Origin of the sequence: Pseudoalteromonas sp. OFAV1 (genome assembly GCF_021532595.1) — a bacterium.
GTDB lineage: Bacteria > Pseudomonadota > Gammaproteobacteria > Enterobacterales > Alteromonadaceae > Pseudoalteromonas > Pseudoalteromonas lipolytica_C.
On the sequence record NZ_JAKGBG010000006.1, the window covers coordinates 115,343 to 160,116 of the forward strand.

Annotated in this window: 41 protein-coding genes and 1 pseudogene; 27 read left to right on the forward strand and 15 right to left on the reverse strand. The window is 41.4% G+C overall.

Annotation, left to right across the window (positions count from 1 at the left end; translation table 11 throughout):
- Window positions 1-20: 20 nt before the first annotated feature.
- The 5 genes from L1267_RS05435 to L1267_RS05455 all read left to right on the forward strand — a co-directional run bounded on the left by L1267_RS05435 (window position 21) and on the right by L1267_RS05455 (window position 7,331).
- Entirely contained in the window at window positions 21-2,744 is a 2,724-nt protein-coding gene (locus L1267_RS05435; protein ID WP_235382299.1) for a metallophosphoesterase, read from the forward strand.
- Between the two features lie 314 nt (window positions 2,745-3,058).
- Window positions 3,059-4,105 carry a 4-hydroxyphenylpyruvate dioxygenase gene (hppD, locus tag L1267_RS05440; protein WP_062564358.1) on the forward strand — a complete coding sequence of 349 codons (1,047 nt, stop codon included), beginning with the start codon at window positions 3,059-3,061 and terminating at the stop codon, window positions 4,103-4,105.
- A 156-nt stretch (window positions 4,106-4,261) separates the two neighbouring features.
- Window positions 4,262-5,575, forward strand: coding sequence for a fumarylacetoacetase (gene fahA / locus L1267_RS05445; protein ID WP_235382300.1), 1,314 nt, complete (start codon window positions 4,262-4,264; stop codon window positions 5,573-5,575).
- A gap of 132 nt (window positions 5,576-5,707) precedes the next feature.
- Window positions 5,708-6,853, forward strand: coding sequence for a M23 family metallopeptidase (locus L1267_RS05450; protein ID WP_235382301.1), 1,146 nt, complete (start codon window positions 5,708-5,710; stop codon window positions 6,851-6,853).
- Window positions 6,843-7,331, forward strand: a complete 489-nt coding sequence (locus L1267_RS05455) for a bactofilin family protein (RefSeq protein WP_135925682.1) — start codon at window positions 6,843-6,845, stop codon at window positions 7,329-7,331. The genes L1267_RS05450 and L1267_RS05455 overlap by 11 nt, the downstream gene beginning before the upstream one ends.
- Here L1267_RS05455 and L1267_RS05460 read toward each other — a convergent pair.
- A complete protein-coding gene (locus L1267_RS05460) occupies window positions 7,328-7,804 on the reverse strand; it encodes a hotdog fold domain-containing protein (RefSeq protein WP_199527011.1) in 477 nt (158 codons plus the stop codon). The genes L1267_RS05455 and L1267_RS05460 overlap by 4 nt on opposite strands.
- Before the next feature lie 166 nt (window positions 7,805-7,970).
- Between L1267_RS05460 and L1267_RS05465 the strand changes: the two genes are divergently transcribed.
- From L1267_RS05465 to L1267_RS05480, 4 genes are all read left to right on the forward strand, one after another.
- Window positions 7,971-9,143: a multidrug effflux MFS transporter gene (locus L1267_RS05465; RefSeq protein WP_135925684.1), complete on the forward strand. Its 1,173-nt coding sequence runs from the start codon at window positions 7,971-7,973 to the stop codon at window positions 9,141-9,143.
- A gap of 225 nt (window positions 9,144-9,368) precedes the next feature.
- Window positions 9,369-11,207: a S8 family serine peptidase gene (locus tag L1267_RS05470; protein ID WP_235382302.1), complete on the forward strand. Its 1,839-nt coding sequence runs from the start codon at window positions 9,369-9,371 to the stop codon at window positions 11,205-11,207.
- Window positions 11,208-11,304: 97 nt separating this feature from the next.
- Window positions 11,305-11,937 carry a LysE family translocator gene (locus tag L1267_RS05475; RefSeq protein WP_138558859.1) on the forward strand — a complete coding sequence of 211 codons (633 nt, stop codon included), beginning with the start codon at window positions 11,305-11,307 and terminating at the stop codon, window positions 11,935-11,937.
- Window positions 11,938-11,945: 8 nt separating this feature from the next.
- Window positions 11,946-12,410, forward strand: coding sequence for a methylglyoxal synthase (locus tag L1267_RS05480; RefSeq protein ID WP_135925687.1), 465 nt, complete (start codon window positions 11,946-11,948; stop codon window positions 12,408-12,410).
- A 32-nt stretch (window positions 12,411-12,442) separates the two neighbouring features.
- Here the strand turns inward: L1267_RS05480 and yegD are convergent, their stop codons facing one another.
- The 6 genes from yegD to L1267_RS05510 all read right to left on the reverse strand — a co-directional run bounded on the left by yegD (window position 12,443) and on the right by L1267_RS05510 (window position 20,240).
- Complete coding sequence (yegD, locus tag L1267_RS05485) at window positions 12,443-13,810, reverse strand: molecular chaperone (RefSeq protein WP_235382303.1); 1,368 nt, start codon at window positions 13,808-13,810, stop codon at window positions 12,443-12,445.
- A 67-nt stretch (window positions 13,811-13,877) separates the two neighbouring features.
- Window positions 13,878-14,711, reverse strand: a complete 834-nt coding sequence (locus tag L1267_RS05490) for a DNA ligase (RefSeq protein WP_235382323.1) — start codon at window positions 14,709-14,711, stop codon at window positions 13,878-13,880.
- An 83-nt stretch (window positions 14,712-14,794) separates the two neighbouring features.
- A complete protein-coding gene (locus tag L1267_RS05495) occupies window positions 14,795-15,451 on the reverse strand; it encodes an HAD family hydrolase (protein WP_235382304.1) in 657 nt (218 codons plus the stop codon).
- Window positions 15,452-15,516: 65 nt separating this feature from the next.
- The gene (locus L1267_RS05500) at window positions 15,517-15,816 is read right to left on the reverse strand and encodes a hypothetical protein (protein ID WP_135925690.1); all 300 of its coding nucleotides are present in this window, start codon (window positions 15,814-15,816) and stop codon (window positions 15,517-15,519) included.
- Window positions 15,817-15,924: 108 nt separating this feature from the next.
- The gene (locus L1267_RS05505; RefSeq protein WP_235382305.1) at window positions 15,925-18,186 is read right to left on the reverse strand and encodes a TonB-dependent receptor; all 2,262 of its coding nucleotides are present in this window, start codon (window positions 18,184-18,186) and stop codon (window positions 15,925-15,927) included.
- Between the two features lie 368 nt (window positions 18,187-18,554).
- Window positions 18,555-20,240 (reverse strand): mechanosensitive ion channel family protein, encoded by a 1,686-nt coding sequence (locus L1267_RS05510; protein WP_235382306.1) that lies wholly within the window; start codon window positions 20,238-20,240, stop codon window positions 18,555-18,557.
- Window positions 20,241-20,397: 157 nt separating this feature from the next.
- Between L1267_RS05510 and L1267_RS05515 the strand changes: the two genes are divergently transcribed.
- A complete protein-coding gene (locus tag L1267_RS05515; protein ID WP_135925692.1) occupies window positions 20,398-20,946 on the forward strand; it encodes an HdeD family acid-resistance protein in 549 nt (182 codons plus the stop codon).
- A gap of 23 nt (window positions 20,947-20,969) precedes the next feature.
- Here the strand turns inward: L1267_RS05515 and L1267_RS05520 are convergent, their stop codons facing one another.
- A complete protein-coding gene (locus L1267_RS05520; protein WP_135925693.1) occupies window positions 20,970-21,842 on the reverse strand; it encodes a mechanosensitive ion channel family protein in 873 nt (290 codons plus the stop codon).
- Between the two features lie 199 nt (window positions 21,843-22,041).
- On the opposite strand from L1267_RS05520, the gene L1267_RS05525 reads away from it, so the two are divergent.
- From L1267_RS05525 to L1267_RS05550, 6 genes are all read left to right on the forward strand, one after another.
- Window positions 22,042-22,251: a hypothetical protein gene (locus tag L1267_RS05525; RefSeq protein WP_135925694.1), complete on the forward strand. Its 210-nt coding sequence runs from the start codon at window positions 22,042-22,044 to the stop codon at window positions 22,249-22,251.
- Between the two features lie 215 nt (window positions 22,252-22,466).
- On the forward strand, window positions 22,467-24,605 hold the full coding sequence (locus L1267_RS05530) for a M3 family metallopeptidase (RefSeq protein WP_235382307.1): 2,139 nt from the start codon (window positions 22,467-22,469) through the stop codon (window positions 24,603-24,605).
- Window positions 24,606-24,752: 147 nt separating this feature from the next.
- Window positions 24,753-26,180, forward strand: a complete 1,428-nt coding sequence (locus tag L1267_RS05535; protein WP_235382308.1) for an amidohydrolase family protein — start codon at window positions 24,753-24,755, stop codon at window positions 26,178-26,180.
- A 98-nt stretch (window positions 26,181-26,278) separates the two neighbouring features.
- Window positions 26,279-27,136, forward strand: coding sequence for a carboxylate/amino acid/amine transporter (locus L1267_RS05540; RefSeq protein WP_235382309.1), 858 nt, complete (start codon window positions 26,279-26,281; stop codon window positions 27,134-27,136).
- A gap of 35 nt (window positions 27,137-27,171) precedes the next feature.
- On the forward strand, window positions 27,172-28,401 hold the full coding sequence (locus L1267_RS05545) for a glycerophosphodiester phosphodiesterase family protein (protein ID WP_235382310.1): 1,230 nt from the start codon (window positions 27,172-27,174) through the stop codon (window positions 28,399-28,401).
- 88 nt (window positions 28,402-28,489) lie between these two features.
- A complete protein-coding gene (locus tag L1267_RS05550; protein ID WP_135925699.1) occupies window positions 28,490-29,227 on the forward strand; it encodes a dienelactone hydrolase family protein in 738 nt (245 codons plus the stop codon).
- Here L1267_RS05550 and L1267_RS05555 read toward each other — a convergent pair.
- A complete protein-coding gene (locus L1267_RS05555) occupies window positions 29,224-30,135 on the reverse strand; it encodes a LysR family transcriptional regulator (RefSeq protein WP_135925700.1) in 912 nt (303 codons plus the stop codon). The two genes, L1267_RS05550 and L1267_RS05555, sit on opposite strands and share 4 nt — an antisense overlap.
- A gap of 135 nt (window positions 30,136-30,270) precedes the next feature.
- On the opposite strand from L1267_RS05555, the gene L1267_RS05560 reads away from it, so the two are divergent.
- On the forward strand, window positions 30,271-30,957 hold the full coding sequence (locus L1267_RS05560) for a type 1 glutamine amidotransferase domain-containing protein (RefSeq protein ID WP_235382311.1): 687 nt from the start codon (window positions 30,271-30,273) through the stop codon (window positions 30,955-30,957).
- A gap of 162 nt (window positions 30,958-31,119) precedes the next feature.
- Entirely contained in the window at window positions 31,120-31,644 is a 525-nt protein-coding gene (locus L1267_RS05565; RefSeq protein ID WP_235382312.1) for a rhomboid family intramembrane serine protease, read from the forward strand.
- Window positions 31,645-31,655: 11 nt separating this feature from the next.
- Here the strand turns inward: L1267_RS05565 and L1267_RS05570 are convergent, their stop codons facing one another.
- Entirely contained in the window at window positions 31,656-32,675 is a 1,020-nt protein-coding gene (locus tag L1267_RS05570) for an endonuclease/exonuclease/phosphatase family protein (RefSeq protein WP_235382313.1), read from the reverse strand.
- Window positions 32,672-33,058 (reverse strand): STAS/SEC14 domain-containing protein, encoded by a 387-nt coding sequence (locus tag L1267_RS05575; protein WP_135925704.1) that lies wholly within the window; start codon window positions 33,056-33,058, stop codon window positions 32,672-32,674. The genes L1267_RS05570 and L1267_RS05575 overlap by 4 nt, the downstream gene beginning before the upstream one ends.
- A gap of 147 nt (window positions 33,059-33,205) precedes the next feature.
- Here L1267_RS05575 and yghU point away from each other — a divergent pair, with 147 nt between their 5' ends.
- A complete protein-coding gene (gene yghU / locus L1267_RS05580; RefSeq protein ID WP_135925705.1) occupies window positions 33,206-34,045 on the forward strand; it encodes a glutathione-dependent disulfide-bond oxidoreductase in 840 nt (279 codons plus the stop codon).
- 35 nt (window positions 34,046-34,080) lie between these two features.
- Entirely contained in the window at window positions 34,081-35,379 is a 1,299-nt protein-coding gene (locus L1267_RS05585; RefSeq protein WP_235382314.1) for an MFS transporter, read from the forward strand.
- Between the two features lie 32 nt (window positions 35,380-35,411).
- Here L1267_RS05585 and L1267_RS05590 read toward each other — a convergent pair whose 3' ends face one another.
- Entirely contained in the window at window positions 35,412-37,337 is a 1,926-nt protein-coding gene (locus tag L1267_RS05590) for an alpha/beta hydrolase family protein (protein WP_235382315.1), read from the reverse strand.
- A 185-nt stretch (window positions 37,338-37,522) separates the two neighbouring features.
- Between L1267_RS05590 and L1267_RS05595 the strand changes: the two genes are divergently transcribed.
- Entirely contained in the window at window positions 37,523-38,122 is a 600-nt protein-coding gene (locus L1267_RS05595; protein WP_135925708.1) for an FMN-dependent NADH-azoreductase, read from the forward strand.
- Between the two features lie 43 nt (window positions 38,123-38,165).
- Here L1267_RS05595 and L1267_RS05600 read toward each other — a convergent pair whose 3' ends face one another.
- Window positions 38,166-38,630: a hypothetical protein gene (locus L1267_RS05600; protein ID WP_235382316.1), complete on the reverse strand. Its 465-nt coding sequence runs from the start codon at window positions 38,628-38,630 to the stop codon at window positions 38,166-38,168.
- The gene (locus L1267_RS05605; protein ID WP_138558842.1) at window positions 38,627-38,914 is read right to left on the reverse strand and encodes an EF-hand domain-containing protein; all 288 of its coding nucleotides are present in this window, start codon (window positions 38,912-38,914) and stop codon (window positions 38,627-38,629) included. Before L1267_RS05605 ends, L1267_RS05600 begins: the two co-directional genes overlap by 4 nt.
- A 169-nt stretch (window positions 38,915-39,083) precedes the next feature.
- Between L1267_RS05605 and L1267_RS05610 the strand changes: the two genes are divergently transcribed.
- The 4 genes from L1267_RS05610 (at window position 39,084) to L1267_RS05625 (ending at window position 42,161) form a co-directional block, all read left to right on the forward strand.
- Window positions 39,084-40,580, forward strand: coding sequence for a cryptochrome/deoxyribodipyrimidine photo-lyase family protein (locus L1267_RS05610; protein ID WP_235382317.1), 1,497 nt, complete (start codon window positions 39,084-39,086; stop codon window positions 40,578-40,580).
- Complete coding sequence (locus L1267_RS05615) at window positions 40,570-40,722, forward strand: DUF2256 domain-containing protein (protein ID WP_135925712.1); 153 nt, start codon at window positions 40,570-40,572, stop codon at window positions 40,720-40,722. Before L1267_RS05610 ends, L1267_RS05615 begins: the two co-directional genes overlap by 11 nt.
- Before the next feature lie 88 nt (window positions 40,723-40,810).
- A complete protein-coding gene (locus L1267_RS05620) occupies window positions 40,811-41,239 on the forward strand; it encodes an OsmC family protein (RefSeq protein WP_235382318.1) in 429 nt (142 codons plus the stop codon).
- A 127-nt stretch (window positions 41,240-41,366) separates the two neighbouring features.
- The gene (locus tag L1267_RS05625; protein WP_235382319.1) at window positions 41,367-42,161 is read left to right on the forward strand and encodes a putative porin; all 795 of its coding nucleotides are present in this window, start codon (window positions 41,367-41,369) and stop codon (window positions 42,159-42,161) included.
- 65 nt (window positions 42,162-42,226) lie between these two features.
- On the opposite strand, the gene L1267_RS05630 is transcribed toward L1267_RS05625, so the two are convergent.
- The gene (locus tag L1267_RS05630; protein ID WP_235382320.1) at window positions 42,227-43,717 is read right to left on the reverse strand and encodes a dipeptidase; all 1,491 of its coding nucleotides are present in this window, start codon (window positions 43,715-43,717) and stop codon (window positions 42,227-42,229) included.
- 156 nt (window positions 43,718-43,873) lie between these two features.
- On the opposite strand from L1267_RS05630, the gene L1267_RS05635 reads away from it, so the two are divergent.
- On the forward strand, window positions 43,874-44,020 hold the full coding sequence (locus L1267_RS05635) for a DUF2986 domain-containing protein (RefSeq protein WP_138558837.1): 147 nt from the start codon (window positions 43,874-43,876) through the stop codon (window positions 44,018-44,020).
- A 531-nt stretch (window positions 44,021-44,551) separates the two neighbouring features.
- A pseudogene (locus L1267_RS05640) lies at window positions 44,552-44,774 on the forward strand (IS110 family transposase); the annotation flags it as partial.

The window sequence follows — 44,774 nt, forward strand, 5'->3', positions numbered from 1 at the left end:
TTTGCAAAGGAACTGAGCAAGTGCGCTTAAACACTCAACTACTGGTCATTATTCTGACTAGCTTATTACTGACAGCATGTGGTGGCGATAAAACAACAAAAGAAGTCGCAACAGCTCCTGATCAGTCTGGTTTAATTATTTCTGTTGAAAATGGTTTTTCCGCACAATTTGCACAAGGCGATGTCACACTTAACGCAACAAGTAACACGGTTACAACAGATACCACGTTTACTTACACTGAAACAACCGCTTCAAGCACAGATATAGAGCAAGGTATTGTCTCCGCAATTCATACTTTTCGCCCCAATAACCTGATATTTGCTGAACCATTAAGTTTAGCGATTAAGTTACCAAATGAGCAAACTAACCTTGCCTTTAGCATAGTGCAGTTAGTCGATGAGCAATGGCAAACACTAACCACTGAGCTAAGCGACGATGGATTTGCAGTCAGCGCTATCACTGAATTTGGCAGTTTTGCTTTAATGTCGCGCACCGTGCCTGCAGTAAGTAAAACCATTGGCGAGCAATGTAGTGACACAACCAGTAACCAAACTGTACGCTTTATCCATGTTGCTGATTTACACGCGCGCTTTGGCTTTAAAGAGCAGTTATTTAGCCGTATTCGCAGTTACTACGACAATGCCAAACTTGAAAACCCAAATACCTTATTTACCAATGGCGGCGACGATTATGAAAAAGGCACCGTAGCTGAACAAACATCACAAGGGTTAGCCACTGTCGAAGCAATAAAAGCCATGGCCTTTGACGTACGTGTGATTGGTAACCACGACTATGCATGGGGACCAGAGCAACTGCTAGATTTTGCCGATGACGATAATGCTATCGTGTTATCAAGTAATACCAAATATGATGGTAGCGATGATACGCCGTTTGCCGGTGTCGATTTTTCAGTTGTTCAAGTTAGTTGTCTTCGAATTGGCTTTTTTGGCATGACTTCAGTGCCTTGGAATGAACTTGATGAACCAGTTGAAGACGATCCAATTCCCGATTTTATCGCTAATTTCAAAATGAATTGGCAATGGCAAGAAGTGGCGGAGCAGATTGTTAACCAATACCGTCAAGATGTTGATTACATGGTGATGGTAAGTCACTTAGGTGAAGGCACAGATACCCGAATTGCACAAAATGTAGCGGGCATTGATTTAGTGCTTGGTGGGCATACCCATGGCGGTGAAAGTTATCAAACCTTAGATAACGGCAGCATTGTTATTCAGCCAAACTTTTTTGCACAAGGGCTAACTGATCTTACCTTAACCTTTAACCTTGAAGACAAAACTCTTGCTGATGTTGATTATAATACCGTAGCAACAACCAGCATTACGACCCTAGATGAAAGCACTAAAACTGCCATCGATGAAATCATGGGTCGTTATGCGCCAGATGCAAACACCGAAATTGCCGTTTCAGAAAATTACCCAACCGCAGAAGAACTCACTGCAATTACAGCCAAAGCGACTATGCAGCAGTTCCCTGCTATTGATGCCGTCTTGCTTGATGCAAGCCAAGTACAAGATCGCTGGCTACCGGGTACATTAACCCAAGAAGACTTTCATGCCGCGTTTAAGGTTGAACGCCAGCCATCAAATACCTCAGGGTTTAATGCCATTTATCAAATCGCGGTGACTGGTAGCCAATTAAAAACTATGCTTGCAAGCCAGCCTGAATGGGTCTCTTTAGTGCCAGATAACATTAACGATGCAAGCACTTATCAGGTTGCCCTATTTAAAGGCCCGGCGCTTAATACTGGGTTGTTCTTTCCTACTCTGCCAAGCCTAGAAGCCCAAATGGTCGCTGAAAGTTGGTGGTTGCTTGATAACTACGCGCGATCACGCACCAGCCAATGTTTATATATTGACACCGATAACACACTTAACGCCTGTAAAACGGATGATGCAGTCACAGTATGGAATTTTAATAACCCAGAGCAAGGTTTTAGTAGTGACTTTGGCCCCGCAACACTCAGCTTTTATGACCCTGAAGACAAAAACTGGGGGCCAGAGAATAGTCAATTTGCCACCACCTCAGAGCTTGACGTTGCTGATTTACCAAATGGTGGCTCAGGCGTGTTAGCTTTCGCTCGCCATAGCCCTACCCAAGGCTTAATCTTAACGGCCAATAGTGCTGCCAACGGTGATTACCAAACAGAAGGGTTTATCGCTGATTACACCTTAGTGATGGATATTATGTGGCCAGAACAAAGCACCAATGAGTGGCGTTCATTATTACAAACCGATATGACTAATAGTGATGACGCAGACCTATACGTTAGCCGAGATAACGCCATTGGTATTGCCACCACCGACAGCGGCTATTTTGGTGAAGTACCTGCTAACAGTTGGCATCGTATTGCCTTTGTGTTTTATGCTGCTCCAAACAATGGTGCACTAAAAATTTACCTTGATGGCGAGCTAATTGGTTTTAAAGATGAAGGTGAAATTGATGAACGCTGGGCAATTAACAACGCGGCGCTGCTTTTAACCGATAATGACTACGAAACTAAGCCGGGTTACTTAAACGCCTTGTTATTTGCTGGTCGTGCGATGACTGATGCTGAAATTGCCAATATGGGTGCTGCGCAACAGCAACTTAATTTTACGCAATCAACCCGTATCCTAAATCAAGTGGTTGAGCGTCATTATCAAGCTGCACCACAAATTATGAGTAACCCTTGGTTACAACAACGTAGCAAGTTTTTTAACAAAGCGCGCCAAACCGTAAACTAAACTATACAATCAACTTAATGAAAAAGGCCGTTTCAGGCCTTTTTTATCGCCTTGCAAATACTGAAATTAATTATTTAAAACAAATAGATAACTTAAGTAAAGGATGACATCCATTAGTCAAAGTAGCGCCCTGTTCATTGCCTTTGAAACTGCAATTGCTGAAATTAAAATCATTGTCCCATTTAATTTACAAAGGCTGCTTTGACTAAATGTAGTCGAGATCTTCCCCTTATTAAGATTCTGGTTAATCATCCGCTCATTACAGAACAATAATTCTTTTTAGCGCAGTGCTTATAATTGCGGGAGTAATGACAATGAGCGAAGTAAATAATCCGTTAGGCCTAGTGGGCATTGAATTCACTGAATACGCAACACCAGATGCAGATTACATGGACAAAGTGTTTACTGATTTTGGCTTTTCAAAGCTAAAAAAATTCAAAGGTAAAGACATTGTTTATTATAACCAGCATGACATTCATTTCTTACTAAACAATGAGCGTGATGGTTTCTCTGCTGAATTCGCTAAAAGCCACGGTCCAGCGATCTGTTCTATGGGTTGGCGTGTAGAGAATGCACAAAAAGCATTCGAAGTTGCTGTTGAGCGCGGTGCAAAACCTGCCACAGATTCAACACACAAAGATTTACCTTACCCAGCTATCTACGGTATCGGCGACAGCTTAATCTATTTCATTGAGCAATTTGGCGACAAAGGGTCTATCTATGAGTCAGACTTCGAAGATCTAAGCGAACAAAACATTGTTGAAGACAAAGGCTTCATCCGTATCGACCATTTAACCAATAACGTTTACAAAGGTACGATGGAAACATGGGCTAACTTCTATAAAGACGTATTTGGTTTTACCGAAGTACGTTACTTCGACATTAAAGGTCAAAAAACAGCGTTATTATCTTACGCACTTAAATCACCGTGCGGCACTTTCTCGATTCCAATCAACGAAGGTAAAGATAACAACAACAACCAAATCGATGAGTACTTAAATGAGTACAATGGTCCGGGTGTACAGCATTTAGCATTCCTTACCAATGACCTAGTAAGCTCACTTGATAAGCTTGACCAATCAACGATTGCGACGCTTGATATCATCCCTGAGTACTACGACACCATTTTTGACCGTGTGCCTTGGGTTAAAGAAGACAAAGAGAAGATCCGTAAGCATCAAATCCTAGTAGATAGCCAAAGCGAAAACTGTTACCTACTGCAAATTTTCTCGAAGAACCTATTCGGTCCTATCTTCATCGAGATGATCCAACGTGTAGATGACGGCGGTTTCGGTGAAGGTAACTTCCAAGCGCTTTTCGAATCAATCGAACGTGATCAAGAGCGCCGTGGTGTAATCTAAATCATCATAATGAATAAAAAGCAGCGTGTGGTTTGGGTATATTCACACGCTGCTTTTTCTCGTTTTGAATTCTGTTTTTAAAGTAACTGTTTAAATTGCGTTGATTGCCTCCATATAGATAACTAATAAATCAGCGCGAACAAATAAGGAAAGAGTATGAGCCTAATTAACGAAACCCACGATATTAATTTAAAAAGCTGGGTTGCATCTGCTAACGAAGCGAACTGTGACTTCCCAATTCAAAACCTTCCTTTTGCAGAAGTACGTCGTAAAAATTCAGACGAAGCGTTCCGTGGCGCTGTAGCAATTGGTGACCAAGTTATCGATTTAGCGAAAGTAAACGAACTTGGTTTATTCTCTGGTGATGCACAGGTTGCTGTTAAAGCAGCAAGCCAAGCTACATTAAATGAATTTATGGGCCTTGGTCAGCAGTATTGGTCGGCACTTCGTCTTGCCCTATCAAAAGCACTCCGTGAGGGTGCCAGTGAGCAAGCACAATTAAGCGAAGCGCTTATTGCTCAAGCAGACATCGAATTTGCGCTACCGTGTCGCATTGGTGATTACACTGACTTTTATACTTCTATTTATCACGCAACAGCAGTAGGTAGTTTGTTCCGCCCTGATAACCCACTTCTACCTAACTACAAATGGGTACCAATCGGTTATCACGGCCGCTCTTCGTCAATTGATGTTTCAGGTCAAACGTTCCACCGCCCTAACGGTCAAACCAAAGCACCAGATGCAGAAGTACCTTCATTCGGCCCTTGTAAACGCCTAGACTACGAACTTGAGTTAGGCATTTACCTTGGTAAAGGGAATGAATTAGGCGATGCAATTGCCATCGAAAATGCTGAAAACCACGTATTTGGTTTCTGTGTATTTAATGACTGGTCTGCGCGTGACTTACAAGCGTGGGAATATCAACCATTAGGTCCATTCCTTGCGAAAAACTTCGCTTCGACAGTATCACCTTGGATTGTTACAACAGAAGCACTGGCACCATTTAGAACAAACTGGACACGTGACGAAAACGATCCTCAACCAATGGACTATTTAGAGTCAGCTCATAACCGTGAGTTTGGTGCATTCGATATCAAAATGGATGTGCAAATTGAAACTGAAAAGATGCGTGCAGCTGGTGAAGCACCAACACAGGTATCTAAATCAAGCTTCAAGCACTCTTACTGGACAGTTGCGCAAATGGTCGCTCACCACACAGTAAATGGCTGTAACTTCCAACCGGGCGATATGTTGGGTTCGGGCACGCAGTCTGGTCCTGAGCATGAAGAAGCCGGTTCATTACTAGAACTATCTCGCGGTGGTAAAGAAAAGATCACTCTAGCGAATGGCGAGCAACGTACTTTCTTAGAAGACGGCGATAACGTAATTATGCGTGGTTGGTGTGAAAAAGACGGTTTTACACGCATTGGCTTTGGTTCAGTTGAAGGTACAGTGTTACCTGCAAAATAAAAGTAATCATTTGTTATAAGGGCAATTTTTGCCCTTTTTTTTGCATTTTTTATAACTGGGTTACAAATTTTTGCTAGCTTTTTTGAATCATATTGCTATCTTAACTCGGTTATTAGTCATTTTTTATACGCTATGTTAGTTAAACTTAAGTCTTTTTATCGCACGTTTTTTCCAGCTAGGCAGCTGTTGATCCGTCAGAACGGCGAAGTAAAGCACCTTATTCTTGCGCCTTGGTTACAGCTAACGACGTTTTTAATTGTATTAACAGCAGTTGCTTGGTTGAGCATTTCGACGCTGCAAATCATTTCGCAAGCCGATCAAATATCCAGCATTGAACAATCACAACTTAGCAAGCAACAAGAATGGCAAAAAAAGCATGCTCAACAACAACTTACATACCAAAAACAAGTAGAACAGTTGGCCATTCTAGAGCAAAAGCAAGCGTTATTACAAAGCATGATTGAGTCATTACCTGAATCAATCAATAAAACCACTTCTGAGGGCAGTATCGAGCCGGTACTGCTCCCAATTAAAGAACATGCCGAAGAGTTTCATGCACCGTTAGAAGATGAACACCCTAAACAAGCAATGCAACTTGAGAGCTTTTCAGAGCGTATAGCACGACTTGATAAAAGCTATAACTACACTTTTGGCATGCTCGAGCAACAAATCCAACAACGCCATCAAGAAATTTTAGCAATGCTTGAAGGTGCAGGGCTTAATGATGCGCTTGTCCGAAGCGCAACTGACGAAAGCGACACAGCCCAAGGTGGTCCTTTAGATTTATTTGACGAGTCAAAAATTCCCGCTGAATTTCTAACGATTGCAGATAAATTGCTAGCGCTTAATAACCTTGAAAACCTGTTAAGTGAATTACCGCAAACCCTCCCTGCTGCAGATTATTATATATCCAGTAGCTTTGGTCTGAGAAAAGATCCAATGAATGGCCGTCGAGCATTTCATAAAGGGGTTGATTTAGCTGGCTGGCATAAAACCGAAATTTTTGCCCCCGCAGATGCAACCGTACTTCGCGCAGGAAGAAACGGTGGCTACGGCAACTTTATTGAACTTCAGCATAAAAACGGTTTTGTCACACGTTTTGGCCACCTAAATAAAATCAAAGTAAAAAAAGGCCAAACAGTTAATAAAGATGACGTTATTGGCTTAATGGGTAGTACAGGTCGCAGTACAAGTACTCATTTACATTACGAAGTTTTAGTAAATGGCAAGCATGTCAACCCAGTTAAAATAACAAAGGCGCTTTCTCGTGTTCGGTAAAAAAAAACAAGCTCCAGCTAGCTCAACTAGCTCTACTTTAAAAAGAACAAACCATACTCCCTCTATTATTGCAGAAGATGTTCGCTTAACTGGCACTTTAGTAAGCCAAGGTGAAGTTCAACTTGATGGTCGTATTGACGGTGATTTAAGAGTAAAACACCTTGTTATTGGCCTAACAGGCATGGTTGAAGGTCTTATAGAAGCAGATAGTGTCGTAATAAAAGGCAAGATCATTGGCTCCTTGATTGCGAATAAGGTAACCATAGAAAGTACGGCTCAAGTTCACGGTGATGTGTTTCACGATACATTAAGTATTGAAGCAGGTGCCAATATCGAAGGCAGCTTAAAGCATCGTCATGAAGAAGACAAAATTGCTCCTATCAAGCCAAGCTCAAGCGATGAAAGTAGCCCATCAATACTCCCTGACGATAGCAACGACTTGTCGTTTGTGAACAAACAAGCCGCTGATAAGTCTTAACGTTTTTTAGCCGTTACATACATCGTAATATCCGCGGTGAACACTAACTCATCGCGGCTATTATAAACCTTCACCGGGACAACGATATCTAGCTTATCTAACCACTCGTTTGGCACCTCAATCTGTGCGACTGCACGCATATCAGTATCAATTTTCGCTAAATAATTTACCGTCATCCCCTTTGGGATCCAGCGATGTGTTTTGGCAGGTACAGTTGCATCCACCATTAAGCCTGCGCAAAGCTCTGCTACATTACACTGAGCAATGGCATGGATAGTACCAATATGATTATGAATTGCTCGGCGATTTTTAACGATTGCGCTGCAATGCCCTGCTGACAAATCTGTGATCAATGGTTTTATTGAGCCAAAATAAGGGGCTTTAAAACACACCGCTTTACTAAATAACCACTTCCCTTTTGGTAATGACTGGCATTTAGTCCAAATTTTTAATAATGATGATTGTGAGCTCACGACGTTTATCCATTCTTTTTATGATGTGAGATAAAAAGCTAACACATCAGACCAGATAGCGAAATGGAAAATTTTTGTAAGCAGTTTTAATGATTACACATTTCGCTAAGTGAATGCTTTTCTTTTCCTTTAGGGGCACATAAAATACCGTTTTAAAGGAGAGCGAATGCAGTCACGCCAACACAAAAACCTAAGTCTATTATTCATCCTAGGCCTTCTGGTTATATTTAGTCCATTAGCAATAGATATTTACCTTCCAGCATTTCCTACTATTGCTGAACAGTTCAATGCTTCAGAAAAGCAAGTACAACAAACTGTAGCCATATTTATGTTAACTGTAGGGCTTGGCCAACTCATTGCTGGCCCGTTAGCTGATAAATTCGGTCGTAAACCCGTGGCTTTAGCAGGTGTTATAATCTATGGTTTAGCTGCTTTTGGCGCTTATCTGGCACCTGATTTTGCAAGCCTTATGGTAGCAAGGGCCTTACAAGGTTTAGGAGCTTGCGCTACGTTTGTGGTGGCATTTGCCATCGTAAGAGATAGGTTTGGTAGTGAACGAAGTGGCCAAATCATTACTTATCTCAATGGTATTGTCTGCTTTATTCCCGCTCTTGCGCCTATTCTCGGTGCTTGGCTCACAGTACAGTTTGGTTGGCGCATGAACTTTTTATTCATGGCTGGCTTTGCGCTAATTGGTTTATTCATAACTTTGTTAATGTACAAAGAAACACGCCCTGCAGACAGCATTTACAGCGGTCACCTGCTTGATTTACGTCGTTTTATTCCGATTATTAGCACACCTTTGTTTTTATTTCATAGCTTAATTTGTTTAGTAACTATGTCGGCTATATTAGTGTTTGTAACATTAGCACCTGGTTGGCTTATTACTGAATTAGGAGGCAGTGTTAGCGATTTTACATTCTGGTTTACTTGTAATGCAGTATTAAGCATTGTTGCCAGCTTTATTATGCCGCTGTACATCAAACGTCAACCAAAGCGCGCATTAAAAGCTGGTCTCTTATTACTTGTTATATCTGGTGTCTTAATGTTGGCACTAAACCAACAACGCACTGCTCTGGCATTAATGTTTCCTATGTTTATTGCTGCATTTGGCTTTGCACTGACACTTGGCTCATCAGCTGGTCGCGCATTAAGTATGTTTTCGAAACAAGCAGGCACCGCTTCAGCTCTTATTGGTGTAATGCAAATGAGTGGTGCCAGCTTACTGGTATTTCTTACACAGTTTCTAAATTTAACAACCCCATCACTGATTGGGGTACACTTTTTATTGCTCATACCATTTGCGTATCTATTATTTAGGTATAAGCAACTATCATAAAAAAGTTCACCCGCACTTTTATACTAAATACGGGTAAATGAGAATTGTTATACTTTATTTACCCGTTTAGACTTCCTGTTATACCAATAAACTATAAAAAGCCTTTTTATAGAATAAATTGTTCCGTTTTTCTGAGTAATTTACCTTGTACCCATACTTTCGTTAATTTATTGTTTAGTCTCGTTAACGCAAAGTTAACCAAACAATATGTCAGGGATACTATTTATGAAAAAGAATAAATTAGCTTTAGCTCTAATCCTAAGTGGCCTTTGTGCTGCGGGTACAGCAAATGCAGCAAACGATCGCTTCATCATACAAGTAGATAACAACAAAAAAGGCGTAGTTAAAGCACTCGCTAAAAAACTCGGCGGTGATATAAAAGTCGACGGTAATGGCTTTATTGCAGCACAATTTACCGGTCAAGATTTAGCAAGCATTAAAGGCTTGCTTAATAACCCACATATCAAACTGATTGAAGAAGACCAAAAACGTGTACCAATGGCGCTTTATAACGATGATGCTGGTAATGCAATGCAGCAGCAATTAACGCCTTACGCAGTTTACCAATCACAAGCTGACCTAGTAACTTTTGATGCTAATGCGGGCATGAAGGTGTGTGTTATTGACTCAGGTCTTGATGCATCAAACCCTGACTTCATTTGGGGTAATATCACGGGTGACAACGATAGTGGCACAGGTAACTGGTATGACAATGGTGGCCCTCATGGTACTCACGTAGCAGGTACAATTGGTGCTGCAGATAACAATATCGGTGTAGTTGGTATGGCACCGGGTGTTGCAATGCATATCATCAAAGTATTCAATGCCGAAGGTTGGGGTTATTCTTCTGATTTAGCACATGCAGCAGATTTATGTTCTCAAGCAGGTGCAAATATCATCAGCATGAGCTTAGGTGGTGGTGGTGCAAATAGCACAGAGTCTAACGCCTTTGCTAATTTCACTAATGCAGGCGGTCTTGTTGTTGCTGCGGCGGGTAACGATGGTAACAGCGTACGCTCGTACCCTGCTGGTTATTCATCTGTAATGATGGTTGGTGCAAATGATGCGAACAATCAAATTGCAGATTTCTCGCAATTTCCTAGCTGTACATCTGGTCGTGGTAAACGCGCTACTACAGATGAAACTATCTGCGTTGAAGTGACAGCAGGTGGTGTTGATACACTGTCTACTTACCCTGCAGGCATGGCAACTTCTGCAAGCTTAGCTGCTGATGGCGCGGGCTTTCCAACATCGTCAATGGAAAACTCAGGTAATGCATCTGGTACTGCTTATTACATGGGTACTGCTGAGAGCATTGATTCTGGTGCAGCTGGTAAAATCTGTATGATTGACCGCGGTAATATCTCATTCTATGACAAAGTAAATAACTGTGAAAACTCAGGTGGTATTGGTGCTGTTATCATCAATAACGAAGCGGGCATGTTATACGCTACATTAGGTGATACCAACGATACAACGATTCCTGCTGTAGGTGCTGCACTTGAAGACCGTTCAGCGCTGCTTGCAAGTACAACGATTGATATTACCATCGGTACTAGTGACTACGGTTTCATGAGTGGTACATCAATGGCAACACCTGCCGTTTCAGGTATCGCAGCACTCGTTTGGTCAAATCACCCTGAGTGTACAGGTACAGAAATTCGTGACGCATTAAAAGCAACAGCACAAGACCAAGGCGCAGCTGGCCACGATGTGTACTTTGGTCACGGTATTGTTAAAGCAGCCGATGCGGATGCATATTTAACTGCAAATGGCTGTGCTGGCGGCAATAATGGTGGCGATCCAACACCGGGTGGTGATGAAGTTAGCCTTTCAGCATCTGGTTATAAATCAAAAGGCACAGCCTATGTTGATTTAAGCTGGAGTGGCGCAGCGACTAGTACTGTTGATGTATACCGTAATGGTACTTTGGTAGGTTCTGTAGCAAACACAAATAGCTACACAGATACCATCACAACAAAAGGCGGTGGTAGTTACACATACCAAGTATGTGAAGCACAAAGCACAACTGTTTGTTCAAACAATAGCACTGTGGTTTTTTAAAACTTTCCCCAAACCAATATGAGCGGGCATTAATGCCCGCTTTTTCTTTTTTAATAAGCTTGTTAAAATCAGTTACCTGCTTTTTTAATTTGTGCCAATGATCAATCCAGAATCGTTACTGTCGTTTTTAGGCGCCAGTTTTTTAATTGCCGTAGCCCCCGGCCCTTCTAATGCATTTTTAATGGCGCAAACTTTTGCCAATGGCCGTAAAGCCGGAATGCAAAGTGCCTTTGGCTTTGCACTCGGTGGCGTTGTGCATACCTTTTTTGCAGTCGTAGGCTTAACCGCAATTCTTAAAGCCTCTAGTGTCGCGTATACAACGGTACAATACCTTGGTGCCGCCTATCTTTGTTATTTAGGTATCATCACACTAAAGGACACCTTTAGTCAGCCAGAACCGCACTGTGAAGATAAACCTCATGTGAGCACCAGTAAAAAGCAAAATGTGATGTTTCAAGCGATGATGACTGAGGTCCTCAATCCGAAAGTAGCCTTATTTTTTATTGCGTTCATTCCACAGTTTGTTGATCCAAGTTTATCTTCAACGACCTTTCAGCTCGCTTTTTTTGGTTTACTCTACCCGCTTTTTGCTTTTCCAATCGACTGCACGTATATTTATTTCGGCGATAAGATAGCCAGCTATTTTCGTGAGCATCCACAAACCCAAATTTGGATTGATCGGATCACGGGCATAGTATTTATTGCCTTAGCAATTAACCTATTGATATAAGAGCACTTATGGAACAAAAACAACAAGCCCTCCCCGCCAAAAAAAATATAGCCCTCGTTGCCCACGATGGTAAAAAAGCAGCGCTGCAAGCTTGGTGTGAAAAGCATCAAGATGTGTTAAGTAAGCACACCCTTTACGGTACTGGCACAACGGGTCATTTAATTGAGCGCACTACAGGGCTTGAAGTGATAAAGCTATTAAGTGGCCCAATGGGTGGCGATCAGCAACTCGGCGCTAAAATTGCTGAGCATGAAGTGCATATGTTGGTATTTTTCTGGGATCCACTTGCATCGCAGCCACACGACCCTGATGTGAAAGCATTATTACGTTTAGCTGCTGTTTGGAATATTCCTGTTGCCTGTAATGAAGTCAGTGCCGATATGCTATTAAGCTCACCTATGATGGAAACAGAGCTGTGCCGCACGCTGCCAGATTACGAAAAATACCTCGCAACGCGCCAAGTGACTCTTTAATTCTTAAAGTCGATATCTCAAAGTGGGGGCTATTAGCTATAAAGCTTTTGCGCCCACTTAGTTAAACCTGCAGTAACACTACCAAAGTGATCCCCGTTCAGCATAGTAATATCACCTAAATGGGATTTTAACGCGGCCTTGATCAGAGGTGATTGCGCACTACCACCCGTTAAGTAAATGACATTTGGCGTTGTGCCTGCCTCTTTAATCGCTTGTTTAGCTAAGCTCACTATTTGGCTTATCGAGTCATCAACAGCTAAGGCTAAATCATTTAAGGTCAAACACTGAGTTAATTCAGAATCTAAGAAATGCAAGTCTGTGGTAAATTCATTCGCTGACGACAATGCAATTTTTGCCGCTTCGCCTTGCTGTACTAATTGGTGACCTTGCTTATTTTGCTGCAATTGAATTAAGCGTTTAAATAGCGCTGGCTCTTTAACTTCACGCAGCTGGGTCAATAATTCACGATGATGGGCATCGCTATAAAACTGGCTTTGTAGATTCACATCATTGATTTTACATGCTTGCCAAAACGGTTGATTAGGTAATGGCAGCCCAGATTTAAACTCTGTGCCTAAACCAAGCAATGGCATTAAACCATGAAAACTCAGCGCAATATCTAAATCATTCCCTCCCACACGCTTACCACTGTGAGCTAAAAAGTCATTGTCACGACACTGTTTTTGACAGAAGCTTGGTCCCATTTGTACGAATGAACAGTCGCTGGTCCCCCCGCCAATATCGACAACCAATACTTTTTGGTCTTGCTGCAATGAGGTTTCATAATCAATCCCTGCCGCTAATGGCTCATATAAAAATGAAACCTCTTTAAAGCCAGCACGTTTTGCCGCTCGCTCTAATATACCCAGCGCTTGTTGATTAGACTCTTCACCACCGACTGATTGAAAGTTTACCGGTCGTCCAATTACCGTTTCTGTTAATGACTCTTGCAGTGATTGCTCGGCGCGTTGTTTTATTTTTAAGATCATCGCCATAGCAATGTCTTCAAAGAAATTAATTTGCCCTTGCTTTAAGCCCACAGCGCCAAAGAACGACTTTGGCGATTTTACAAAATAACCTTCCTCAGGAAATTGCACATACTCGCTAATAGCTTCACGACCAATGAATAAGGTGTCATCTCCAGCTTGAATATCTAAATCTGATTTAATGCGGGGAATGGTATTTAAAAGCGCTTGACGCTCAGTTTTAAAATCGTGCTCAAATGAGCTGCCAGCAAGGTGTTTTGCGACAAAATCAACAACCAACGCACTGTGATGGGTATAAAGGGTTGATGGTAAATACTGTTTGCCTTGCTCAAGGGGTACTAAAGACACTTGTTGCTCGTTATCTAAAACACCGATTGCACAATTTGAACTACCATAATCAAAGCCTGCAAACATACTACCACCTATACATCATTAAAAAGGCCGCGAAATTTAACACAGTCGCGGCCATTTTTGAATGACGCTATGGCCTTTCGTGTAAAAAGCTGGCAAAGCGTGGCAAGCCATTTTTTGTAAAACCATGATATTTATAAGTAATCGTACTGCCAATCGCTGGAGGAGACTTTCTTTGCAGATCAGAAAATCCAGAGCCAATTTTAAATTCAATCCCTTCATTGTTGCGTACTTTTAGCGCCCCAAGCATATTTTTATATTTACCTTTTCCTGCTATGTGTTCAATAACAACAGCCTCAGCATCCAGGTAAGGCTTCAATTTTAATAGTACATTACTGCGACCCGCGGTGTGTTCCGCTTTTGCTAAGTGCAGCATAACGCCTTCGGCACCTTGTGCAATCAACTCATCCATAAACATACTAAGCTGTTGATTATTATCAAAGTGCTTCTGTTCAACTGCTTTTATATATGGGCTATTTAGCTGTCTAACTAAGCGTGAATAGTTTTCATAGCGTTTACTAAATGGTAACTCGGCATTTGGCATGTCGAAAATTTGATAGCTAACGGTCTGCCATTCGCTATCAACAGGTTGCTGCGATCGCACAATACCACTGACCTTGGCAAAATCTTGATGCTTGGTCCAAAGTTCACCATCCAACCATATATCAGGCAGTGGCGCAGTAAACCAGGTTGGAGCATTAATAGGGTTACCATTACGGGTAATTAATTGCTTACCTGTCCATATGGCACGTACACCATCATATTTTTCACTAACTAAATAGTCAGATACATTAACCTTTTCGGCTTCATAGACGTTTGCCAAAAGTACTGAGGGAGCTTGTTGAGCTTTTACTGAGAAAGCCAAAAGTAACGAGATTGCGCATACCAATGCACGAGTGAACATAACCATCATTGCTTCCTTGCAAATTTGTAAGTATTAACTGGTTATTACTGCTTAAAAATAACTGTTTAGCAATAGCCGTTTAATTATAGTTTAGTTTCTAGCCATTTATAAAATTCATGCAAATCACTAAACACCCCAGCCGCTTTGCTAAAATCATGCTCTTGGGTAAAGTGATTAGGCACTGCATACACAGCAACACCAGCGTTGCTAGCGGCTGTAACACCAGTAAACGTATCCTCGACTGCGACGGCTTCATTGGCCGTAATATTTAACGTATCAAGCGCTAATTGGTATGGATCGCCAGCAGGTTTGGGATTGTTAACATCATCTTTGGTAACCACACAATCAAACCAGTCAAAAATGCCATAGCCTTTTAAAATAGGATAAGCTTCATCTTTGGCACTGCCTGTTACTAATGCCATTTTTAAACCACTGGCTTTTACTTGCTCAAGCACTGCTTTTGCGTGCGGCATGAAAGTTGGTAAGTTTGTACTGACAAAACGGCCAAATGCAGCATATTTATCATCTGTTAGCTGCTCTGGACTGATGTTAAGTTGATAGTTGGTAACAACCTCTTTAGCTGCTTCAAGGGTTGGCCTACCAGAAAAGCGCTGACAAAACGTAGTCTCATCATATTGCACACCAAAAGGCGCTAATAAGTCGTTCCAAATATTAAAATGCACACTTTCTGAATCTACCAAAGTGCCATCCATATCAAACAAAACCGCTTTTAAAGTCATCCTCATTCCTTTTACGATCTAAAAACTAAAAGGTGCCTATGGCACCTTTAAATAATTCAATATAATTACTCGGTTAGGCCTGCCGGAGGTTCAGCAAACGCTTCTTCACCTGTTTCTACATCGACCAGCTCATAGCCTCGTTGCTTTCTAACTACTTTTAAAATCGGTTTAGAAAAAGCCGTTTTTAAACGCTCAGCATCTGCTTCTAGTTCTTCAACAGTGTGACCAAACGGAGCAGCTCCTGTTTCAGACCAATTGGTTACTTTACCATTGAGGTTATATTCAACTTCATGAATTTGATATTGTGCCGCTTCATCCTTTGTTGCTTCACAAAAAATAACGCGGTAGTTCCAAAATCCAGCCATAGAAATTCTCTTCTCTTAAATTAATCCTGCCACTTTAGCAGTTACAAACGCGATTATAAACGAAAAAACCCGCTATACAGCGGGTTTTAATAGGCTTTTAATTTCAGCTTAGAAGAAGCTTACTTTGAACTCAGCACCGATGTAACGCTCTTCGTTCACCATTGCTGTGTTGTTATTAAAGTCGATAGCACCGATTGATTGCTGCTCGTCGAACATGTTACGTACGAATGCTGACACTTCATATTCGTAGTCGCCTTCTGCCCAAGCATAACCTGCACGTAAACCAACTTCAGTTAATGGCTTGCCTTCAAACTCAACTGACTCATATAAGAAGTAGTTGATTTCGCTACGGTAAGACACATCAGCGTAAGTGAAGAATTCACCGTCAGCAACTTCGCGGCTATAACGTAAAGTTAAGTTTGAGATCCACTCAGGAGCGTGCGGTAAGCTGTTACCATCAAGGACAGCTTGACCTGCGCTGTTTAATGAGTTTGTAACAGTACACTGTGCACATACGTCAACGGCTAAGTCTTTATCTTTAAGCTCAGTGTTGTTGTAGCTTAAGTTAAATGTAGCGTTTAGGTTGTCAGTTAATACCCACTCAGTGTCTAACTCAAAACCGTAACCAGTTGTCTTATCAGCATTAACTAAACGGTTGAAGTTTGCACCACCACCTACAGCTGTTAATTGTTGGTCATCCATTGTGTAGTAGAACACAGTTGCATTTACACGACCTTGGCCGTCAAGTACGTCTGATTTGATACCTGTTTCGAATGACGTCACAGTTTCAGACTCAGCAACAGTTACTTCGTCACCGAATAAGATACGACCTTGAATACTTGGTGCACGGAAGCTGTTAGCAACACGTGCGTACCAGTTTACGTCATCGTTGATCTTGTAGTTAGCAGATAAATCCCAGCTAACGTGGTCGTCACTTGGGTTTTCTGTAAGGTATAACGCACTACCACCAATTGGGCTTAAAGTACGGTCTGCTGAGAACTCTTTCTCATCATCTGAGTAACGAAGACCCGCAGTGATTTTTAAGTCGTCAGTGATTGTGTAATCTAATGAACCGAATACCGCCCACGCTTTAGTATCTTGTTGCTGGATAACATAGCCGTTTAACTCACCTGGCGTTGAACCATAAGTGTCGTAGCTGAAGTTTTCGATTGTTAGCGCTTCGTCAAAGTAGAAAACACCTACTTGGAAGTTAACGTCGCCAGCATAGTTGCTAGATAAACGAAGTTCTTGCGTGTATTGGTCTTGATCTGGAATACCGTCAGCACTTTCAGAGTAGAACGGAATAAAACCTGGGCCCATATCTGGTAAGTAGCTTGCACCGTAACCACCGTCGATGTCAGCGCGAGAATAGATTTCAGCACTTTCCCATGCAGAGATTGACGTAAGAGTTAAATCGTTGATATCCCACTCAAGCTTTAAGCTTGCGCCTTGAGATTCAACTTGCTGTGTCGCACGAGAAGCAGCATCGTGGTAAACCACATCGTGCTCATAGTTATCAGCTAAATTGTTTGTGCCTGCTTTGATAGCGTTACCACGGAATGCGATTGGCGTACCGTCCATATCACGTACGTGATAGTTGAAAAGACCTGTGAAATCGTCACCTTCATATAAGAACTGAACACGTGCCGCTTTTTCAGTGTAACCACCTAATACGTCATCTTGTTCAAAACCAGGAGCACGGTTATCGATGTAATCGTCTTTTTCTTGCCAAAGTACAGAAACACGCGTTGATAAACGGTCTGTTAAGCCACCGCCAACAGCACCTTCAAAATCAACTGCGCCACGGCTACCGTAAGATACTGAGCCATAGCCATCAAATTCTTGTGATGGTTTAACTGTATCAAATTTAACAAGGCCAGCCGGTGTATTACGACCGAATAAAGTACCTTGTGGACCACGTAGAACTTCTACACGTGCAACGTCAAATACAGGGAAACCTTTTAAAATTGCGTTCTCTTGAACAACTTCGTCTACAACTAGCGAAACTGGTTGAGAGGCATTTAGGTCAAAGTCAGTGTTACCTAGACCACGAACATAAAAGCGTGGGAAAGAACGACCAAACGAAGATTCGATTGATAGGCTTGGGATTTTCGCGTTCATAAAACGAATATCCATACCAGCTGAGCTATAAGCGTCTAAACTGTCACCTTGTAGTGCAGATACTGCTACAGGTACTTCCTGTGCATTCTCTACACGTTTACGTGCAGTGATTTGAATAACTTCTAATTGGTTGTTTTTTGCTGCTGGTGCTTCGTCTGCAGCAAGAGTTGAAAATGAAGTACCTGCTACGGCAGAGAACAACGTTGCATTGATAAGTGTTGCTAACGTAGATCTTTTCATTGCTTTCATGTCGGGTTTTAACCTTTTTTATGCACTCTTATTCAACGGTGATGATGTTGCGTCAATTCATTTGACGGGCTCGGCCAATTTTTCGCGCCTTGTAATAAGCTGCGCGGACCTCTTAATCGAGAGTGCAAAACGAGGTAAAGAGGCTGAACGAACGCTGACGATTATAACACTTTATGACACTTTTACTGCATTAAAAATTATAAATATACAAATTTTTTACAACAATTAGCGGCAACATCGCCGCATTTAGAAGATTTTATGCAATTATTTTTCAACAAAGCGGACATATGTCCTGTGCAAATAATCACGACAATGTGTAGGCGTTGTGTACAGATGAGAGCCACTTTCATTTAACCCTTTTTTAGTAACTATTCACCAACGCGCGCGAATTCTGGATTAGCCAATTCACAATTATGCTCATTTAATAATCCTAGAATAGCAAGGTTTAACTCTTCAATTACTTCCATATAAAATGCAAAGTCAACCGTTTCTACGTAGCTTAGTACATCAATTTGTAAAGCCCAAGGTGTAAACCCTTTAAAACGCACTCTACAAGGTTCAAATGCAATATGCTGGTGCTGCTCTAAAAGCTCACGAAGGGCTGTCATAAAAGCTTGTAAGTTTTGCTGTTGGGTATTAGCGCTAAGCATCAGTTTAGGTCGATAAGAAATACGCTCACGCTCAGAAATATTCTCAAGCTGCATATCAATAAATTTAGCATTAGCAACATATATAACAGAGCGATCAAGGGTGCGGATACGCGTAGCCCTCAGCCCTATTTCTTCAATCGTACCAAGATGATTACCAAATTTGCACAAACTACCAATTTTAACCGGAGCCGAAATGTAAATTGTAATAGCCGCTATAATGTTCTCGACTGTTTTTTGCGCAGCCAAAGCAATGGCAAGGCCGCCAATGCCTAAACCTGCTAATAAGGTTGTTGCATTGAAGCCTAGATTTTCAAACCACACAAATAGCAACGAAATAACGATCGTCGTTTTTACAACATTGCTAACAGGTCTCAATAAAAATACAGCTTGTGGTTTATCTTGATTTATAAAGCGTTGGCTTAACCTATGCTTTGCTAAATCAACAGCGCGCAAACACACCCACCCACAGGCAATAAGTAACACAGTTGCACCATGAAATAGAGCCATCACCGCAATAGTGACATTAGACTGATCACTTAATGAACGTGACAGTAATACTGCAAGTAATAAACAAATAGGACCATTTACAAAGCTCAAGACGTCGTCTTCAACCGCTACCTTTTTATGTCCAAGCACAAAAGTAATTAGCCGAGTAATGACAATCGCTGCAACTAAAAACAACACAAATGAAAAAGCAAAATAGATCCATTGCCATAACATTACGCCTAAAAATTCTAAATCAGGCAAATGCTTATATAACCATTCCCCAATCAAGTTATAGCCAAACTCCTTGGTTAAAAGAGGTATTTGACTAACGGTAGCGTTAGAGATTTTCCAGATCCGGTTACCTGTTTTTTCATCGGGCACAAGCTGTAATAAAACCTGCACTTTTCCTTCAGATGTTTTAATTTCTCCCACTAAGTCGCGATAGCTTGGCACATCTTCTTTTTGCTTCCCTTTGGGTTTATTACTTAAGCTATCTACATCTACCCACAACGTGCGATCAAGCACGACTGAAAGGTTCTCTGCAAGTTGTAATTGACCTACAGCTAGCACCTCTTGCGGCAGGTTTCTGTAATCAAGGTAATTTTTCGCACGTTCAAAGTCACGGTTTCGAGCAGCTTTTAAGTAACCTTGCATGGCACTTCGTGGGGTGAGTCGATCAAAGGCATCAAATGGCTGATCATCATCTTGTTCAACGCTGGGGTCAGCGACAGTGGTTGTTACTTCTTCAACTTGAAGGGGGGACTTTTTTTCTTCTTGCTGTTCTTTGCTATCTTTATCGATGAGCGATTTCACGGTTACTTCAGGTGTTGTAGCGAATACAGGGTTAAAAAACAATGCCAATAACCACACCGATAAACTGGTTAAATATAGCGGAAACTTGTTAGCGCAACTCTTCACACATCATTCCTTGTTCGAAAAACATTAAATACGATTACAAATTTTATCCTATAAATTAGAGCATGGTTTGGATAACTGTACAAAAAATAATTAAATACCTATGCAAGCAGTCAGCTAAATGTTAGTTATAAAGGAACATTAGCAAAGGAAAAATATAATGCAGATCTCAAGTTCACTGATCCCTCATTGGTCATCTTTACTTATTCATGGGGCTATCGCCATTATCTTTGGTTTATGTGGTTGGTTTGCACCTCAAGCCTCTTTAGCCGTATTAATGTTTATATTTGCCGCTTACTTCTTTGTAGATGGTTCCATTCGAACCTGGCTTGCAATTGCATCTAAAAAAGACAACCCGCTTTGGTGGATGCTATTAATAGGTGGCTTGATATCAATTGCCGCAGCACTCGTTACTCTGTTTGCACCGAATGTGACTGCTATTTTAATGTTGTACTTTATTGCTGCGTGGGCAATTGCTATAGGGGTAATTGAAATTGCAATAGCCAGCAAACTTCGTAAAGAGATAACTAACGAATGGCTACTAATTGGCAGCGGTATTATTTCAATTATCTTTGGTGGTTACCTGATGTTTAACCCGGGTGCGGGCATAATTACCCTACTTTGGCTAGTTGCAAGCTATGCCATCGTGTTTGGTATTATGATGGTGTTGCTAGCCTTCAAGCTTAAAAAACTTAATGAACAAGCATAAAAAAAGCGGCTAAGCCGCTTTTTTTATTTTTGACTATTACGCCTTGTTAGGGCAATTTCACCATCGATATGAATATCGCGCTGTGGGAAAGCAATGGTAATGTTGTTTTCAGCAAATACTTTATAAATGCTAAAACGCAGTTCACTACGCACTTGGCGAAGCGGTGCTTCTGATTCGGCACACACCCAAAAAATAGCGCTAAAAGTTAAAGAGCTATCCGCAAAGTCATCAAATAACACAGATGATGCCGGTGTTTTTAAAATGGCAGGATGCTCATCAAGAATTTGCTTCATCAGCTTTTCAACCAACACCACGTCTGAACCATAAGCAACACCAACATTCACAAATGAACGAGCATTACGGTCAATCAAGGTCCAGTTTGTTACAGTATTCTCTAGCAAGTGACTATTTGGTACTAGCATGTGCACACCATCGTTACGGCGAATACGAGTTGAACGAGTATTAATAGTTTCAACAACTCCTTTTGCTGTACCCACTTCTAAAAAATCACCAATACGAATTGGTCGCTCCCACATTAATATCCAACCACTAATAAAGTTATTGATAATGTTTTGCGCACCAAAACCAACACCGATTGCAATGGCACCAGAGACAAATGCAAACGCCGTCAGAGGAATATTGAGTACCTCAAGTGAAGTAAACACCAGCACCGCGATGGTTACAACAAGGTAAATACGGGTGAATAAATGAACTGTGTCTGGCCCTAGGTTTTTTGCCAACAATGCTTTTTTAATTAATCGACCTATCCATGTGACCACAAACCACATTAAAAACAGCACCAGAGGCACTTGAATTACTTTAAGTACGGTAATTTGCACATCGTTATAGGTGAACAACACAAACGATAATGCAGATTGCAGATCAGCAAAGGTCATAAATTAACATTCCTGGTAAAAAGAGAGTTTGATTCAGTTTTGACTAAGTTTAGCACGGCATAATAGGGTAAAACTTGGTAAATACTAAGTTCTTTATGCGCAAAATGCGCTAATTATTAACTCTTTTAGCCCATAGCTGCTATATACATAGGTAAAGCTTGTAGGTTTAGCAGGCTTTGAATAGCACGAGGAGAACACAATGTCACAAATGACACTCACACAAAAACTTGCCACTTTACAACCACTGGTTGATTTAAACTTATTTGAATCAAGTCTAGAATATCGCAACCGGATCTTGAACTTACTTGCTGAACAAGAACAGACACTTGCACTAATCAATAAAGAATTTGGTAATGCAATGCCTGAAAACTTTGGTTCAGAGAAAAAGTTTGTGTTGGGCTACAACTGATCAATGCCAGTTAACTCTAACAAAAATCTAATTTGGCAATCAGCGCCATTTTCAATTTAAGCTAGCCATCACCTTTATTTGATGGCTTTTTAAACACTTTATCCCTGAATCACTCTTTTTTGCGGCATACTTACCTATTAAAGCGACAAACTTGCTTCTTTCTACTTATAAATTTGATAAGTTAGAGAAGATTTATCCACATTTTTGGAGCTCTCATGCGTAAAACCTTAGTAGCAACCACCATTGCTAGTGTTCTTTTATTATCTGCTTGTAGTTCACAACAAGCTGACACTCAAACTCAAGTTGAAACAGCCGCTGAAACACAAACAGCCAATGTTGAAAACATTCTTTTTAAGCCAAGCCCTTTACAGTACATGGCACCAGAGTTTGATAAGCTTTCGACTAAAGACTATGAGCCAGCGTTTGAAGCAGGGATCGCACAACAAAAAGCTGAAATTGCAAAGATTGCAAATAACCCAGAGCCAGCAACATTCGAAAATACCCTTGTTGCAATGGAATACTCGGGTGAATTATTAGACCGCGCTTCTGCGGCATTTTTTAATTTATCGGGTTTAATCTCTGACAGTGAGTACCAACGTATCGCCGCGAAAATGGCGCCGATTATGTCAGCTCACACTGATGACATTTACTTAAACAAAGCTTTATTTGCTCGTGTACAAAGCATTTACGACAACAAATCATCACTAAATGCTGAAGATCAACGCCTTGTTGATTACTACTACAAAAAATTCGTTAACGCGGGTGCAAAACTAACTGAAGCTGAAAAAGCAAAAATGCGTGAAATAAACGCAGAGCTTGCCAAGCTTTCAACTGAGTTTTCGCAAAACATCTTAAAATCATTTAAAGAAGATGTGATTTTAGTTAAAGATAAAAGCGAGTTAGCAGGTTTATCTGAAGGCGAAATTGCAAGCCTTGCGGCAGCAGCCAAAAAAGCAGGTAAAGAAGGCTACATGATCACACTAGTGAACACGACTCGCCAACCTATCTTACAAAGCCTTGAAAACCGCAAGCTACGTGAAAAAATTTGGACTACATCTGCAACGCGTGCACAAGCGACAAATGGCCCTATTATCATTAAAGAAACCAAGTTACGTGCAGAAAAAGCAGCATTACTTGGCTATAAAGATTGGGCTTCATATGTGATGACTAACCGTATGGCACAAACAACTGAAAACGTTTACGGCATTCTTGATGATTTAGCGCCAAAAGCGGTTGCTAAAGCAGAAGCAGAAGCAGAACAAATCCAGCAAGTAATCAAAAAATCAGGTGAAACGTTTGCACTACAGCCATGGGACTGGGCGTTTTATGCTGAGAAAGTTCGTCAACAGAAGTACGACTTAGACCCAGCTTTAGTTAAGCCTTACTTTGAAATGCAGTCAGTGATCCATGACGGCCTATTCTTTGCGATGAATAAACTTTATGGCATTACGTTCAAAGAGCGAAAAGATCTGCCTGTTTATCACGAAGACGTGATGGTGTTTGAAGTATTCAATGAAGACGGTAGCGCTATCGGCCTGTTCTATATGGACCCTTATGCACGTGAAGGTAAACGAGGTGGTGCATGGATGAGCGCCTATGTTAGCCAAAGCGGTTTAAAAGGCACCAAGCCTGTGATCTACAACGCACAGAACATTCCTAAGCCAGCTGAAGGTCAACCAACACTCATGACTTTCTCTGAAGTAACAACGATGTTCCATGAATTTGGTCATGCTGTACACGGTTTATTCTCTGATGTTAAATACCCAAGCTTAGCGGGTACAGCGACTGCACGTGACTTTGTTGAATTCCCTTCACAAGCAAACGAAGACTGGAATATTGAACCGACAGTACTTGCAAACTACGCCAAGCACTACAAAACAGGTGAGCCAATTCCAAAAGAGTTACTTGCAAAAGTACTTGAGTCACAAAAGTTCAACCAAGGCTTCGATACTACTGAGTATTTAGCGGCGGCACTGCTTGATATGGAATGGCACTCATTTGGTGTTGATGCTGATATCACTGACGTACAAAAGTTTGAACATGATGCATTAGACAAGCACGGTATCGCGTACTACCCAGTACCACCACGTTATAAGTCTTGCTACTTTAGCCACACTTTTGCTGGGGGTTACTCAGCTGGTTACTACGCTTATCTTTGGACTGAAGTATTCGCAGCAGATGCGTTTGCACACATGACTGAACAAGGTGGTTTAACACGCGAAAATGGTGACAATTTCCGTAAAGAGATTTTATCTAAAGGTAACAGCCGCGACTTAATGCAAAGCTATATTGAGTTCCGTGGCCAAAAACCAACTACAGACGCACTATTAAAGCGTCGTGGTTTAGTTGAATAATCACACCGTTATTTAAAGTATGAGGGGAAACCCTCATACTTTTTAGTTATTTATTTAATTTTCACCCCACTTTTATTCCTATTCACCTCAAAGCAATTGTCAGTTAACTCGTTTTTGCTAATCTCAAAGAAAAACACGAGTTCACACATGAAAAACGCTTTACTTTTAGGACTTTGCTCAGCTTTAGCTGCATGTTCATCAACCCCAGATGAGCGCGCCGATATCGTGATAGAAAACGCCCAAATTATTGATATGCAAACTGGGGCTATCACAGCAAAGCAATCACTTGCCATTCGCGATGGGATCATCATCAAACGTAGTGATAAACCTTTAAGTAGCCAATATCAAAGCTCAACATTTATTGATGCAAAAGGTCAGTATGTCATGCCAGGTTTATGGGATATGCATGTCCATTTTGGCGGTGGTGATGAGCTTATTGAAGAGAATAAACAGCTACTGCCACTGTATTTAGCCTATGGCGTAACAACCGTTCGTGATGCTGCGGCTGATTTGAGTGAATCTGTTCTTAGCTGGCGTGAACAAGTAAAACAAGGTCAGTTAGTGGGCCCAACTATTTTTACCTCTGGCCCGAAATTAGAAGGTAAAGGGTCTATTTGGCCCGGTGATTTAGAAGTAGAAACAACCGCAGAAATGCATGCTGCAATGGATCTGTTAGACAGCATGGACGTCGATTTTATCAAAATTACCGACAGCGCTTTAACGCCTGAGCTTTATCTTAAGGCAGTAAAAGAGGTCAAAAAGCGGGGTTACCAAATTTCGGGTCATATTCCATTTTCATTGTCTGTGACTGATGTCTCCAAGGCGGGGCTTGATGCGATTGAGCATATGACCTATATGCTTAAAGCTGCGGCTAAAAACGAAGCGGATATTTCTGCAAAGGTTGCCTCAAAAGAGCTAAGTTATCGCACTGCGCTGCCTATTATCACCGCGCAGTTTGATGAACCAACAGCAATTGAGAAATTTACAGTTCTTGCCAACAATAACACCGCCGTGGTGCCTACCTTGATTGGTGGCAAAATAACGGCTTACATTGATGAAGATAATCATCAAGACGATGCTTTTTTAGATTATTTGGGTAAAGGTTTAAAAGCAACTTACCAGTGGCGAGTCGATAGAGCTAACAAAGACACGCCCGCACAAATCGAACAGCGCAAAGAGCGTTTTGTTAAAACCGCACAGTTACTCCCTATCGCGCAGCAAGCAGGTGTGAGCATTATTGCAGGCACAGATGCAGGCTTTTTAAATTCGTATATTTATCCGGGGCTTTCTTTGCACCAAGAACTGAGTATTTTTACTGAATATGGCCTAACACCACTGCAAACACTGCAAGCTGCAACTCTTGCGGGGCCTGAGTTTTTAAATAAACAACAGCAATACGGTGCACTTAGTGAAGGCAAAGTAGCCGATCTCATTTTGCTTTCAGAAAACCCACTTATTGATATTCGTAACACACAAACACTAAGCGGTGTTGTCTCGCACAGCACGTTTTACGATAGCAACGCACTCGAGCTATTAAAGCAACAAGCCAAAGCCTTTGTTGCCAGCCAACCCTAACCCCCCATTGCCCATGACCACGTATTATCCGTCATGGGCAATTTTAATTTTCAGCCATCTCATATACACTGCCCTTTTTTGCACATAACTCGAATAACATGACCTACTTATTTGCTGTAACCCTGCTTTGGGCCTTTTCGTTTAGTCTTATTGGTGTTTATTTAGCAGGCCAAGTGGATGCATGGTTTAGTGTGTTAATGCGCATTGGCTTAGCAACTTGCGTGTTTTTACCTTTTTTACACTGGCGTAAAACTCCTAAAGCCTTAGCACTAAAGCTCATGGCAATAGGCGCAGTACAACTTGGTGTGATGTACAGCTTTTATTACCATTCGTTTTTGTACCTTAGTGTGCCCGAGGTACTGCTATTTACGGTTATGACGCCACTTTACATCACCCTGTTAAACGATTTGCTTGAAAAACGCTTTAATGCCAAGTTTTTATTCGCCGCATTACTGGCTATTTTAGGCGCCGTTGCTATTCGCTATGAAAGCGTCGATGAAAACTATCTCATTGGTATGCTAATGGTGCAGGCTGCTAATATTTGCTTTGCCACTGGGCAAGTAACTTACAAACGTTTAATGCAAGATCAGCAACTCCCCCACTCTCGGGTGTTTGCTTGGTTCTTTATTGGCGCTTTAATTGTCGCACTGATTTGTTACGGCTTATTTGGTGATACCAGTAAGCTGCCCACCACTACTACACAATGGGGCGTGTTAATTTACTTAGGCACGATTGCTTCAGGGCTTGGTTATTTCGCTTGGAATAAGGGCGCAACTATTGTCAATGTAGGTGCGCTGGCTGTAATGAATAACCTACTGATCCCAGCAGGGATCATCGTTAACATTGTTATTTGGAACCGTGATGCTGATATCATCAAGCTTGCCATTGGCGCAGCGATTATCTTATTAGCACTTATTATAAATCAGAAACTTAATAAAACTGCCATGGAGCAATGATAGGCTAAACTCTATTAGATTAGAGGAATGCTGTTATGCGCGCACTGGTTTTATGTTGTTTAGTTTTCGTTATTCAAGGTTGTAAGAATCTGCCTGATGAGCAGGCAGTGCAAGTGGGTGCTAGGCCTTACTATTTAATCGACAAGATGACAGATGGGCCGTTAAAGCAGCAACTTGCGGCATGCGGTAATGGCCCTTTTTACAAAACTGATTTTGTAATTGGTCATCGCGGTGCCCCCATGCAGTTTCCTGAGCACAGCAAAGAGTCATATTTAGCCGCTGCAAGAATGGGCGCTGGCGTACTTGAATGTGACGTCGCCTTTACAAAAGACAAACAACTCGTGTGTCGTCATTCACAGTGTGATTTACACACCACTACCAACATTTTAGCGATTCCTGAGCTCGCAGCAAAATGCAGCCAACCTTTTACCCCGGCCAAAGACGGCCAACCAGCTCAGGCTAAATGCTGCACCAGCGATATCACCCAAGCTGAGTTTTTAACCCTAAAAGCTAAAATGGATGGTGCCAATGCAAATGCCAAAACGGTCGCAGAGTATATGCAAGGCACACCAAGCTGGCGCACTGATTTATACGCAAACAGTGGCACCGTAATGACCCACCAGCAAAGCATTGAGTTATTTAAATCACTAGGTGTAAAAATGACGCCCGAGCTAAAAAGCCCAGAAGTCAGCATGCCATTTAACGGTTTTAGCCAGCAAGATTATGCGCAAAAAATGCTTGATGAGTATCGAGCTTTAGGTGTGAATAGCCAAGATGTTTATCCGCAATCATTTAATCTTGAAGATGTGAAGTATTGGCGAAACAATCACCCTGAATTTGCAAACAACAGTATTTATCTTGATGGCAGAGATGAGCAAGCACACTTTGATGCGATGGATGAAACAACTTGGCAGCCATCAATGCAAGCTCTGTATAACGATGGAGTACGCATTATCGCACCGCCAATGTGGATGCTTTTAAGCCTTGATGAGTCAGGTAAAATTGTGCCTTCACTTTATGCTATTAAAGCTAAACAAGCCGGGCTGAACATCATTACTTGGAGTTTAGAGCGCTCTGGTCCATTAGATAATGGCGGGGGTTATTATTACCAGTCAATTGCCAGCGTGATTAAACAAGATGGGCAAATGATGAATGTAATAGACGTCCTTGCTAAGCAAGTGGGTGTGATGGCCATTTTCTCTGACTGGCCTGCTACTCTTACCTATTACGCAAGCTGTATGCAGTACCCTGCCTCAAAAAATTAGCTGAGCATCAATAAATTTCAAGGGCTTTGACTCGTCCAAAAGGTGGGGCTGAGGTATTATTAGCTAAACCGATTTTACAAGGATTAACATGATTATTCAGCACCATAGCCACGACATAGCGACCAACACAGGCGCAATGCGCACCAGCATTTATCGTCCTGTAGAAGAAGGTAAATACCCGTGTGTTATTTTCTATTCTGAGATCTTCCAAGAAACAGCGCCGATTGCGCGCTCTGCTGCAATACTTGCTGGTCATGGCTTTGTCGTATTAGTGCCAGAAGTTTTTCATGAGTTAAATCCTATTGGAACGGTACTTGCCTACGATGATGCAGGTAAAGACAAAGGCAATGCCGACAAATGGGCAAAACCGCTTGAGAGCCATGACTCAGATACTGACGCTTTAATTGCATTTGCGCGTCAGCAAGATTACTGCACAGGAAATGTAGGTGCCATGGGCGTATGTATTGGTGGTCACCTCGCGTACCGCGCTGCATTAAACCCAAGTATCAAGGCCGCTTTTTGTTTATACGCGACAGATATACACAGCGATACCTTGCCTGCACAAGCGGGTAATAACTCGTTTGAGCGCATGGCAGATATTAAAGGTGAAATTCATTTTATTTGGGGTAAACAAGACCCACATGTACCAAAAGAAGGCCGCCTTAAAATTTACCAACAAGCGGTGGCAACAGGAATTAATTACCAGTGGCAAGAGGTTAACGCCCAACATGCCTTTATGCGCGACGAAGGCGACCGATACGACCCAGCCCTTGCCATCAGCATGTATCAACAAGCCGTTGCTTTATTTAACCGCACGCTTGTTTAAATCGTCATAGTAGCTACTTGATTAGTAAAATAATCCTTCAAGTAATCAAGTAAAACCCGCAGCTTTTTACTTCCCGCCGCCCCTGGCGGGAATACGCCATAAAGTTCAATATCTGCGGTTTTGTAATCATCTAAGATTGTCCGTAACAATCCCGCTTTGATCCTTGGCAGTGCATCATAAACAGGGATCTTCGCTAAACCATGCCCAGCTTCAACAAAAGCTGTTCGCGCAGCAGCATTATTGGTACTTATGCCACCACTAACAGGCACCTCATAGCGGCGTTTATCTTTTTCGAGTGTGACAATGGCACTACTTGGTTGATACACCACCCACGTATGCTCAGCTAAATCGGCAATGCTCTTTGGTATAGGGTATTTTGTAAAGTAATCGACTGAGCCACATATGCAGGTCGCCAGACTTGCAAACTTAGTGGCTTGTAGATTTGAGCTCTCAAGGGCTACGCCTCTAATCGCTAAGTCATAGCCCTCTTTGATGATATCAACCACATCATCACTGAGCTGTAAATCGATATCAATTTTTGGATACAAACGCTTAAACTGGGCCAGTGCCGGTACCACAAGTTGTAAGCCAACATTCACCGGACAACTCAATTTAATAACCCCAACGGGCTCACTCTTTAAGTTTTCAAGGTGTAAGTTAGCAGCCTCAGCATGCTCAGTGATAGCCTGACAACGTTCGTAATAAGCCATTCCTGCTTCGGTGAGGGTCATGGTGCGCGTTGAGCGATTAAGTAACGTCAGCTTTAATTGCTGTTCTAATTTCTTTAAGTGGTAACTGACAACGGCCCTTGATAAACCAAGTTGTTGAGCCGCTTTAGTTAAGCTGCCTTGCTGCACAATATGGGCAAACACCACCATGCTTTTTAATTGCTCAAACGATACTTTCATACAAACTCCTAATCTAACCTGAATAATTGTATCAATTATTAAACCAATGAAGTCAAATTTATCTGCGTTGTTTAACTCGATTTTCACCCCTATAGTGTTATTAACGATGTTTAATAAGCAAAAAAGGGATTCACTATGTCAGCTAAGAAAATTTTAATGGTACTTACTTCACACGATGAGCTTGGCGATACCGGCCATAAAACGGGCTTTTGGGTTGAAGAATTTGCCGCGCCCTACTACGCCTTTATTGATGCTGGTGCAGAGGTAACTTTAGCCTCTGTTAAAGGTGGCCAACCTCCTATTGATCCAAACAGTGCGGCACCTGATGCTGCAACTGATGCTACAAAACGCTTTGATCAAGACAGCGCAGCACAAACCTTAATGGCTAATACAAAACCTCTGGCTGACGTAAAAGCCAGTGATTACGATGCGGTGTTTTACCCAGGCGGCCATGGTCCGTTATGGGATTTAGTTGATAACCAAGATTCGATCAATTTAATTGAGCAATTTCTTAATTCAGATAAGCCAGTAGGTGCAGTGTGTCACGCCAGTGCAGTATTACTTAATGCGAAAAATGCAGCTGGTAAATCTGTTGTGTTTGATAAAAAAGTAACTGGCTTTAGCAACTCAGAAGAAGACGCTGTACAACTTACCAATGTAGTGCCATTACTTGTTGAAGATGAGTTAATCAAACAAGGTGGTCAGTATCAAAAAACCGATGATTGGGGCGAGCTTGCGATTGAAGGTGGCCTACTAATCACAGGGCAAAACCCTGCAAGTTCAGAGCTTGCTGCGAAAAAACTACTTACCAAATTAGGTTAACCCAAGCCTTTAGTAAACACCTTGCTTAGCAGGGTGTTTACCTTCACTTTTAATAAGTTATACTCGTTCGGTCACCTTGATTTAAGAGCTTCTCATCATGACTGAAAAAAAGCTGTCAAACTTCCTCCTATCAGTAGTAAGCGATTCGCCATTTTAGGCATTATGCTGGTGTGCTTGGTACTGCAAATAATTAATACCCTACCCGGCATCAATTTGAATGGTTTAGGGATTTTACCAAGGCAAATGTCAGGTCTATCAGGGGTGTTTTTTGCGCCATTTTTACATGGTGGTTGGGCGCACCTTTTTAGTAACCTAGTGCCTTTTGCTATTCTTGCATGGCTAGTTTGCCAATTTAGCGTAAAACGCTTTTGGCTGGTGTTTGCAGGCACAGCGCTTATTGGTGGATTACTAGTATGGCTATTTGGCCGCAGCAACATTCATGTTGGACTAAGTGGTGTTATATACGGTTTATGGGGCTACTTAATTAGCTACGGCATTATGCACCGTTCATTCAAAGCCATTTTAATCAGTATTGCGGTTGTTGTGTTATACAGCGGCCTAATTTGGGGTGTATTCCCGCAGCGCATCCATATTTCATTCGAAAGCCATTTATTCGGCGCAATTAGCGGCGCATTCATCGGTTATATTATGGCAAAACGTGATAAACATAAGAATCTGAAGCTTTAAACTTAAAGCTTCTAGCTTCTCAGCTTCATTGTCACCATCACAACGCCATGGTCGGTGCTTTGATCATCATAGGCAAATTGCGGGTTGATCAAGTGCTGATCGTAGGTGTGATAATCCACCACTTCAAAAAAACTGCTCTGAAACCCAGCATCAAACTCTCGAGATAACAAAATATAATCAAACACTGAGCTGCTACTGCCAAAATAGTGGGTTGCTTCTCTATCATTTTCGATTACAACATGGCGCTGATACAGTTGCCAACTATCTTGTAGTTTAAACTCTGAACGAGATGGGCTATTTTGCCTATGACCGCTAAAGCGAAGATGATCAGCTATTAGGTGGTTAAGCACGCCATCGTGTAACTCATTATTAAAATCCCCCATTACAATCACCGGGTTATTGCTGTGCGCTCTGCGTTTAATGATTTCAACGAGTAACAATACGGCTTCACTGCCACGCTGTATGCTGGATGCCCAGCGCCCAAGAGCTTGTGATTTTAACTGCATAACTAAGTTTTGCTGTTCACTGTGGCTTTCATCATCCTGATGAAGGAGCATGCTGCGCTTTGATTTAAAGTGCACCACATAGCAATCGACGTGCCCTAAGTGAGGTACTTCAAGTGTCGCGCGAATAATGCGGCGACTAAAGTTGAAATTAGCGCTTAAGCCCATGGCTAAAGCATCATCTTGCTCTGCCTCAACCTGACTTACATCGACAATTTTATAACGTGAGGCAATCGCGACAACTGGATCGCGATAAATAAAGTCATCAATAACAGTTGGCTCATCAACTACTGCAAAATAGGGGTAACCCTCTGCGTTAACTTGTTGTTTCAGTTCATTGATACTGAACACTTCTTGAAAGCCAATAATGTCTGGCTGCTGATTTTTAAGGTAATCGGCCAACCAGCGCTGCTTTTTGGCCCATTGCTCAGCACTATAAATACGCTGAAAATCATAAAATGCGTCAGGTGGCGCTAAATAATTATATAAATTAAATGTTGCGACCTTTAATTGATTATAGTCTGTCACTTATGTCCTTGTTCATATAGCCATTCGCGAGCGATTGTTGCATCTTCAAAATACTTAACTTCGCCACTGGTAAACCAATTACCAACTTTACTAGCAACTTGTTGCCATTTTTTATTACCCAGTACCGCAATGCGACAAAACTCTTTGTTATGTTTTAAGCCAAATTTAAAATCATCCCACGCCGCTTGTAATTCCCATCCTTCAAGCTCTGTTATATCTACAAACACTCTCATTTTGACCCGAGGCACCGAAGCAAGTGCATTATCAACCAGTGGCGTTAAGGTCGAATAATCGTCGTGAGTCAATTTACCCACCACTTTTAAGGTAAGGTAAAAGGTAGTGCCTGTTCGCTCTAAACCAATAGCTAAGCCATGCTTTTTCATAACAGCCTCCTGAAAATTATTTAAACTTAACAAGTTAACAATATCGACATAATACTATTTTATAACTCTACTTCCCTTGCTTAGGTTGATCAACTAGGATGGTAATCTCGTAATAACATTCATTAAAGCACAATTTAGGGAGTTTCAATGAGTAATACCGACAGTTATACGCCACCTAAAGTGTGGCAATGGGATGCAGAAAACGGTGGTGAATGGGCTAAGACTAATCGCCCGGTCTCAGGTGCGACCCACGAACAAGACTTGCCCGTTGGTAAACACAACCTTCAACTCTACTCACTTGCAACACCGAATGGTCAAAAAGTCACCATTATGCTCGAAGAGCTATTAGAGCTAGGTATTGATGAAGCCGACTACGATGCATTTTTAATTAAGATCGGCGATGGTGATCAATTCTCTTCTGGGTTTGTTAGTGTAAATCCTAATTCAAAAATTCCAGCCTTAATGGATCACAGTACTACACCTGTTACTCGCGTGTTTGAGTCAGGGGCTATTTTACAGTACTTAGCAGAGAAGTTTGATGCACTGATCCCAAGCGATCATACTAGTAAAACAGAATGTCGCAATTGGCTGTTTTGGCAAATGGGTTCTGCCCCCTACTTAGGCGGTGGTTTTGGCCATTTTTATAGCTATGCACCTTATAAAATGCAGTATCCGATTGACCGCTTCACAATGGAAGTTAAACGTCAGTTAGACGTGTTAAACCGTCACCTAAGTGACCATGATTATATGGCGGGCAGTGAATACTCAATTGCCGACATTGCTATTTGGCCTTGGTATGGCAGCCTAGTGCTTGGCTATTTATATGATGCAGCTGAGTTTTTAGATGTCGAGTCATATAGTCATGTAATACGCTGGGCAAAACAAATCGAACGTCGCCCTGCCGTAAAACGTGGTCGCCGAGTAAACCGCACATGGGGTGATGAAGCTGAACAATTAGCTGAACGCCACTCTAAAGATGATTTTTAAGGGCTTAACGGCCCTTTTTCATAAATACTAACTATATGAAAAAACTCAGCAAAGAAGACATATACCAACGCCTTAGTAACACCGAAGATGCCCGTGCCTGCAAAGCAATTGATGAGGCGGCTTGTAAAGTCGTACCCGGCAATTTTATTACCTTATTAGTGAGCCAACTATTTAGTAAGTTTGCCGACGCCTTGTTAAACCCAAAGGTAACCCTGCCTTGGCTGTTACAAAGCATTAATGTGCCGAGCAGTTTTATTGCTTGGCTTGTGCCCATTCGTGAATCAGGTTCTATGTTGCCACAGCTAGCGATAGCAAGTGCCATTCGTAAGCTGCCCGTCAGAAAGTGGGTGTGGGTAATTGGCGCGATTGTGCAGGCTTTGTGTATTGTGGGCATGTTGGTTTGTGCTTTAACGCTGCAAGGTACAAACGCTGGGTTTGCTATTATTGCTCTTTTGATTGTTTTTAGCCTTGCTCGCGGCTTTAACTCTATTGCTGCAAAAGATGTATTAGGTAAGGTTATTCCTAAACAACAGCGCGGAGGTATAAGTGGTCTTGCTGCCAGCTTTGCCGGATTTGCAACACTCACCTTCGGTCTTGGTTTGTGGTATCTACAAAGTCTTGGTTATGAGAATGGAGTGTATATTGCACTGATGCTAGCTGTGCTTATGTGGGTTTTCGCAGCGCTTAGTTACAGTCGTATTAAAGAATACAAAGGCGCAACCGAAGGCGCTGAAAACGGCTTGCTACATGCTCTTAAAAAACTAAAACTGCTTTACCAAGACAAGCAATTTGCACATTTTATAATTACTCGTGCATTGTTATTGTGCTCGGCCTTGAGCGCCCCTTTTTATATCGTACTTGCCAGTGAACAAGCTTTCGACTTTTCATTGCTTGCTACGTTTATGGCGCTATCAGGACTAGCAAACTTAGTATCCGCTCCTATTTGGGGTAGGCTCAGTGATTTGTCTAGTCGCCGCGTTTTAGTGCTTGCTGCGATACTCGTTACTTTTAATGGCTTTGCTGTTTATTTGGTTGCTTACTTAAGCCCATCCACTCTCAATGAGTTTTGGTTATTACCACTGTGTTATTTTTTACTCACTGTAGCTCATCAAGGAGTACGCCTTGGCCGTAAAACCTATCTTGTTGATATGGCAGAAGGTAACAAGCGTACAGACTATGTCTCTGTTAGTAATACAGTGATCGGGGTTATCTTACTGTTACTTGGCAGCGTTGGCTTACTAAATGCGTACTTAAGCACCGCCGAGCTTATATTATTTTATAGCCTTTTAGGCTTGGTAGGTGCTATTAGTGCTTGGTTTTTACCAGAAACTTAATTCAAAAAGGCGACCAAAGTCGCCTTTTCTCTTCAGTTTTTCAAATTCTTATCGAAGAACTCTAAAAACGCTTTCAATGTTTTAATTCGATACGGCTGATGCGACAAATAGTGGTCACCATCTTCAAGCTCAATATAGGTTACGTCTTTGCCTTCGTCTTTAAGCTCATCTTCCATTTCTCGGCTATGATAAACAGGCACCACGTTATCATCAGAACCATGAACGAGTAACACTGGGCGATTAATTTGTTTTGCAAAATTAACTGGCGAGACCTTTTCTAATTTATCGCCATCAGTACCAAATTGCTTACGCACAATTTCTTTATTGGTGAAATATCGTGCCTTACTAACAATACGCTCAAGATCTGTGACACCAGCAAAGCTGGCCGCACATTTGAATGTTTCAGGGTGCTTAACCACCGCCATTAGTGCGGCATAACCACCATAACTTGCTCCACCAATACAGATTTTATCTTTATTAGCGATACCTTCACCAACAAGCCAATTCGCGGCATCTTGCAAGTCATCTTGCATTTCTTTACCAAAACCTTGTACAGCAGCCATTTCAAATTCATGACCATAACCACTTGAACCACGAAAGTTTGGTTGTAGCACTGCATAACCATTATAGGCAAGCAACGCAGTCCAATAGTCAAAGTCTGCGTAATCACGAGCCATTGGTCCGCCATGTGGGAACACAATGGTAGGCAATTTATCACCTTTTTTATAACCCACAGGTAAGGTTAAATACCCTTCAATAGTTAAACCATCACGGGCTTTATAACTGATTTTCTTTTTACCGCTGTAAACTGTGTCATCAATATCCGGAAATGCCGATACAAATACTGTTAACTCGTTCGTATCACGGTTACCTAACATATAGGTGCCGGGGATTTGCTCACCTGTAACCAAAACCACATATTGACGCTGATCTTTGCTGGTATCAATAATATCAATATCAAACTTATCTGCTGGCAGTACAGCGCGTAAGCCATTATAAAGGTTGCTTAAATCTTCATCCCAGTAATGGATCCCCTCATCAAGCTGTGAGTGAGTAAACCCTGCGACTTCACCAGTTAAAGGTGAATAGAATATATGACCGTCGAAGTCAGAGTTATCATCGCTAAACACTAACTCTTTTTTCATGGTCGTTAGGTTCATTTTATAAAGCGCATCGTAGCCATCTTTAAGTGCTTTGTAATAAATAATATTAGGGTCTTTATCAAAGCCCAAAACACTTACTACATCAGGGCTAAATGCTTTATATTTGAATAATGTTTTACGTTTATCTCTATCTTCGTCATATAGAATATATTCAAATTCGTCTTCATCCATTTTAAGGGCAATACGTACATTGCCTTGGCGGTCAATAATCCAATCGGTAACTTTGTTGAATGAACGCTGCACTTTCTTTTTACGAAGTGTATATAAATCAAGTTCATACACACCTGGCGCATTAGCAAAATCAAAGTCACCTTGAACTAAGATTTTGTCTTTTTTACTCGGTAAAAAACTGATGACCTGATCGCCAAATTGCGGTTGGCGCTTGTCACGATTAAAGTCTGCTTCATTGGCTGGTCTAACTTTGCCTTTATCGTTAATGTTATAAGCATACATAAAAGTTGTTGAATATTTTGGGCCACCAAATTGACGTTGGATACGGCGTGCACCTATCAACAAAACTTCATCATTCGCCCACTCATACCAATCAAAGAAAATAGTGTGGTTATCTGAGCGGATCAGAGAGTTGACTTCTTCTGTTTTACGGTTATAAACCGTTAACACCAACTCTCCATTTACATTTCGAATAAACGATAGATGACTACCATTTGGTGAGAGCTTTACTTGACTAAAAGCCCGTAAAGAGGCGAATGATTCTACAGGGAGTTGCGTGTTTTCAGCAGCACGGGGCATTAAGCTTAGTACCGAAAATAGTGAAAGCAGTAAGTACTTCATCATAAAGTCCATTTCATTTTTTACTGTTCCTAAATAATAACATTAAAAGAAAATAAAAGACTATGTAAGAAATTTCACCTCTGACAATCATTCGTTTAAAACGAACAAAGTACTCGATTAAAAGCATTATTAATTTATTTTTTGCTAATTATAATGACTGCACAAATTCAGTTTTCTTAGGTGACATGATGAAAAAAGTACTTGTGTTAAATTCATCTTTAAATGGTGAACAAGGTAATTCAACCAAGCTTAGCCAACAATTTGTTGAGCAGCTTGCTAACAACCAACAAATTTCAGTAACAACTCGCGATTTAAGCGACAATGCCATTGCTCACTTAACGCAGACAGAAATGGCTGCCTGGATGACTGATGCAAACGAACGCAATGATGAACAAAAAGCACTTGCTGCAATATCTGATGATTTAATCGCTGAACTTAACGACAACGAGTTAATCGTTATTGGTATGCCAATGTATAACTTTGGTATTCCTTCGACATTTAAAGCTTGGATTGATCGTATTGCCCGTGCAGGTATTACCTTTAAGTACACTGAGCAAGGCCCTGTAGGTTTAGTTGAAGGCAAAAAAGTAGTGGTACTTGCAGCGCGTGGTGGTATCTATCAAGGCACCGACATGGATACACAAACTAAATACTTAAAAGATGTACTTGGTTTTGTGGGTATGACTGACGTTCACTTTATTTATGCTGAGGGCCTAGCGATGCCAGACGCAGAGCAAAGTCTAGAAGCAGCGAAAAACGAAATCAACACATTTGCTGCAGCACTATAATCAGCAAAGTATAAAAAAGCGGTCATCATGACCGCTTTGTGATTTACGCTGTGACCGATAACAGCGAATCACCTTCAGATAAAGCAAACTTTTCTTGCACAGAGGCTAGAATCGCTTCTTTATCTTCTTCTCCCAGTTGATCAGAATATTGCGCTAACAACTCATCTAAATAACTTACAACCTCTTCAGTATCAACCTGCTCTAGTGAGTTACCACTTGGCGGCGGTGGTGGACCAGGCGGGCGTTCACCTTCAGGACGACCTAATTCACCGACTTCAGCGGCATCAAAGCCAGCTTCAGCCATAATTGCTTCCATTTCTTGACCAGGTTGAATACCTGCGTCCATAAATGTTTGCATAATGGATTGTGCATCTTCTGCAGTTAAGTTTTCAGGATCAAACTGAGCTAAGGTTTCATTCATTAACTCTGTTTGTTCACTGGTTAACGGCTCTGCTTGCGGTCGTTGCATGGGCTGAAAATTCGCACTCGATGAAACACTGTTGATCATCGTTGATTTTCCTTACGTTTTGGTGGTTTATGTTTGTTGAACTCGTCTTCAGTTACTTCACCATTTTGATCAGCATCCATGTCATTAAAAATGGTTTGCAGCATATCTTCTGGCACAGGCTGCTCACTAAACTCAGTAAAATCAATCACCCCATTGCCATCAATGTCAATCGTCGGAAAGTCAGGTCGTGGAGGTGGACCGCCTTGATGGTCGCGAGCAAAGCAAGCGGGCGCTGTGGCTAACAATGAAATAGCTAAAACAGAAAGTGCAGATAAATGCTTCATAGCGAACCTCTTATGTCATTCAATTGACCGTAAGCATAATCTGAATGCCAACCAAAAGTGTGTGGGTAATATGCAACAAATGTGGAAACTTTGTGGATTGCGTTAGCAATTAATCGAAGTTGTAACTTGTTACGTATGAAAAGCAAAACAATTTTCCAACACAACGATTATGGCAAGCTCAAATAAGCAAAAAGTGAATCTTGTTTGGTTCAAACGTGACCTAAGACTTTCTGATCATCAACCACTTGCCAATGCGATTGCATCAGACCTGCCCTGCATACTGATTTATAACTTTGAGCCACTGTTGCTCGAAGACCCCCATTACAGCTTAAGGCACTGGCGTTTTGTTGCTCAGTCACTTAAAGACATCAACCAACAACTCGAAAAATACAACGCTGAAATCGCCATTTATAATCAACAGATAATTACATTGCTAGAAACACTCAATGACGAGTTTGAAATTGCTGGAGTTTATAGTCATGAAGAAATTGGGCTTTACAACACTTTCGAGCGAGATAAACAAGTAAAACTCTGGCTAAATAATAAAGCTATTCCATGGCATGAAACGCCATTAGGAGGAGTAAAACGAGCACGACCAAAACAGTTTGATTGGCAAACTCATTGGCACGAGGTGATGAACCAACCTCTCGTAAAACCAAATTGGCAAGCTTTTAAAGCCGTACTACCTAATAATTATCAAGCAGCAGAGTGTTTTGACGATTTTCTAAACCACGATCCTCAGTTTCAATATGGCGGCCCTCATGAAGCAAGAGCCTGTCTTAAAAGCTTTATAGAACAGCGAGCTAAAGGCTACCAAAGCGGTATTTCAAGCCCATCAGAAAGTAGAGATTCATGCTCAAGACTCTCTCCATATTTAGCATGGGGGAATTTAAGCCTAAGACAGGTTTATCAAACATTGAGATACTACCTACCAAAACAACCTAAAAGTTGGCGACGTTCATTGCATGCCTTTGAGTCACGATTACATTGGCATTGCCATTTTATGCAAAAGTTTGAAACTCAATGCAGCATGGAGTTTGCTCCGCAAAACACAGGCTACCAGCACTACCCTTATCGCGATGATGATCACCTTGATGAGCACCTAAATCGCTTTGAGCAAGGCCAAACAGGCATTCCTATTATTGATGCCTGTATGCGCTGCCTCAAAGCAACTGGTTACATTAATTTTAGAATGCGCGCTATGTTAGTCAGCTTTATGACCCACCATATGAACATTCACTGGCATCCTGTTAGTTTAATTTTATCGCGTTATTTTTTAGATTTTGAACCGGGAATTCATTACCCACAAATCCAAATGCAAGCATCGGTCACAGGAACCAACATCATTCGTTTATATAACCCAATAAAGCAATCTGAAGATAAAGACCCAGATGGCATATTTATTAAAACATGGTGTCCTGAGCTTAAAGAGCTGCCTGTAGAAGATATCCACCAGCCATGGCAACTGCCGCCAATGGAAGCTTTGTTTAATAACTTTAAACCAGGCGAAGACTACCCCGAGCCTATGGTCGATATAGAAAAGGCTGCCAAGCAAGCACGTGAGCGATTATGGTCATTCCGAGAACGTAATGATGTAAAACGCGGCACAAAAGCCGTACTGCGTATGCATGTGATTAGCCTAAAAAGGCAACGTCATGGCACATAAAAAACTTAATTTACCCAGCAAAACCTGTCCCGTATGTGACAGGCCATTTGTGTGGCGTAAGAAGTGGCAACGAGACTGGCAGCATGTTAAATATTGCTCTGAGCGTTGCAAGCGCGAAGCGAAAAGAAATATTGGCGTTTAAGTTGCAATTATATCGTTAACTCACACTTTTCGGCACGAAACCCTGAAAGCTTTTCACGGTCGTCGAAAAATTTACAAAGGAGATGACGATGACGATTAAAAAATCTGCACATACAAGTTGGTCTGGTGATATTAAATCTGGCAAAGGCTACATTTCTAGTGAAAGCGGTGCACTTGATAAACAGCCATTTGGCTTTAACACCCGCTTTGAAGGCAAACCGGGCACTAACCCCGAAGAACTTATTGCTGCTGCTCATAGTAGTTGTTTTAGTATGGCACTGTCGCTGGCACTAACCGAAGCAGACTTTGTGGCTGACGACATAACCACCAAAGCAACCGTTAGCCTAGATGAGGTTGACGATGGCTTCGAAGTAAGCCATATCGCACTAGATGTAAGTGCGAAGATAAGTGATATTTCGACTGAAAAATTTGAGCAACTTTGTGAGCAAACCAAGCAAGGCTGCCCTATTTCTAAACTGATGAATGCTGAGATATCACTCACCACAAAGCTTAATTAATCCCGTTCGGCCAAGCACTGCTTGGCCTTTTCATATTCTAACAGGCCCACAACACTTTATTACAATGTAAATTCCTGCTTGTTGTATTATCTTTATGGAACAAAAACCAAATACAACAAGGATATGTATGTTTAAACAACTAGCCCCTATTGCACTTGCAACGCTCGCTTATTCAAGCTATTCAACAGCCGCAACAGAGCAACAGGTGAGTAAAAAGTGGTTCAATAGTATCAATTACACTCACGTAGAGCATGACAGATATAGCTTTAATGGCTACCAATTAGCAAGCCATTATTACTTTGAAGAGCAGCAGAGCTCGGGTGTGCTCGATGATTATGGTTACCTAGATACAGATTCAAACATCCTAGTCAATTACTCAGGAGGAGATTATTACAATGACATTGGTATATTTGGCGAGTATTTTTTAAATAACTGGTTTGCTGTAGCCGATATAAGGGATGTGAGGGATTTAGACAATTACACTCTAGGTATAGGCTACTTATTTGCCGATGCCTTAAAAGTTTCTGTAAATAGGGATGTGCGTGAATATGGTGATGATTATTTCCGCTTAAAAGCGCAGTATAACCTCCAAATCAACGATAAGGATTACCTTGGTTTTAGCGCAGAAACAGATGATGAACTCGACGTTTGGAATCTCTCAGCCAGATACTTTAATCATTTAAGCGGCAGCCATTACATTACTGTTGATGTTGGCCATCAAGACAGCGTTAATGATTCAGCAAGTAATGCCATGATCAGCTATTACTTTGGCGAACACTATGCCATAGGTGCAGGTTTGGATGATTCTGAACTCGTTTTACAAGGTAAGTACTTTATTAATGATAAATATTATTTAACCGCTAATTACACTGAAAGCGGCTCAGCTGAACTCTACAACCTCAAGTTTGTGGCCCAATTCTAAACAGTAATGAGTCAACAGTTTTAAACAAAAACGCCGCTATAAAGCGGCGTTTTTAGTTTATAGAATTACATATTACCTAGCTTCATCATCATTGCAGTATACATTTTTAAGTTCAGCGCTAACTGCTCTTCGGTAATAAACTCATGTTCTGAGTGACCTGTGTACTTTTTACCTGGCATTGATGGACCAAATGAAACAGCATTATCAAATAGCTTCGCATTGGTGCCACCACCGATTGACACAAAGCCCGCGTCTTTATCGCCCGTAAAATGCTTAAAGATATCAAGTAAAGCTTGGGCGTGAGGTGCACCATCTAACAGCATTGGCGTACCAATTACCACTTTTGTGTCTTTTAACGTGACATTGTTAGAGGTTTGCCAAGCGCTAAGTGCTTCATTAATTTGCTGTTTGAGCACAGCTTTTTGTTTACCAACAGGACGGCGCATATTAACCGACAATTTAATATCGTTACCATCGCGGCTTAATAACGTTGGCGAAACAGTCATCGGCCCCATAAAATCATGCTTGTAAGCAATTTCACCGAATTGCGCGCCATATAAATCAAGGCCAATTAGCTGATTAATAAACTCAATTGCTTGACCATCGCTATTGTTCTCAAGATCAATACCTTTAAAGATTTCTGCAAGGTACGCAATGGCATTTTCACCCGCTTCTGGCTCAGATGAATGTGCTGAAATCCCCTTCACTTGCACTAACAAGCCATTATCTTGCTCTGTCATCGCCACTTTTACGTTTTTAAGCTGAGCAACATTGTCGTGTAATTTAGCCACTGTCGCCGCATCAGCGTTATGCACAAGCACACTGGCATCTTCAGGGATTTGGCTAACAAAGGCGCCGCCTTTTAAGTCACTAACATATAAGCCTGTTTTTGCAGAGGTTGCTGAGAAAGTCGGCGCAATTAAGCTCCAGCCTTTTTCTGCAACAACCACAGGGTATGAAGCATCAATGGTGACAGCATATTTGGGTTGCTGATAGGTTTTCATGAACTCTTCGAGTGGTGCCCAGTCAGACTCTTCTGCAAGGTAAACCATTAATTCAATACGGTTATTTAAAGTAATGCCGTTATCTTTAATCGCCTTCATTGCATGCAATGCTGTGGCAATAGCACCTTTATCGTCTTCTGTACCACGGGCAATTAGCTTTCCAGGTTCAGAGGTTTTATCCATTTTAAATGGGCTTTGCTGCCATTTACTGGCATCGGCTGGTTGCACATCACCATGGGTTACTATGGTTACTTTATCAGCTTGGTTACCCATGCCAATTAATACTGTGTAACCTAAATCTTGATAATCAAAACCAAACTGCGCCGCTTTCATTTTTAAGAACGACTTAAAGCCAATGAAATCTGGGTTATCAGGAGTCGCTAAACCTTCTTTATTCACCGTTGGGTAAGAAACTAAATTCTCTAAGGTATGAATTTGCGCTTGTTGATATTGCTCTACCGCGTAGTTAGCCAGCTTTTCACTTTGCTCAGACACATCAGCCTGACTAGAGAAGGCAGTTAATAAGAATGCAGCAAGTAATGAATGTTTCAAGATAAGCTCCAGAGTTTAAAAAGATTTTTAAAGGTACTCGTTAATTGTAACGATTCTGACTAGGACATGATATCTCTAATTTAAGTAAAATGTATCGCTTAAAAATAACAACAAGGTACAATAGCCATTCACCCTATTAATTCGTTTGTTAGACTCATGAACCGCAGAAAAAAGATCTTCACTAAACTTAAGCAAAAAGATAAGCGCGCCAATGCAAAATTGCATAAAAGCAATAAACCGGCATACATCTCAAAGGCAGATCGCGAAAAATTAGCACAGCAAGAAGCTGAGCAGGAAAATTAAAATACCCAGCGGTCAGACCCCAGGCGCGATTTTATATCGCGCAATACTTCACTGATTCACAAAGAGGATAAGAGGCGCTTCGCTTTAGAGAAAAACAAAAAAGTTTTAATATTACTTCCTCATTTTCTTCTCATTCTTTTCTCTTTGTGCAATTTGTTTTAACGCGAAATAAACTTCACGCCTACGTCAAAGACATTTATTTTCACAAAGAGGATATAAGGCGCTGCGCTTTAGAGAATACAAAAAGTAATTTATTGTTTTCCCTCATTGTCTTCTCATTCTTTTCTCTTTGTGCAATTTGTTTTAACGCGAAATATATTTCACGCCTACATTAAAGACATTTATTTGCACAAAGAGGATTAGAGGCGCTGCGCTTTAGAGAACACAACAAGTAACCTATTGTTTTACCTCATTGTCTTCTCATTCTTTTCTCTTTGTTAAAAGACAATTTGAACCACAGAGATGTATGGACTCCCCTCCCACAGGGGGTAACGTAATAAGCGACAAAACTTTTACAAAAGGAGTCCATACATGGTGAATCTTAACGTTATTGCGATTGATTTAGCAAAAAATAATTATCAAGTTTGTAAAATAGGTAAAGAGCGACAAGTTATATACAACAAAGAAGTATCTAGACAAAAACTACTTCAGTTATTGGTATCAGAAAAACAATCATTAGTAGCAATGGAATCATGTGGTGGTACGCATTATTGGGCAAGAAAAGCGAAAGAGGCTGGCCATATAGTTAAACCTA

Coding starts and splice junctions, on each gene's coding strand:
- hppD (WP_062564358.1), top strand. CDS start 3,059: ATGAGCGAAGTAAATAATCCGTTAGGCCTAGTGGGCATTGAATTCACT.
- fahA (WP_235382300.1), top strand. CDS start 4,262: ATGAGCCTAATTAACGAAACCCACGATATTAATTTAAAAAGCTGGGTT.
- L1267_RS05450 (WP_235382301.1), top strand. CDS start 5,708: ATGTTAGTTAAACTTAAGTCTTTTTATCGCACGTTTTTTCCAGCTAGG.
- L1267_RS05465 (WP_135925684.1), top strand. CDS start 7,971: ATGCAGTCACGCCAACACAAAAACCTAAGTCTATTATTCATCCTAGGC.
- L1267_RS05470 (WP_235382302.1), top strand. CDS start 9,369: ATGAAAAAGAATAAATTAGCTTTAGCTCTAATCCTAAGTGGCCTTTGT.
- L1267_RS05475 (WP_138558859.1), top strand. CDS start 11,305: ATGATCAATCCAGAATCGTTACTGTCGTTTTTAGGCGCCAGTTTTTTA.
- L1267_RS05480 (WP_135925687.1), top strand. CDS start 11,946: ATGGAACAAAAACAACAAGCCCTCCCCGCCAAAAAAAATATAGCCCTC.
- yegD (WP_235382303.1), bottom strand. CDS start 13,810: ATGTTTGCAGGCTTTGATTATGGTAGTTCAAATTGTGCAATCGGTGTT.
- L1267_RS05490 (WP_235382323.1), bottom strand. CDS start 14,711: ATGTTCACTCGTGCATTGGTATGCGCAATCTCGTTACTTTTGGCTTTC.
- L1267_RS05495 (WP_235382304.1), bottom strand. CDS start 15,451: ATGACTTTAAAAGCGGTTTTGTTTGATATGGATGGCACTTTGGTAGAT.
- L1267_RS05500 (WP_135925690.1), bottom strand. CDS start 15,816: ATGGCTGGATTTTGGAACTACCGCGTTATTTTTTGTGAAGCAACAAAG.
- L1267_RS05505 (WP_235382305.1), bottom strand. CDS start 18,186: ATGAAAGCAATGAAAAGATCTACGTTAGCAACACTTATCAATGCAACG.
- L1267_RS05515 (WP_135925692.1), top strand. CDS start 20,398: ATGCAGATCTCAAGTTCACTGATCCCTCATTGGTCATCTTTACTTATT.
- L1267_RS05520 (WP_135925693.1), bottom strand. CDS start 21,842: ATGACCTTTGCTGATCTGCAATCTGCATTATCGTTTGTGTTGTTCACC.
- L1267_RS05525 (WP_135925694.1), top strand. CDS start 22,042: ATGTCACAAATGACACTCACACAAAAACTTGCCACTTTACAACCACTG.
- L1267_RS05530 (WP_235382307.1), top strand. CDS start 22,467: ATGCGTAAAACCTTAGTAGCAACCACCATTGCTAGTGTTCTTTTATTA.
- L1267_RS05535 (WP_235382308.1), top strand. CDS start 24,753: ATGAAAAACGCTTTACTTTTAGGACTTTGCTCAGCTTTAGCTGCATGT.
- L1267_RS05540 (WP_235382309.1), top strand. CDS start 26,279: ATGACCTACTTATTTGCTGTAACCCTGCTTTGGGCCTTTTCGTTTAGT.
- L1267_RS05545 (WP_235382310.1), top strand. CDS start 27,172: ATGCGCGCACTGGTTTTATGTTGTTTAGTTTTCGTTATTCAAGGTTGT.
- L1267_RS05550 (WP_135925699.1), top strand. CDS start 28,490: ATGATTATTCAGCACCATAGCCACGACATAGCGACCAACACAGGCGCA.
- L1267_RS05555 (WP_135925700.1), bottom strand. CDS start 30,135: ATGAAAGTATCGTTTGAGCAATTAAAAAGCATGGTGGTGTTTGCCCAT.
- L1267_RS05560 (WP_235382311.1), top strand. CDS start 30,271: ATGTCAGCTAAGAAAATTTTAATGGTACTTACTTCACACGATGAGCTT.
- L1267_RS05565 (WP_235382312.1), top strand. CDS start 31,120: ATGCTGGTGTGCTTGGTACTGCAAATAATTAATACCCTACCCGGCATC.
- L1267_RS05575 (WP_135925704.1), bottom strand. CDS start 33,058: ATGAAAAAGCATGGCTTAGCTATTGGTTTAGAGCGAACAGGCACTACC.
- yghU (WP_135925705.1), top strand. CDS start 33,206: ATGAGTAATACCGACAGTTATACGCCACCTAAAGTGTGGCAATGGGAT.
- L1267_RS05585 (WP_235382314.1), top strand. CDS start 34,081: ATGAAAAAACTCAGCAAAGAAGACATATACCAACGCCTTAGTAACACC.
- L1267_RS05590 (WP_235382315.1), bottom strand. CDS start 37,337: ATGATGAAGTACTTACTGCTTTCACTATTTTCGGTACTAAGCTTAATG.
- L1267_RS05595 (WP_135925708.1), top strand. CDS start 37,523: ATGAAAAAAGTACTTGTGTTAAATTCATCTTTAAATGGTGAACAAGGT.
- L1267_RS05600 (WP_235382316.1), bottom strand. CDS start 38,630: ATGATCAACAGTGTTTCATCGAGTGCGAATTTTCAGCCCATGCAACGA.
- L1267_RS05605 (WP_138558842.1), bottom strand. CDS start 38,914: ATGAAGCATTTATCTGCACTTTCTGTTTTAGCTATTTCATTGTTAGCC.
- L1267_RS05610 (WP_235382317.1), top strand. CDS start 39,084: ATGGCAAGCTCAAATAAGCAAAAAGTGAATCTTGTTTGGTTCAAACGT.
- L1267_RS05615 (WP_135925712.1), top strand. CDS start 40,570: ATGGCACATAAAAAACTTAATTTACCCAGCAAAACCTGTCCCGTATGT.
- L1267_RS05620 (WP_235382318.1), top strand. CDS start 40,811: ATGACGATTAAAAAATCTGCACATACAAGTTGGTCTGGTGATATTAAA.
- L1267_RS05625 (WP_235382319.1), top strand. CDS start 41,367: ATGTTTAAACAACTAGCCCCTATTGCACTTGCAACGCTCGCTTATTCA.
- L1267_RS05635 (WP_138558837.1), top strand. CDS start 43,874: ATGAACCGCAGAAAAAAGATCTTCACTAAACTTAAGCAAAAAGATAAG.